General features: G+C 59.6%; 52 protein-coding genes and 2 pseudogenes (1 of these 54 cut by a window edge). 6 read left to right on the top strand and 48 right to left on the bottom strand.

The genetic code is table 11. The features are described 5' to 3' along the window. Positions 1-517 carry the 5' portion of a hypothetical protein gene (locus NBT67_RS17790; RefSeq protein WP_251344675.1) on the bottom strand. 56 nt of this gene lie to the left of the window's left edge, so 517 of the gene's 573 nt are visible here — the first part of the coding sequence; its start codon is at positions 515-517; its stop codon lies beyond the left edge, outside the window. A gap of 207 nt (positions 518-724) precedes the next feature. Between NBT67_RS17790 and NBT67_RS17785 the strand changes: the two genes are divergently transcribed. After that, positions 725-1,588, top strand: a complete 864-nt coding sequence (locus tag NBT67_RS17785; RefSeq protein ID WP_251344674.1) for a hypothetical protein — start codon at positions 725-727, stop codon at positions 1,586-1,588. A 22-nt stretch (positions 1,589-1,610) separates the two neighbouring features. Here the strand turns inward: NBT67_RS17785 and NBT67_RS17780 are convergent, their stop codons facing one another. From NBT67_RS17780 to NBT67_RS17745, 8 genes are all read right to left on the bottom strand, one after another. After that, entirely contained in the window at positions 1,611-2,006 is a 396-nt protein-coding gene (locus NBT67_RS17780) for a DUF7567 family protein (protein WP_251344673.1), read from the bottom strand. A 73-nt stretch (positions 2,007-2,079) separates the two neighbouring features. Next, the gene (locus tag NBT67_RS17775) at positions 2,080-2,445 is read right to left on the bottom strand and encodes a DUF7568 family protein (protein WP_251344672.1); all 366 of its coding nucleotides are present in this window, start codon (positions 2,443-2,445) and stop codon (positions 2,080-2,082) included. A 2-nt stretch (positions 2,446-2,447) separates the two neighbouring features. Continuing rightward, positions 2,448-2,939 carry a DUF7995 family protein gene (locus tag NBT67_RS17770; RefSeq protein ID WP_251344671.1) on the bottom strand — a complete coding sequence of 164 codons (492 nt, stop codon included), beginning with the start codon at positions 2,937-2,939 and terminating at the stop codon, positions 2,448-2,450. Positions 2,940-3,045: 106 nt separating this feature from the next. Beyond that, positions 3,046-3,468 (bottom strand): DUF8025 family protein, encoded by a 423-nt coding sequence (locus NBT67_RS17765; protein ID WP_020221063.1) that lies wholly within the window; start codon positions 3,466-3,468, stop codon positions 3,046-3,048. Positions 3,469-3,589: 121 nt separating this feature from the next. Further along, positions 3,590-5,962 (bottom strand): heavy metal translocating P-type ATPase, encoded by a 2,373-nt coding sequence (locus tag NBT67_RS17760; RefSeq protein ID WP_251344735.1) that lies wholly within the window; start codon positions 5,960-5,962, stop codon positions 3,590-3,592. A 60-nt stretch (positions 5,963-6,022) separates the two neighbouring features. Beyond that, complete coding sequence (locus NBT67_RS17755; RefSeq protein WP_050051691.1) at positions 6,023-6,769, bottom strand: helix-turn-helix domain-containing protein; 747 nt, start codon at positions 6,767-6,769, stop codon at positions 6,023-6,025. A gap of 61 nt (positions 6,770-6,830) precedes the next feature. Beyond that, entirely contained in the window at positions 6,831-7,115 is a 285-nt protein-coding gene (locus tag NBT67_RS17750) for a DUF7967 family protein (RefSeq protein WP_006183450.1), read from the bottom strand. A gap of 37 nt (positions 7,116-7,152) precedes the next feature. Then, positions 7,153-7,815 carry a DUF6735 family protein gene (locus tag NBT67_RS17745; protein WP_251344734.1) on the bottom strand — a complete coding sequence of 221 codons (663 nt, stop codon included), beginning with the start codon at positions 7,813-7,815 and terminating at the stop codon, positions 7,153-7,155. A gap of 149 nt (positions 7,816-7,964) precedes the next feature. Here NBT67_RS17745 and NBT67_RS17740 point away from each other — a divergent pair, with 149 nt between their 5' ends. Further along, positions 7,965-9,347: a hypothetical protein gene (locus tag NBT67_RS17740; RefSeq protein ID WP_020931526.1), complete on the top strand. Its 1,383-nt coding sequence runs from the start codon at positions 7,965-7,967 to the stop codon at positions 9,345-9,347. Positions 9,348-9,505: 158 nt separating this feature from the next. Here NBT67_RS17740 and NBT67_RS17735 read toward each other — a convergent pair whose 3' ends face one another. The 3 genes from NBT67_RS17735 to NBT67_RS17730 form a co-directional block, all read right to left on the bottom strand. Beyond that, positions 9,506-11,221, bottom strand: coding sequence for a zinc ribbon domain-containing protein (locus NBT67_RS17735; RefSeq protein WP_251344733.1), 1,716 nt, complete (start codon positions 11,219-11,221; stop codon positions 9,506-9,508). Positions 11,222-11,408: 187 nt separating this feature from the next. Further along, positions 11,409-11,597, bottom strand: coding sequence for a DUF8012 family protein (locus tag NBT67_RS18290; RefSeq protein WP_008526032.1), 189 nt, complete (start codon positions 11,595-11,597; stop codon positions 11,409-11,411). A 112-nt stretch (positions 11,598-11,709) separates the two neighbouring features. Further along, entirely contained in the window at positions 11,710-12,606 is an 897-nt protein-coding gene (locus NBT67_RS17730; RefSeq protein WP_251344732.1) for a biosurfactant protein 1, read from the bottom strand. Between the two features lie 136 nt (positions 12,607-12,742). Here NBT67_RS17730 and NBT67_RS17725 point away from each other — a divergent pair, with 136 nt between their 5' ends. Further along, positions 12,743-13,294 (top strand): DUF7342 family protein, encoded by a 552-nt coding sequence (locus tag NBT67_RS17725; protein WP_251344731.1) that lies wholly within the window; start codon positions 12,743-12,745, stop codon positions 13,292-13,294. Positions 13,295-13,374: 80 nt separating this feature from the next. Here NBT67_RS17725 and NBT67_RS17720 read toward each other — a convergent pair whose 3' ends face one another. The 15 genes and pseudogenes from NBT67_RS17720 to NBT67_RS17650 all read right to left on the bottom strand — a co-directional run bounded on the left by NBT67_RS17720 (position 13,375) and on the right by NBT67_RS17650 (position 30,946). Next, positions 13,375-13,512: a hypothetical protein gene (locus NBT67_RS17720; RefSeq protein ID WP_251344730.1), complete on the bottom strand. Its 138-nt coding sequence runs from the start codon at positions 13,510-13,512 to the stop codon at positions 13,375-13,377. 2 nt (positions 13,513-13,514) lie between these two features. Continuing rightward, entirely contained in the window at positions 13,515-13,997 is a 483-nt protein-coding gene (locus NBT67_RS17715) for a type II toxin-antitoxin system death-on-curing family toxin (protein ID WP_425498961.1), read from the bottom strand. A gap of 180 nt (positions 13,998-14,177) precedes the next feature. Beyond that, entirely contained in the window at positions 14,178-15,614 is a 1,437-nt protein-coding gene (locus tag NBT67_RS17710; protein ID WP_251344729.1) for a PAS domain S-box protein, read from the bottom strand. A gap of 148 nt (positions 15,615-15,762) precedes the next feature. Further along, positions 15,763-16,584 (bottom strand): IS5 family transposase, encoded by an 822-nt coding sequence (locus tag NBT67_RS17705; RefSeq protein ID WP_251344728.1) that lies wholly within the window; start codon positions 16,582-16,584, stop codon positions 15,763-15,765. A 104-nt stretch (positions 16,585-16,688) separates the two neighbouring features. After that, positions 16,689-16,916 (bottom strand): annotated as a pseudogene (locus NBT67_RS17700) (hypothetical protein); the annotation flags it as partial. A gap of 89 nt (positions 16,917-17,005) precedes the next feature. Beyond that, positions 17,006-17,878 carry a biosurfactant protein 1 gene (locus NBT67_RS17695; RefSeq protein WP_251344727.1) on the bottom strand — a complete coding sequence of 291 codons (873 nt, stop codon included), beginning with the start codon at positions 17,876-17,878 and terminating at the stop codon, positions 17,006-17,008. Between the two features lie 263 nt (positions 17,879-18,141). Continuing rightward, on the bottom strand, positions 18,142-19,062 hold the full coding sequence (locus tag NBT67_RS17690) for a transcription initiation factor IIB (RefSeq protein WP_251344726.1): 921 nt from the start codon (positions 19,060-19,062) through the stop codon (positions 18,142-18,144). 447 nt (positions 19,063-19,509) lie between these two features. Further along, entirely contained in the window at positions 19,510-20,868 is a 1,359-nt protein-coding gene (locus NBT67_RS17685; RefSeq protein WP_237738309.1) for a hypothetical protein, read from the bottom strand. Between the two features lie 224 nt (positions 20,869-21,092). Beyond that, a complete protein-coding gene (locus NBT67_RS17680; RefSeq protein WP_251344725.1) occupies positions 21,093-22,310 on the bottom strand; it encodes a poly-gamma-glutamate biosynthesis protein PgsC/CapC in 1,218 nt (405 codons plus the stop codon). Continuing rightward, positions 22,307-24,364, bottom strand: coding sequence for a CapA family protein (locus tag NBT67_RS17675; protein ID WP_082224202.1), 2,058 nt, complete (start codon positions 24,362-24,364; stop codon positions 22,307-22,309). Before NBT67_RS17675 ends, NBT67_RS17680 begins: the two co-directional genes overlap by 4 nt. A gap of 367 nt (positions 24,365-24,731) precedes the next feature. Beyond that, a complete protein-coding gene (locus tag NBT67_RS17670) occupies positions 24,732-26,300 on the bottom strand; it encodes a Mur ligase (protein ID WP_251344724.1) in 1,569 nt (522 codons plus the stop codon). Further along, a pseudogene (locus NBT67_RS17665) lies at positions 26,297-27,391 on the bottom strand (poly-gamma-glutamate biosynthesis protein PgsC/CapC); the annotation flags it as partial. The pseudogene NBT67_RS17665 and the gene NBT67_RS17670, both read right to left, overlap by 4 nt. A 475-nt stretch (positions 27,392-27,866) precedes the next feature. Further along, positions 27,867-29,000 carry a homing endonuclease associated repeat-containing protein gene (locus NBT67_RS17660; protein ID WP_251344722.1) on the bottom strand — a complete coding sequence of 378 codons (1,134 nt, stop codon included), beginning with the start codon at positions 28,998-29,000 and terminating at the stop codon, positions 27,867-27,869. 214 nt (positions 29,001-29,214) lie between these two features. Further along, complete coding sequence (locus NBT67_RS17655) at positions 29,215-30,081, bottom strand: DNA-binding protein (protein ID WP_251344721.1); 867 nt, start codon at positions 30,079-30,081, stop codon at positions 29,215-29,217. 604 nt (positions 30,082-30,685) lie between these two features. Beyond that, a complete protein-coding gene (locus tag NBT67_RS17650; protein ID WP_089767343.1) occupies positions 30,686-30,946 on the bottom strand; it encodes a HalOD1 output domain-containing protein in 261 nt (86 codons plus the stop codon). A 121-nt stretch (positions 30,947-31,067) separates the two neighbouring features. Between NBT67_RS17650 and NBT67_RS17645 the strand changes: the two genes are divergently transcribed. Continuing rightward, complete coding sequence (locus NBT67_RS17645; protein WP_246989560.1) at positions 31,068-31,328, top strand: MarR family transcriptional regulator; 261 nt, start codon at positions 31,068-31,070, stop codon at positions 31,326-31,328. A gap of 2 nt (positions 31,329-31,330) precedes the next feature. On the opposite strand, the gene NBT67_RS17640 is transcribed toward NBT67_RS17645, so the two are convergent. The 8 genes from NBT67_RS17640 to NBT67_RS17605 form a co-directional block, all read right to left on the bottom strand. Beyond that, positions 31,331-31,840, bottom strand: a complete 510-nt coding sequence (locus NBT67_RS17640) for a PIN domain-containing protein (protein WP_251344720.1) — start codon at positions 31,838-31,840, stop codon at positions 31,331-31,333. Next, positions 31,837-32,436 carry a helix-turn-helix domain-containing protein gene (locus NBT67_RS17635; protein ID WP_251344719.1) on the bottom strand — a complete coding sequence of 200 codons (600 nt, stop codon included), beginning with the start codon at positions 32,434-32,436 and terminating at the stop codon, positions 31,837-31,839. The genes NBT67_RS17640 and NBT67_RS17635 overlap by 4 nt, the downstream gene beginning before the upstream one ends. 49 nt (positions 32,437-32,485) lie before the next feature. Then, positions 32,486-32,821 (bottom strand): DUF7558 family protein, encoded by a 336-nt coding sequence (locus NBT67_RS17630; RefSeq protein ID WP_251344718.1) that lies wholly within the window; start codon positions 32,819-32,821, stop codon positions 32,486-32,488. Further along, positions 32,821-33,111, bottom strand: coding sequence for a DUF8069 family protein (locus NBT67_RS17625; protein WP_251344717.1), 291 nt, complete (start codon positions 33,109-33,111; stop codon positions 32,821-32,823). The genes NBT67_RS17630 and NBT67_RS17625 overlap by 1 nt, the downstream gene beginning before the upstream one ends. A gap of 218 nt (positions 33,112-33,329) precedes the next feature. Further along, a complete protein-coding gene (locus NBT67_RS17620) occupies positions 33,330-33,770 on the bottom strand; it encodes a DUF8030 family protein (RefSeq protein WP_251344716.1) in 441 nt (146 codons plus the stop codon). Between the two features lie 689 nt (positions 33,771-34,459). Continuing rightward, complete coding sequence (locus NBT67_RS17615) at positions 34,460-35,368, bottom strand: DMT family transporter (protein ID WP_251344715.1); 909 nt, start codon at positions 35,366-35,368, stop codon at positions 34,460-34,462. 279 nt (positions 35,369-35,647) lie between these two features. Continuing rightward, on the bottom strand, positions 35,648-37,174 hold the full coding sequence (locus NBT67_RS17610; RefSeq protein WP_251344714.1) for a primase-associated protein: 1,527 nt from the start codon (positions 37,172-37,174) through the stop codon (positions 35,648-35,650). Continuing rightward, positions 37,171-38,055: a bifunctional DNA primase/polymerase gene (locus NBT67_RS17605; protein ID WP_251344713.1), complete on the bottom strand. Its 885-nt coding sequence runs from the start codon at positions 38,053-38,055 to the stop codon at positions 37,171-37,173. The genes NBT67_RS17610 and NBT67_RS17605 overlap by 4 nt, the downstream gene beginning before the upstream one ends. Positions 38,056-38,318: 263 nt before the next feature. Here NBT67_RS17605 and NBT67_RS17600 point away from each other — a divergent pair, with 263 nt between their 5' ends. Beyond that, on the top strand, positions 38,319-39,602 hold the full coding sequence (locus tag NBT67_RS17600) for a transposase (protein WP_251344712.1): 1,284 nt from the start codon (positions 38,319-38,321) through the stop codon (positions 39,600-39,602). A 14-nt stretch (positions 39,603-39,616) separates the two neighbouring features. Here NBT67_RS17600 and NBT67_RS17595 read toward each other — a convergent pair whose 3' ends face one another. Genes NBT67_RS17595 through NBT67_RS17560 form a run of 8 tightly spaced genes read right to left on the bottom strand, consistent with a single transcriptional unit; the run spans position 39,617 to position 51,136 of the window. Continuing rightward, entirely contained in the window at positions 39,617-43,441 is a 3,825-nt protein-coding gene (locus NBT67_RS17595) for an ATP-binding protein (protein ID WP_251344711.1), read from the bottom strand. Then, positions 43,434-45,668 carry a VirB4 family type IV secretion system protein gene (locus NBT67_RS17590; RefSeq protein ID WP_251344710.1) on the bottom strand — a complete coding sequence of 745 codons (2,235 nt, stop codon included), beginning with the start codon at positions 45,666-45,668 and terminating at the stop codon, positions 43,434-43,436. Before NBT67_RS17590 ends, NBT67_RS17595 begins: the two co-directional genes overlap by 8 nt. Beyond that, complete coding sequence (locus NBT67_RS17585) at positions 45,652-46,773, bottom strand: TraC-like domain-containing protein (protein WP_251344709.1); 1,122 nt, start codon at positions 46,771-46,773, stop codon at positions 45,652-45,654. Before NBT67_RS17585 ends, NBT67_RS17590 begins: the two co-directional genes overlap by 17 nt. A 6-nt stretch (positions 46,774-46,779) precedes the next feature. Further along, positions 46,780-47,841 (bottom strand): TrbL/VirB6 family protein, encoded by a 1,062-nt coding sequence (locus NBT67_RS17580; RefSeq protein ID WP_251344708.1) that lies wholly within the window; start codon positions 47,839-47,841, stop codon positions 46,780-46,782. A gap of 2 nt (positions 47,842-47,843) precedes the next feature. Further along, positions 47,844-48,674 (bottom strand): hypothetical protein, encoded by an 831-nt coding sequence (locus tag NBT67_RS17575; protein WP_251344707.1) that lies wholly within the window; start codon positions 48,672-48,674, stop codon positions 47,844-47,846. Next, entirely contained in the window at positions 48,671-50,404 is a 1,734-nt protein-coding gene (locus NBT67_RS17570) for a DUF8186 domain-containing protein (protein WP_251344706.1), read from the bottom strand. Before NBT67_RS17570 ends, NBT67_RS17575 begins: the two co-directional genes overlap by 4 nt. Positions 50,405-50,431: 27 nt before the next feature. Next, the gene (locus NBT67_RS17565; RefSeq protein ID WP_074878673.1) at positions 50,432-50,851 is read right to left on the bottom strand and encodes a DUF7985 family protein; all 420 of its coding nucleotides are present in this window, start codon (positions 50,849-50,851) and stop codon (positions 50,432-50,434) included. Positions 50,852-50,857: 6 nt separating this feature from the next. Next, positions 50,858-51,136, bottom strand: a complete 279-nt coding sequence (locus NBT67_RS17560) for a hypothetical protein (protein ID WP_008364407.1) — start codon at positions 51,134-51,136, stop codon at positions 50,858-50,860. 474 nt (positions 51,137-51,610) lie between these two features. Between NBT67_RS17560 and NBT67_RS17555 the strand changes: the two genes are divergently transcribed. After that, entirely contained in the window at positions 51,611-52,486 is an 876-nt protein-coding gene (locus NBT67_RS17555) for a DUF8172 family protein (protein WP_079235334.1), read from the top strand. 157 nt (positions 52,487-52,643) lie between these two features. Here the strand turns inward: NBT67_RS17555 and NBT67_RS17550 are convergent, their stop codons facing one another. The 5 genes from NBT67_RS17550 to NBT67_RS17530 form a co-directional block, all read right to left on the bottom strand. Next, positions 52,644-53,870, bottom strand: a complete 1,227-nt coding sequence (locus tag NBT67_RS17550) for a phage integrase SAM-like domain-containing protein (protein WP_089769900.1) — start codon at positions 53,868-53,870, stop codon at positions 52,644-52,646. Next, positions 53,867-54,325 carry a hypothetical protein gene (locus NBT67_RS17545; protein ID WP_058984796.1) on the bottom strand — a complete coding sequence of 153 codons (459 nt, stop codon included), beginning with the start codon at positions 54,323-54,325 and terminating at the stop codon, positions 53,867-53,869. Before NBT67_RS17545 ends, NBT67_RS17550 begins: the two co-directional genes overlap by 4 nt. 3 nt (positions 54,326-54,328) lie before the next feature. Then, a complete protein-coding gene (locus NBT67_RS17540) occupies positions 54,329-54,910 on the bottom strand; it encodes a DUF7342 family protein (RefSeq protein ID WP_058984797.1) in 582 nt (193 codons plus the stop codon). Positions 54,911-55,232: 322 nt separating this feature from the next. Continuing rightward, positions 55,233-55,637 (bottom strand): DUF8160 family protein, encoded by a 405-nt coding sequence (locus NBT67_RS17535; protein WP_251344705.1) that lies wholly within the window; start codon positions 55,635-55,637, stop codon positions 55,233-55,235. Further along, the gene (locus NBT67_RS17530; protein ID WP_095637937.1) at positions 55,634-56,452 is read right to left on the bottom strand and encodes a ParA family protein; all 819 of its coding nucleotides are present in this window, start codon (positions 56,450-56,452) and stop codon (positions 55,634-55,636) included. Before NBT67_RS17530 ends, NBT67_RS17535 begins: the two co-directional genes overlap by 4 nt. Positions 56,453-56,650 lie beyond the last annotated feature (198 nt).

Raw genomic sequence — 56,650 nt, 5'->3', positions numbered from 1 at the left:
GCCAGCTAGCCCGATCGAAGGCTTCCTCGGTCGGACCATCCCAGCGCGGGAAGGCGGAGTGACCGCTCACTTTGACCGTCCACTCGGACGGCTCCTCGAACGGGTTCCGGGTCGGGAGTTCAACGACGTAGAGGTACTCTTCGTCGCCGTGGATGCCGTCGGCTGGGTTCTCGACGCCGTGTCCGAGCAGGAACATCGGCTGGTCGAGGTGCTCCATATTGTCCGGGTCGAGGAGATCCGAGGGTTGGTCAGCGTGGATGCTCCGGTCACGTCCTTCATCCACGTAGAGGGTCATCGTCGAAAGTGTGTCGAGGAACAGGAACTGGGCAGCGGCGTATGCAGGCCCGCGCTCTGTTCGTGTCTCGTCGAGCAGCTGCTTCAGCTGATTAAGGTCACGGAGGACGCTGTCGGGATACCCGTCCGAGTGGCGGTAGATTTGTGCGATGCGGTCGGTATCGGACTGTTCGTCTGCGGGCTCGCTCCGTTGGATGAATCGGAGTTGACTTCGTGTCGACATCGATCACCGCCGACGCCTGTGCGCCGGCACCCATCGCCGGCGCAGAAACAACTTCTCCTGAATCGAGTGGAGTCGCTGGAATCTCGCCGAATGGCTGTCACTGGACAACTTAAACCCGGTTAAAAATGGATTCCGAAATTCGCAAGATGGCAGTCGGGCGGGGTCCTTGCTCGGAAACTGATACTGTTCCAGCCCAAAGGTATGCGTATGTCATCGGAGTCCGAGAGGAGCTCACCGCTCCCCGATCCGGATGAGATTGCCAGGCGGGCCGAACGGCAGCGTAGTCTGTACGAGGAAGCCGCCGAGAATCCAGACCGGGTGGTGCCAGCGATGTTCATTGAGGACTGCGCCCGGTGCGAAACGCTCGCCGACAAGCGGCGTCGTGAGGGCTTCTATAAACACTTCTATCGGACACTCCCTGACCGAGCGACGGCGGAGCTGTCCAGCGACGATCTCCCCGAGGAGATTCAGTCTGCTGCGCCCGTCCATCGTGCAATCGATGATACAACTCTCGAGGATGAGAGCGCCGACGTGGCTTCCGTCTCGGAGCTGTGGGAGCAGATCGGTACTGGTGAGCACCCGGGCAAGCTGTGTCAAGCTCCGCTGGTCCACTACATCGACCGTGAGGACTGCTATATCCACGCAGAACCAACGCGAGTCGGCTTCAGCTATGGTCTCCCCGTGTTCGTGTACAAACGCCGGCAATCGGACAACCACTACGGAGTCTTCTTCTCCAGTGAGAAGGCGTATCTGTGGCTCTGTGGGTGGATTCTGCACGCCAACGGATTCTTCGACCCGAAAGAGTTCATCCCATCACTCTACTTCTTGAAGGCCTCGGACCCATCCACAGTTGCTCCTGAGCTGGTGTCCAAAACAGAAGATCTCGTGTTTCGTAACGGATTCCCCGGCGTAGACGCGCCCGAAATCACAGACCTGCCGGACGGGGTCAATCTGTACCAATTCCCGTACAGAAAGGACACGTATGCGGATCAGTTTGCTCGATGGCGCCGCCTCTACTTCAGCGAGCGAACCCCTCGTGGATGTGGAGACTGCGACGTGTGTCGGGCGTAAATTCACCACCCTAACGCGTGCTCTACGCTAGGTGCGACACCTCTGATGGTTCTTCGACGTCGTCGAACTCGCCGCGCTCGACAGGTTCCCAGTCCTCACCCGGCTCTGGACTCCACCAGTCGACCTTGTAGGCGCCCGGTGCGCCGAGGATCTTCACGCGGGCCGACCCATCAGGCAGGTCGCGACGCAGTTTCTCGTCGACGTGGAGGTTCCAGGTCGTGGTTGTATCGAAGCAGGCGAGCACGGCCTCCTCGTAACCGCGTGTTTCTCGGGATTCTTGGAGTTCGACCTGGGTGTTGCAGTTCTTGCAGAACACCCCCTCGAAGGGGATGTGAGTGAAGACCTCCTGCCCGCAGACGGGACACCAGAGGAACTCGAACAGTGCCTCACTGTGTCGATCTAGTACTTCGAGGGTCATTGGTTGACTCACCCGGTCGTACCGGGCCACCACCTCGTGCCCGGCCGAAAAACAGCGCCCAGCGCTCACCCACTCACCGCTCGGCGCCGTAGACGATGCGAGAGGGGGCTTCGTACCCACAGTCGGGGCAGTCGTACCACCGCTGGACTTTCGCCCCGTCTGCCGCCTTCTCGCCGACGCGAACGTCGTCGTTCGGACACTCCGGGCAGTTGAGGTCCGGTGCGGGCCGCTCCCGGAGCTCGTCACGGAACGATGTCGCATCCTTCGTCTCGTATCCCCGCGACCAGACCGGGTAGCCGCCGACGAGAATCCCCCCGCGCCACTTGTACCGGTAGGAGTCCGGCGCACGATGCAGCACGGCTCGCGCACCGGTCTCGGTGTTCCGATACGCGAGTGTCGGCGAGCGGCTCTCGCGTCGCCAATTGGTGATGGGAGGCATTATCAGAAGTGGACGTCAGCGGGTACGATCCAGAGCTCTTCACTCTCCTCGAGGAGTCGGTCCAGTTGTCCACGGTGGCGAATGCCGGTTCCGTGTTCGGTGTACAGGAAGATCGTCGGGCCGTCGTACGCACCGACCTGGTGGAAGGCGTGTCGGGCGAGGTCCTCGTCGCGCATGATCTCCTCGTCGGAGAGCTCGTCGATGGCCTCCTTCACCCGGTCGAGATTACGCTCGAATTCCTCCTTCGTCGCCTCCCAGCCACGCTCGAGCAGGTCCTGGCCGTCATCGGAGTCGACGGGGGCTGCCGTCGGCAACTCCCCCCATCGTGCCTTCCCCGCAACGGACGTGTCCTCCCCGTCGAAGGTCACATAGTAATCGAAGACGGCGCTGGCGTGTGGGTCCGCGCCGACCAGGCGGTCGAACACCGAATTTCCGGTGGCCAGTGCGTCGTCGTGGGTCGATTCTTCTACCAGAGCGTAAATTACCATGTGCATCTCGAACACCTCGAAACGCCGACGCACCGGGAGTGATTGCTCGCTCGCTCCAGCTGCGCCGGCACCCATCGCCGGCGCTCGAAAAACCTGATCTAGCGGTCGATTTTTAGGACTCGTTCGCTCGGTCGACTGTGATGGTTAGATCGCCCGACGCGTAGTCGGCCTCGAAGTCGACCGCGAACGCGTCCGCCTCGTAGGCGGCGTGGTAGGCGCGGTGGCGTTCGAGCGAGCCTGTCGCCTTGAAGTGGAAGAACGCAGCCGACGTGTAGGGCTTACTCTGCGTCTCGATTTGCGTTTCGACTGACGCCGGAAGTGCGATCTGTGGCGTGTCGGTGTCAACACTCGCAGCGAACTCCTTTGCCTCCTTGACGGTCGCCTGCGAATGGGCGGGCGTCTCACCGGTTACCACGTTCATCGGCGTCTCCGTGTCGTCGGTGAACAGGACATCGTGGAAGGTGCGCGTCCCGAGGACTGCGTCAGGACCTAACTCGCAATCGTGGAATGGATCGTCGTCTGGATTCTCGGGCATCAAATCACGAGCCCACGGTGGGGCTCAGTCCTTTCTGCCCCAGACAAACCACAACTTGTCTCGATGTAGCGGAGGTAAGTCCCGAAAAAAGAGCGTCCTGCCCGCACTTCCCGCCGCAGAATCAGGCGTCGATGATTCGATCGGGCTCAATCCGGGACAACCGCATCGCGTTCCCGGTGACGCCGAGGCTCATCCCCATATCTCCGACAACGACTGCCAGCGCAACGCTGACCAGGCCCAGCGGCACGCCTAGCGCGAGTAGGAGCTTCACGCCGAGGCTGGCCCAGATGTTTTGCCGGATCACACCGTTGGCCGTATGCGACAGATCGTACAGGTACGGGAGTTTCCCGATGTCGTCGCCCATCAACGCAATATCAGCCGTTTCGAGGGCGGTGTCGGTGCCCGCCGCGCCCATCGCGATGCCGACCTCCGCAGTGGCGAGCGCGGGGGCGTCATTGATGCCGTCGCCGACCATCGCAACCTCCCCGTACTCCGCCTGTAACTCTTCGACTGCGTCGACCTTCTCGTCGGGCAGGAGTTCGGCGCGATACTCATCGACACCGACCTGCTCGGCGATGGCGCGGGCGGTGCCCTCGTTGTCGCCGGTCAGCATCACCACGCGCTCGACGCCCAGCTCGTGTAGGCGTTCGACAGCCCGCTTCGAGGCCGGGCGAACCTCGTCGGCGATGGCGATCGCACCCAGCAGTTCCGACTCCGTCCCGACGATGACGACCGTCTTGCCCTCCCGCTCGAGCGCGGAGAGTGCATTCTCGGCAAACGCCCCGTCGTCGGACTCTGACGACTCTTCCGCTACGACGCCGCCGTCCGTCTCGCGGCGTGCTCGAGCGAGGTCGAAGCCCAGCTCCTCGAAGAGCGCGGGCTTGCCCGCATAGTACGTCTTGCCGTCGATCTCGCCCCGGATGCCCTTCCCCGTGAGGCTCTCGAAACTCGTCGCATCGGGCAGATTACCCACGCCCGTCTCCTCAGCACGGGCGAGAATGGCCGCAGCGATGGGGTGCTCACTGCGACGCTCCAGTCCGGCGGCGCGACGGAGCAGATCGTCCTCCGTGGTGTCACCGACCGGGACGACATCGGTGACGGCGAGTTCGCCCTTCGTGAGCGTCCCCGTCTTGTCGAGCGCGACGGCATCGACTTCGCCCATCGCCTCGAGGTAGTTGCCGCCCTTGATCAGGACGCCGTTCTTCGCGGCGCTCGTAATTCCCGACACCACCGAGACGGGCGTCGAGATGACGAACGCACAGGGACAGGCGATCACCAGCAGGGTGAGCCCCCGGATGAACCACGTCTGCCAGTCGCTCGCGAAGGTGAACCCGTACCCGGCCAGGTCGACCGAGATGGGGTCGGCGATGACCAGCGGCGGGATTGCGGCGGTCAGGATTGCCAGCACGACGACGAGGGGTGTGTAGTAGCCGGAGAAGCGGTCGACGAACTGCTCAGACTCGGTCTTCTTCGCCTGTGCGCCCTGGACCATCTCGATGATGCGCGAGAGCGTCGAATCGCCAGCGGTTGAGGTGACCTCTACCTCGAGGTACCCCTCTTCGTTGATCGCGCCGGCGTAGACCTCGTCGCCCGTCTGCTTGTCGACGGGGACGCTCTCGCCCGTGATCGGCGACTGGTCGACTGCACTCCCGCCTTCGATAACCGTTCCGTCGAGCGGAATCTTGTCGCCGGGGCGGACGACGACGGTCTCGCCAACGTCGACCTCCTCGGCGGGAACGTTCACTTCCTCACCGTCGCGAAGGACGGTCGCCTCGTCGGGCGAGAGTTCCATCAGCTCGCGCAGGGAGTCCCGTGCCCTGTCCATCGCGTAGTCCTCGAGCAGCTCGGCGATGCTAAATAGGACGGCCAGCGTCGCCGCCTCGACGAAGTAGCCGATACCGGTCGCCGCGATGATCGCCGTCCCCATCAGCAGGTCGATGTCGAGGCTTCGGTTCTTCGCGGAGTAGTACCCGCTACGGACGACCGGGATGCCGCTGGCGGCGACGGCGCCGAGGAACAGGACATCTGCGATGTGGAGCGGGTACTCGAGGACGCTCGCCACCGTGGCGTTCTGTCCGGTGAGGAGGAACTCAAAGAGGAGGCCGAGCGTGACGAACGCCGCGCCGAGCCACGTCTTCTTAGCGCGAGGACTCGTCCAGACCTCCGATGGTGGCGCGATGTCGACGCCATCGGCCGCCTGGTTGTCCTCATCATCGCCCTCGGCGTCCGAGCCCCCGACGACCTCGTAGCCGGCGCCTTCAATCGCCTTGACTACGTCGGCTTCGCTAGTTCGATCAGGGTCGTACGTGACGTTGGCCGTGCCGGTGGTCGGCTGGAGCGTGACGTCAGTAATGCCGTCGACACGCTGGAGGCTCTTGTTCACCTTTTGGGCGCAAGAGGGACAGTCCATCTCGGGAACGGCGAGGCGGGCGGTCAGCTCACGTCGCTGTCCGCCGCCGCTCGTTCCTCCTGCTGCGTCCGGATTCTCTGTCATCACGTCACGGTAGGAGCGGGAGTTCGATATGTCTTTGTTGGAATATTCCAACTACGGCCCTCAGTGGGATGCCAGCCGTTCTTCCGCTACCCGCTCGCCGGCGACATGTTGCTTCGCCAAATGTTCTTCCGCCCGACGGAGTCGGTAGGTGAGTGTTGACCGTGGCACGTCGAGATGCTCTGCGAGTTCTCCAACATCGACCTCGCGGGGTGATTCGTAGTAGCCGTGTTCGACGGCGGCCTGGAGAGCAGCCTCTTGGGCTGGAGGCAATCCACTTGGTGTTCCGTCGCTTCCCCTAGCTGATGTTGTGTCCGCTGTGCGGAGCATCTCCATCTGGGCGCACTCCCCGACGGCGACTTTGAGAGCGTCGAAGAACGCCGCCACGTCGCCATCGCCGGAGTGGATGAGTCGCCACGTGTAGTGGCGGCCCTCGTGACGAGTCTCGAACAGCACGCCGTCGCCGAGGTGGTCGCGAGCGATGTGGGGGACTGAGGCGCAGGTCGGAGTGCGCTCCCAATCTGAGTAGAGGATGAGCGCGTCGTCCGTGCGGTCGAGGACGCGGGTGGTCTGTGTGGCGTTGCAGTCCTCGGTGGCGAGACAGTCAGCGTAGTAGTCGCCGTTGAGAAAGGCGTCCTCGATGGCGTTGAGCGCCTCAGGCGTACCGGTGGCATGGTCGACCCGCCAGAGACGCTCGGCAGTGGCGTGCAGCGAGAGCGAGCGAACGCGAGCGTCGGGGTGGTCGGCGAGGGCGTCCGCCACCCTGTTGCAGCCGGGCTCGTATTCGAGAGCGAAGACGAGTTCGCGCATACCCCGTCTAAGGCCTGCTACGACATAACCCATGGCCTGCAGCGTTGTCGACCAGTAGATCTCAGATTACGTCGTCAGGGTCGTGAACTTCCTGCATTCGCTGTGCTTCGGCCGCGTATTGCTCCTGGAGGTCGGGGTCATCGACCATGCCAAGATTGCCGGGTTCAGCATCGACTGCTGCTGTCGTATCTCGGACGTCGGTGAAGGACGTGAGTGCGCGTTCCTTCCGATAGTACTGTTCTCCATCGGGTGTTGCGTAGGTGAGGATGATCAGGTTCTGCTCGTCATCGGAGTACGTCCGTTCGACAAGCCAAACACGAACGTCATCTTCAGACTGATTTGACATACTTAGACATCCCCCGATATCCACTAAGGGATTGGTGTTACGGCTTGCCGAGACTCGCTGTCTCGAAGGGTGATTCTCCGGTCGGAATGAGGAGCTCCTGTCGGTCTCCGACTCGCTCGGCCAGCTTCTGTTTCAGGTACTGTCTCGCCGTCGACGGCGTGAAGACGCCCTTGTCGAGCATGTCGCCAACGACGTCTTTGAGGGCCGCGAACTGTCCCTGCAGGTGGCCGTCGCCGACCGGCTCGCCGTCGTACCAGCGCACCGTCGCGAGCGCGCCGTTCCCGACCGTCTCTCCCTGTTCGACCGTCTCCGAGTCGTACTGGAGCCCGAACCACAGCGTCCGATAGGCGGTCGCCTCGAACGTCGTCGACACCACGAAGAACGCCTCGTGGTGGAGGTAGTCGAGATGGTCCGCGACGATCTCGTCGAGGGTGAGCCCGGTGGCGCGGGGTTTCGGCTCGACGACCGTCGACGGTCGATCCTCGCCAGCGAGGTAGCCGTCGACCGCATCTGCCTCAAGGCCATCGGCAAGCTCTGCGAGGAGCTGTTTCGCCCACTTGGAGTCGGTGTCGTCGCCACCGAACGGCGACTCAGCCGAAATTCGGTGCTTGAGCTTGAGGTTCGCTGCGCCCCAATGGCTGTAGTGGAGCGTGTACTGTCCGTCTGTGCGTTCGTACGCAACGAGTGCGCGGTGTCCCATCGAGCAATCACCTCACGGGGCGACCGCGACTGGATCGCCCCGCACCCCTCCCGGGGGAAGAAAAACAAACAGCTGTGACCGGTTCGAACAGCCTACTGGGTTAGTTCTGTCCCGGCGATTATTCATAGTCCTGTACTAATAGTGGGGCAATGTCATTAGAGTCGGAAGAAATTCACCAGCTGCTAGAATGGGCAATTGACTGGCAACACGATATCAGCCGTAATTCGACACCTGATGCGTTTGAAGCAAGCGAACGCTCGTCGTCACCGTGGGCTCGCCATCGTTCAAATTATGCGTTCGAGAAACTAGCACAGGAGACTTTCCCGCTCTATGACTTGGGAATTGCTCCATCTGATATAATGTCAGATGTGATGGGCATCATCCAAGACCTGGCATTCGAATCGGACGCTGAGGTAGACTGGGACGAATATCACTATCCCGTTGAGGAATCGATTGAAGAAGATGGACTGGTATCGACGTACGAGGCAAAAGTCAATCAGGTCATTGCTGAAATCGGGCAGGGTGAGCAACTGGAAACTATCTTCTATTTCCCGTTGAATATACAATGGGCTGGCTCTCCGCCAGAAATTGAGATTTTCGATATTACCTTCCAGCCAATCTCTGAGTCTGAATGGTCTGAGCAGCTTTCAGAATTTAGAAGGTATCCCGACACATTCGGAACTGGGACGGTGGAGTCGCTGTGTGAGGATACAGATTATAGCTATTGGACGACGACTATTCAGTCGAAAGGACGTAGCTATGCAGCGAATAAGCTCAATACTGCTCTGAATCTGTTGTGTGCGAAGATCAATCATACACTCTATTGTTGGGAAATTCAGCGATTGAGCGAGCGGGACCAGTCCTCGCCAGGGAACCCACGGTGGTCATGGATACAAGAACCGATGGCTGTCCTTACAGCTGGCACTGACCATCCATTAGAGGTCGCCATCACCAATAGGAGTTCACCTCGCACTGTGGACTTGGATTGGACTAATGGAGATCTGCCGGAGCGGTTTGAGGAGATCCCGTCCTTCAATTATGGCGCTGATGGACTTGCAGGGATATTCCAAGATGCTCTTTTAGAGTATCAGCGAGCAATGCTCGAGACAGAACGTCAGAATGCATTTTTCGGATTTTGGCGGTGTATTGAAGAACTCACATTAGCTGGGCACGGTGAAAAAAGCGAAATCGTTGACCGGGCGATGTGGGCATATAGTGTCAGTGCCAGTGAGGCCCACGAAATATTTTTCAAAACCATCACTGAGCAGCTCTATGACACACGGAACAAATGGGTCCACGAAGCAAACTGGGGGGACATCTGGGAAATCCATGAACGCGTGGCCAAGTACTTAGCTGATTCATTGATTCAATTATATATAGACGATTTCTATGGGCTGGATCAAAACGTGGTGGCAGAGGCCTTCCGATATGCCCGTATGGAAGAGCCCCAGCGAGAAAAGAAGCAACGCCAGGCCAAACAACGTCTGGAGGCACTAAATGAACTCAATAATATCGAGCAAGACTGTCCATAGTTGATTTGGCGGTTTACAGGTTGGGCAAGTAGTGTGCGAAGCTCTCCGGCGGAGTCCTGAGCTAGCGAAGGTCTCGGAGAACTTCGACCCTCGCGATTCCGATGTCGTGGTCCGTAAGGTCCTAAACTTTCGTAGACCTCAAAGTCATCGTAGCCGTTCTAATTTTCGGCAGGATTTGGAAGCACCTCGTGGGAATCGTTCGTGCTGACGAGCAAACACTGCCTCGTAATGCTCCCGCTGGGACACCGCAGTCCCGTCTTCCTGCTCTGATTTTGTTGCAGTCCTTCCTCTGCCCGGCTTCGTGTCGTAGTGAGGGACGAAGAACGGTACTCGGACAATCGGGTCTGACGGCCACTCGCCGGGTCCTGTTCACTGTTGGCCGCGGACTGAACGCCAGGCACCGACACGGTTTCTGAATCCTCCGTGCCGGCCTCAGAACGGACACGCTCGCAGGTGGGGCGTGATGGAAAGCTGGCGTGATTTCCCCGCGCCGTGTAGACACAGGGATTCGCCGTTTCCATCCGACTCCCAGAGAGGTGTTTTCGTCCGACATTGACCGCGCCGACCACATCTCGGTCGCACTCATACTCACAGCTGGGACAGTAGAAGTGGCCGCCGTTGCGTAACTCGGTGTGATCTGTCGGGGCCTTCACGGTCTTGCCGCGTTCGCCACATCGCGGACAGTAGCGTGATGTCCCCCAGGGATTCACCGTCTCGACGTCGAGCCCGAGGAGGTCACCCTTGTACCGGAGCCGCTCAAGTAACTTCCCATGGGCCCACGTCGAGATGCTCCATGCCGTCACGCCACCCGTCTCTTCGGCCTCAAACTGCCCTAGCGACTCGAGGACGATCGTCTCGCACTCGTGAACGGCCGCGAGCCACACCAGCTGATTTGCTACATCGTGCTGGATCTGGTCGCGGAGACGTCGCTCCTTCCGTCGCGTCCGGCGATATTCGCTGAGGAGGTGAGCGAACTGCTCGGTATGGCTCTTGCCCTGTTGGCGGAGTTCGGCAAGGCGGCTGTCTATGCCCTCGGCGTCGGCTTTCACTCGAAACAGTTTGTCCTTCGCGTGGTGGTCGACGAAGTTGGGTGGCGCGATCTGGGATTCATCTTTCCCGTCTTCAGATCCGTCTAACACAACCGCAGTTGCCTGCTTTTTCACGCCGAGGTCCACAGCGAGAACACGGTCGGAAGTGGTGTCTACGGAGGTCTCGGGAACATCCACTGGCACGTCCAGCGTATAGCCGTATTCGGAGGAATGCAGTGTCGGCGCTTTCAGCTCCCCTGCCTCAAGCATCTCGTTGAACCGTTGGTGGGCTGGGAACCGTATTTCGTGCTCTGTCCAGTCGGCATACGAGTTGGGCGATAGCGAATCCGGCGCCTTCAGCATCACCACGACTTCTCCGTCCGCGGCTTGGACCTCGTGGATGTCTCCACGACTGTCCGGGCCGAAGGGAACCGTGTCGTCGGGCTGGGGACAGTCGACGAGGTCCGTGTATGCTTCAGGAAATCGGCCATTCCGGTCGTAATGATTGTTTAGCTGCTCGACGACGGTTTCGATATTGCTCCACTGGATGTACGGTGAGTCTCCACTATCGAATAGGCGGCTTCGAAGCTGCTGCCATCCAACCCGCCTGATTTTTCGTTCCTCGACAGTTTCGACGATGAACTGGAAGGCACGGTACTTCTCACGATGAGCTTTTAGAATCCGAGTAACACGATGGTAGATACATCGCTTGAATCGGTTGTAGAGGTATGCGTCTATGTCCTCGAACGGCTCGTACTCGTCGTCTCGGACGTAGGTGTGGTCGTTGCTATCGCGGGACTGAATCGCTTCGAGGTGCCTGTCTCGCCAGTATTCTTCCTTGAGCAATCGACGGAGATGGCGTTGCCCGAGCTCTAGGATTCGGGAACAGGCAGCGTGATACTCTCGGGGAATATGGAATTGTTCAGTGAGGTGGGTCATTTGTTGGCCTCGTGGTTCTCTCCCCCGCACCCCTTCTGGGGGGCAATAAACAGCCTCAGGAGCGAGACATCCGGATTCATCGTTATACCGCCGCTCAGGACTCGATCTGTGTTCCGGCGTCCCCGCTGTCTTCCGGCTGGGAGAGCAGACTCACGTCTTGCAGGAGAGCTCTCGCTGCCTCTATCCGCTCCTGATCTGCGTTGTCGAGTCCGGCCGTCTCGATGCGTTTGAGATTGGTGAGTGAGCGATGCAGTCGATATCCGGGTGTGTTGCGTGGGTCCATTTGAAGCGCCTCGCCGATTCACGGCGCAGAGAAACCTCTCCGGCTGCGGGTAGCTGTCGGACGGGGCCTGCTCGTTAACCAACATTGGTGTGTTTCTGTGTCGCTATGTTGGTTAAGGCGAGTCCTGACCCGCTTTGCTGGGTCCGTAGCGAGCTGAGCCACACACCCGGCACTCCCAGATCGGTTGCCCCGTCCACGCTTCATCCGGGACCGACTCGTGGGTCTTGAACTGATGGTCGGTCGCCCGTCCACAGGTTTGACAGTCGAGTTCCTGCGTCGTCGGTACCGACGACACCTGGCGGTCAGCCGCAGCCTCGCCAGTAGATTCGGTCAGCGCCATCGCTGGAACCAGCCACACCGCGTCGTCGGCATCGTCGAGGACCGCGTCGAGACGCGACGCGTCGCGGATGCCGTCCCCACGCTGGTCGTAGAGCCGCGTCGGGGCCTGCTCCTGACGCTCCGACGCTCCCTGCCCGCGCCACCCAGTCCGGTCACGGGCGGCACTGAGAAGCCGCTCTCCCTCCGCTGACGACACCTGTACCGCGTCGGGGAGTGAGGGCCATTGCTCGACCAGCTGGCGCGCCGGTGCTTCGTCGAGATCGTAGATGAGGGTGTAGTTGTCGACGGCCGGCTCCGCCTCGTTGGCGGAGAGGAGGTTCGCCGCTGCGCCGCCCTTCGCGACGGCGCCGTAGAACGTGGTCGACTCGACGATCAGGTGGACGATACCGAGGAACGTCGTCGACGCTGTCTCGTTCGTGCTTGTGGCGTCACTCCCGAGATGGTTGGTGAGACAGAACCGGCATTTCGTCTGGCCGATCGGGACTGACGCCCCACAGGACCGACACTCGCCGTCGGCGGCCGTCGGCGCATCAGGGTAGCCACCAGCGCTCGTCGCGACGCGTTGCCGCCGGGGGGCACCCTCACAGCCGTCGTCCAGCCTCGTGTCCGGAATGTGGGACGCCTCGCCGGTCGGCCGCAGTTCCTCGAAGTCAGAATATCGGTTGTGCATCGGTTGGCTCATAGCTTCTGTCGGTATCGCATTTCAACGTCCGGAGGCCTTCGCTCGCAATATCCTCTCGATTATACGAGAGAGTACAAACATATATGGGAGTACAACGCGAACACTGTTGCAAGAGGTGCCAAGCATGTCCGAATCCCCGCGAGATGGCGTCCAGACGTGGGCTGAGTCGATGAGTGCCCGCGACCGTATTCGGGCGGTCGCCGAGACGCTTCGCGAACCGCGGTCGGTTAACTGGATCAGCGAGCAGGCCGACGCCGCCTGGAGTACGACCAACGAGGAACTCCAGGATCTCGTCGACCAAGGCCAGCTGCGTCGCGTCGAGGCCGGCGAGACCACGCGCTACCAGCCGAACTACACGCGACTGCTCTTCGAGGAGATCCGCACGCTCATCGAGGAAAACACCCGCGAGGAGTTGCGGAGCGAATTGGCCGCGATTACCAAGGAGATCGAGGAGTGGCAGGCGACCTACGACGTCGAGACGTGGGAAGACCTCGAACAGTCGCTTGCTGATGGGTCGCTCTCAAGTGCCAAACTTCAGGAACGCCGCGATGTCGTCACGCGCTGGGAGGAGAATCTGGAAGACCGGCGGCTCATCAAGCATGCGTTGGCACTCTACTCGGATGTCGAAGCCGCTCGCGAACAGATGACGGACTACAGCAGTTCCCGGCGGCGGTAGCGACGATCGCTGGAGGGCTGGAAGACCGATATCGCTCGGCTGGCCGGCGTAATGGTAGAGCCCGCAGCGAAGAGATAGTCCTACTCAGTCGCGAGTTCGTCGTAGATTTCCTCGTGCTCGTCGAGGTCCTGGCGGCCGAGGAACCGGATGAGGTACTGCCGTGCCTCCTCGGGGGACATCCCATCCGGAATCTCGGGCTGGTCACTTTCAGCGGCCATTCTTACTCCTCACTATGCGGGTCGTCATCATAATCGTTCGGTTCGTGGGATTCCTGGTCGACAGTGTCGTGGTCCGCCGGTAGCTGGTCTGTGTCTTCAATTCGTGCCAGCCACAGGTTGATGGTCGCCTCATATTCCGGCGCCAGTGGCTCTGTGTGCGCTCGTAGATACTCGATCACGTCGTCCGCATCGACACTGCCCTCATCTGTCGCGAGCGCCTTTAGGGTCTCTTTGACCTCCCGATCGTAGTCAAAGCGGCGGCCATTCAGCGCGTAGAAAATTCGGGTCGACATAAGGGCTGTTCGCTTGTTGCCGTCGACGAATGGATGATTCGCCGCGATGAGCCGCAACAGCTGAAATGCCTTCTCGTGGATCGATTCGGGAACCTGACCGAAATGGCCTTCCTGAATATGTTCAACGGTGTATTCAATATCGCCTGGTGAGGCGACACCAGCGGTTGTCTCCGCATTTGACTCCACGATCAACTCGTGGATGTCACGGATATCAGCAGCCGACAAATAGCTGATTGACTGGCCTTGTTGAAATCCTCAGTCGGTGATAGGTTTTAGGGATCCTGCTGAATACATAGCGAGCACCTCATACACGCTACCATCGATTAACTACCGCACTGTTCGATGCATAGGTGACAGACCTTGTCTAAGCACTCACGCGAAGTCTTTCTGCTTCGCCATCTCAATCTCAAACCGCACTCCACCATCGGTTCCATCGGTTATAGACAATTCCCAGCCATGGGCTTCCACAATCCGTTTTACGATGGTCAACCCGAAACCAGTCCCACCCCGTGCTGACGAATGACCAGGCTCGAACACTTCGTCACGCTTTTCGACTGGAATTCCTGGCCCATCGTCTTCAACATAGATTCCCTGTTCATCGTGACAACCCACACGGACGGTCACGTCGGACCCACCGTGTTCAACAGCGTTGCGGAACAAGTTCTCGAACACGTGCCGTAGCCGATCGGGATCACCTTCGAAAGTCATCTCATCGACGATCTCGATATTTGCGTCCTCCGTGTCTACTGTCCCCCAGCACTTCCCGACGAGGTCAGTCAGGCTGACCGACTCGGTTTCGCTAATCGTGTCGCCCTGACGAGCAAGCGTCAACGTGTCCTCAACGATTGCCTCCATCCGGTCGAGCGCTCGGACAAGTGGCTTGAGATGATCACTTTCGACCTGCTCGTCGAGGAGCGTTGCACGACCTTGTGCGACATTGAGCGGGTTCCGCAAATCGTGGGAAACAACACTTGCAAACTCTTCGAGGCGCTCGTTCTGCTGACGTAATTGTCGCTCTCGTTCGACGCGTTCAGTCACGTTCCGAGTGACCCCGATCAGGCGCGTGATTTCACCGTCATTGACCACCGGCGCGAGTTTCGTCTGCCAGAAACGTGCTCCCTCATCTACCCGGAGCTCCTCTTGATACGAGATAGGCTCGCCGGCGTTGACACAGCGGTGGTAGTTCGCTTCTAACTCAGCCCCCTGCTCCTCGCCGAACACATCACGCGGTGTCTGGCCCTGTACGTCCTCTGTTATAATTCCGGTTTGCCGCTCGTAGGAGGGACTGAGGCGTTCGAATTCAAATCGGACACTCTCCTCTCGTTTTTCGACGTTGATGAGAAAGATGGCATCCTCGACGTTGTTCAACAGGGCTTCGTACTCTTCGGCAAGTTCCCGGGCTTCGGCCTCGTACTCCTTTCGCTCCGTGATATCCCGACTGCTAAGGAGGATCCCATCGATGATGTCGTCGTCAAGTCGATTCCGCATTGTGGCTTCGATCCAGCGCCACGAGCCGTCGGCGTGGCGGAACCGGACCTCGACAGTCTCGGATTCAGATGGGTCCGAGAGAACTGCCTCCAGCGCGTCGGCGTTTCGTTCTCGGTCCTCGGGATGGACAAACTCGTATCCTTCATGACCAATCAAGTCGTCGGGGTCGTAGCCGAGCACCCGTGTGACAGCCGGACTGACGTAGGTTATCGTCCCGTCGGGATCAACGACTGTTGCGAGATCATTCACCTCCTCAACGAGCGTCCGATACCAGTCAGCCCCGTGTTTATCCTTCTCTCGGGGCGTCGTATCTTCTTCCATTAGTCGTAATGTGGCCAGTACCCATGTATGTATTTTGAACCCGGGTTTTCTCTCCAATAGAAGAGATCTCTGTATCGGTCACACCGCTACTGACGGAGATCAGTGAGTTTCTCACCCGCCTGTGAGGTACACCCTCTATATCTAACGTTCAGAGTGCCTTGTCGATGTTATGAGTGAGACAGCCGACAACGAGTTCACGGAACTGCTTCCACCAGTACCGTGAGCGGACGAACGCACCGTACTTCCGTTTAATCCGAGAGTTCACCGTCTCGTTCTGACTGCGCTGACCGTAAAGATCGGCATCCAACCGAGCATTCCACGCTTTGTGAAGAGACGAGAACTCGCGGTGCTTGATGAGCGGTCGAACACCAGCTTCACGGGCTAAAGTGCGAATCTTCTGATCATCGTATCCTTTGTCGCCGAGGAGAACCGCTACATAATCGGTATTCCGCTTGATGAGCGACGGCGCGATCTTCGAGTCGTGTTTTCGTGTTGTCGTCACGTGTACGTCAAGGATAGCATTCACCCTCGTGTCCACGAGAAGCGTGACTTTCAACTGCTGAATTGTCAACTTCGTTCGCTTCGTGTAGTGCTTCGAGGCATGACTGCGGTCGAACCCGGAAGCGTCGATCCCGACGACACCGTTGGTTGGGAGAAGCGTAACTGAGAGATTAAGAAGAACCCGCCAGACTGCCATATCGAGTCGGTTGAACGCTTTGCATAGCGTTGAGGGCAACGGGAGTTCCTCAAGATCGATGGCTCTTCGAATCCGGGGCATCTCGATGAGTTCGTCAAGAAGCATCCGGTACGTCGTATTCTTCCGAACTTTGAGGCAGAGCAAGACGATGTGTTGGTGGAGTGTGTAGCGACGTTTCGAGAACTTCGAGGAGTAGCGGGCAACAGCTCGCCGAGCCAAGTGGTACGCCTGCTCAACGAACCGGAGCAACCGCGACTTCGGGAGGACTTCCATACGATCAGACTACTATGTGAACCTGTAACCCTCCGAGGATTTCAACAGAGCCGATTGACTCCGTGTCCTCGTCCATTGTCGATACCCTCTGTTACAACGCATATCTAACCCTTGCTTTTTGGAGATACCGCTCGTGTCTGTGTATTGCCCTTGGTGCCCACCCTGTGTTCTTCGTCCAGCTGTTGTAGTGTGTCTCGATGGTTCCGAATCGCTGTCGGTGAGTTATTAGCGGCCCCTGCAACCTCGGATTGCATCAGCCATCGCCCCTCCTAGCGACCGGCCTTCGAGAGACAGGCCGCTGCGAACAAGGCCGGATGAACACCCGTCGTGACTGATGTCGGACTTGAGGGTACTCACCGTATTAACCAACAAAATCCATTTACACCGGATATTGTTGGTTAAAACTGGCCTCGTTCCTGCCCTATTCGGGAGCAGGCCCGTAGCGACCTGTGCTACAAACCTGGCACTCCCAGATTGGTTGGCCCGTCCAGGTCTCGTCAGGGAGCGACTCGCGTGTCCTAAATCGATGTTCTGTTTCTTTCGTACAGTGCTGGCACTCCAGGGCTGTCACGGTCGGGATTTCGGCTCCGGTACTGGTGGATTCCGTTTCACGAGGAACTGTTTCAACAGCGACTGCTGGGACGATCCACAGCTGGTCGCCGTCGTCGAGCGTGTGCTCGAGGGACGACTCATCACGAATTCCCTGGCCACACTCGTCATAGACGCGTGGAATCTCCTTCTGAGTGCGATTGTTCCTCCCATCTTCTTCCCCTGTCCGCTCACGGGCCGCTGATAGCAACGCGTCGCCAGCCGCTGAGGTCACCTCGGCAGCAGCGGAGAGCGTAGGCCAACGCTCGGTTAGCTGAGGTGCGGGCTCGTCGTCGAGATCGTAGATGAGCGTACAGTCGTCGATCGGCTCCTCGTGACCGGCCGTGAGAAGTGTCGCTGCGGCTGCTCCCTTTGCCACGGCGCCGTAGAACGTCCCGGATTCGACGAGGAAGTGGATCACACCACGGAGTGTCTGCTCGGAACTCGCAGCATCCGACGCTGACGCGGCGTCGAGTTCGTGTTCGAGACAGAACCGGCATTTTCCTTGCGACGCCGGGATCGATGCGCCACAGGAGATACAGGCTCGGTCCGTGTCGGTAGTTCCATCCGGATACCCACCCGAATGCGAGGCCTCACGCTGGCGGCTTGGCTGGCCGTCTGCTGGCTGATCCAGCGCTGGGTCCGGCACCAGAGCGCCCTCCCCGACAGGTTGGAACGCCTCTCGGTCTGAGTTGTGGTCAGTCATCGATTCGCTCCGCGTTTCCCCCGGTTTGGTATTTAAACTCAAGGGTGAGGAAATGCGGGGACGGATTCGGCGACGACGGGATAAATCTGACCGCCTGAGACCGAGTCAGTCACGGAGCTCGGCGACCGCTCGACCGACCTCGCGAACGTGCTCACTCCGCTCGATATCGAGTTCTGTCGACAGATACTCGACAGTCTCTTCGAGGTCCATACTCCTTGGTAGACTCTCTGCCTGTATGTAGGTACTCTTCTCCCGGAGGCGTCTCAGATGGCTTGGAGTTCGTCCCGCCGGCTTCGGAGTGTCACGACTGACACCTCTGCTGCCGACGCGACGGTGGATTGGGTAATCAACGTGCCCTGATCTTGGGCAGCCAGATAGACGCAGGCGGCCGCGACGCCCGATGGCTGACAGCCGTTCGTGAGAGCTGTCTCCTCGGCGCATTCTGCGAGTTCATTCGCGCGTCGGCGAATGTCGTGGTCCAACTCCAGCGCCGAGATCAGCCGCGGAATGAACGACGCCGGGCGTATTGGTGGTGTCGGCAACTCCAATTCGCGATTCAGTGTTCGGTAGGCGTTGGTGACACGAGTGGACTCGACTCGGGCGGCGCCGACGATGTCCTCGAGGAGAAGCGGATGTTGGTTACATCGGCAGGTACCGTAGATGCTCGCTGCGCCGATGGCTTCGATGGACCTGCCACGAAGCAGATCCTCGGTCTGAGCGCTCCGGAAGAGCTGGCACGCCTGGTCACGAATCGACTCGGAGAGTTCGAGCGCACTCGCCAGCCGGCGCACCTCGCCCAGCCCGTGTGCGAGATTCCGTTCTGCTTTCGACCGCCAGCGACCACGGGTCTGCTCACGTCGCATCCGGGCCAGCCGCCGGCGCTTCTGCCCTGAGAGCTCGTTCCCGTGTGCATCAGTGCCGTGGCCGATCTCCGTCGAGAGGCCTCGATCGTGGCGGGCCGCAGTCAGCGGTGCGCCTGTTCGCTCGCGCTCCTCTACATCGTACGCTCGCCACTCGGGCCCGTGATCGATACGTTGTTCCTCGATAACGAGTCCACAGTCCTCGCAGACCGTTTCCTTGACGTTCGTAGTGACGTGTCCGTCACACTCGGGACACTGGTTCGCGCTCGCCTCCGTTTGGACGTCTTCGTCGAAGCCAGTTTCGTAGATATCTCTCGTTGCCATCATTTCACCGTGTTTCGGGAACCCTCCAGTACAGCGAGCCCCTCACCCATTGAGGGGCAAATAAACGGTATCGAGTACCGACCCCGATTCAGCTTGATAGTGGCTCAGAATGAGGTGCTTGGGTCACCGTAGTGTACCCGACTAATAGAGCCGATGTATTTACCGTTGACTCCGAAGGGGACTAAGGATCCACAGCTTGACTACCACTGTTGAGGGTGCGGCCGACTCTAGAGACGCACTCATCAGTGTAGATTTTTGAGCGCCAGCGGTCGGTTCCAACGCCGCAGGAGCGAGCGAGTAGCAGCTCTCGGTCCGCCTGCATTTCGAGGTGAACCAGTACTTTTGTGGTACAAACACTCGGTCATTTACCGGGAAACAGTGGGGAAGGGGAGAAACGCTGCGAGTCATTAAGACACAATAGGTGGCTATGAAAAAATCGCGTGAGAACTACGAAACTGGGACTTCATCTGGCCTTTCAACCCCCGATCTGCCCTGTGCTCGCGAGTCGATTTCTGAATCGATCTCTCGCATGAACTCGTCAACAGTGTTCCCCATAAGTATCACGGGCCGATCGTGATGGAGCAGCCGGTCTAACACAGCTTCTGGATCGGCGTCAACGTCTATCTCCGTGACCTCGCACTTCGTTTCTTTCGCGAATACGGAACTGTCACTACCCATCACGTATCCAGCGTCGATGATCCCCTGGTCAGCAAGGTGATCGAAGTACGAAACGAAGGAGGCAGTTCGACCGCGTCGGTCTGGCCGCAAGAATACAAATGGTGTAATACGATCAGAGTTCTCAAGAGCTTGTCTAACCGCTTCAGTACTCTCGACGTCGTTCACCTCCGCTGCATTAAAAATGAGCCCGTTCGGGACAGTAGTCCATGCGGGCTGAATCTCCTCGAGATACGCTTGGATCTCATCCGAAGGAACAGGAGATTCACCAACAGCCGTAAGAGTGTGGTTCACCGCGTGAGCTGTCTCCGCCCCAAGTAGCCCCTCGTGCTCTTGTGGGATTGCTACTTGTTCGATCGTCGCCCCCGTGGCCGTGATCTCACGTTCCAGATACTCATAGATGACCGGATGCTGTTCACCGCACACGATGTGGGTATTAGGTGGAACTGATTTGGCAAACGACCGTGCGATTTCGGCTCGGGTTTCGCCAAGCGTGTCTTGATGGTCACGCCGAATATTAGTCAGGACAATAACGTGGGGGTCTAGGAATGATTCATTAATCAAACGTGTTGTATACTCCGTAATTCCTTGATTCTCAAAAATTGCGACATCTTCTGGGGAATATTTCGCGAGCTTGGGGACGTACTCTCGAAAAACATTGATATTCTCATATAGGGTTGTTCTGGGTCCTTCGCGGTTCAACGGGACTACACCACCGTTGTGGATTAGGTGGGGTTGATTCCCAGTAATTTTTGTTAATGTGTCATATCCCCGTCGCCTGAACACGTCGTCAAGTCGGCGACTAGTCGAAGATTTCCCACGAATGCCAGAGACAACTATCCGTGTGTCTATCTTCTGGATCGTCCGACGGTGTTTGAATCCCCGAATTGGGAGCGTAACTAGGGAACGAAGCGCCGCTAGTACAGAGGTTGAGCCGACATCAAACGCTGATGACTGTTGGTTCTGGTTTCGAAGGAGGAACGCGGTTTCTGTAACGCTGGCAACCGAACAGAATGACTTAGCTGCCGTCACACCATCGGATTTGGCCTCGTATGCCTTGGTCGACCGCGCAAGTACATTGTCACCATCAACAAGCACCCACTCGTACTGGCCGCCATTATTGACGGTCATACACTGTACATCAGTAACCTGGTCACTCGCCGGAGTGCCATTGAACTGTTGCTCCGGCAGATCTTCGATGACAGATGCCGCTGCCCGGACGTGATTAACTGCCGCGCGAGCCTGTTCGGGTGAAGAAAACGTCTCTGTAGACTGGGTTAAAACGAGACTGTTGGTTCGCAATCTCCATCGCCACCCCGCTGAGGTATCGTACACCTCGAACCGGCTATCACGGGTCATGTATCTATCTCTCGTGACGTTTCATTGTTGAGTGCGGCAGCATCTTGGCTATTATCAGGCTGATTCAGAATAGACCGCTCAGAAATTTCCTCTTCGTCGGGTTTTCGGATCGTTCGCCACTCAACATATCCGAAGCACACGGCGACGATGCTCAGGCCGACTATTATCTCAGTGAGACCAAATTGGCGGGGAAATCCCCTTGGAAGGACTGCTCCGGTGAGTCGAGTCAAGCACAGCAAGAAGACGAACGATCCAAACTGAAGGGGGACGAACAGCCGTCGACTAGCCGGCTCTGCGACGTGAATGTTGTACGCGTTTACCCCCGCTAAGATACCGACAAAGAACGCTGAAAGACCACGTGTAATCCCCAGTTCAATCGATAACGGTATGGCTGCGACGATGCCAAACGCTGCGCCAATGCCGACGAGCACACGCCCGTACAACAACGACGAACGATGAACCAGTTGTACAGCAATATATGAAATAACGAGGAGACAAATGTATAGAAAGACGAGTCGGCGGTCAGCGAGCGAAAAGATCGCAAGTAGTGCCACCGAAACAACTCCAATTCGGATGTCGTACCGCTCACGGACACGCTCTGACAAGAGCATTCCAACCGCGAACAACAACACGGTTACAAGCCGAGGGAGGATGACCGGCGACAGGGGCTCACTGACGGCGACACCTTTCCAGGTTGCCACATCTGCTGTACGGGAGTAGAGCGTAATGGGGGCGGCAGTCGCAAGGGTGGGTGCGAACTCTGCCGAGACAAGGAACCAGCCAAGCCCGAACAAACATACGAACACCACCGCCGCAGTCAGTAGATCCCAATAACGGGTCTCGTCATCAAGCTGGTGATAGTTGTATGCGGCAAGGCCAGGCAGAATACTCCCGATAAACACAACTGTCTGGAAGAGATCTTGGATGAGAAAGCCGAATGTCTGGAAGATTGTGACCGGTATCAGGCTCCCAATTAAGATTGCGTAGATCAGTTCATCCCGGCCGTAAATCAATGTCTTATTCTTCAACAGCCCGAGTCCAAGATACGCGACGGCACTACTAAGAACGTAAATTGGGAACATTACAAAGCTTTTGAGGGTGTACACTGCGAGAATTGGTATCGCAATTGTACCGCCAAGTCGGTACCCGTATACCTGTGTCAATCCTGCCACTGCGAGGAGCCCGAACGCGGTGACGATGACGGCGACGATCACTGCCAGCGCACCTCGCCGCCAACCGGGATTGTGTGGATGGTTGCCCCCGATGGACCTCGGATAGTATCGAACTGCCTGCCGCCTTTGACATCAGCCGGTTCCCATTCAACGAGACTTAACGAGTCAAACGCTGCCCGCAGGACATTGACACCGTCAGGCGGACTCAAGAACAGGAAAACATCGATATGTGTGGCATCGACAGGACGCTCTAATTCAACTGAGAAATTAGCCCATTCACGCTCTGTTGGCGCCAGCGGCATTTCCTGTGATTGGAACGAACTCCCAGATGTATCGTCGTACCACGAGACTAGTAGGCGTAGCTCTCCCTCCGCGTTCGTTCGGTATGTTCCTGATAGTGTGAACTCCTTATTGGAAACCGGCAGACGGTTCCATGGTGACAGTAATGCTCGATTCTCGTTTGCTCGAACACGGACAAGTTCGATCCCGCCAGAATCATTCTGGCCAATCGGTTGATCACTGCTACGTGATTCACGGCCGTAGCGCCACAAGGTTCCCTCGTACGCGTCGCTGTCAACGTCGTGATCATCGAACGACCCGGTAATGAATCGTTCACGACCGACCTGTACTGAGTCATCAGAGTCAGTGATCCACCCACGCACTCTGCGTTGGATTCCACCATCGAGGGTTAATTGTTCTCGTGGGGGGCGTTCGACACTAGGCTGGTAGGTTAGTGTATCATCAGCGATCGTGAACGAACTGTCTGAGAGTCCGGCGAGTTCCCATGTCAGCCTGTTTCGGAGTGGTCCGGTCACGCCCCGTGGAGCGTATCCTTCAATGAGGATCGGTTCCGCTCGTGCCGACTGTACTCCGTTCTGAGTTACAGTCACCTGTAGGACGAACGATCGATATGTGGTCCACAAGTTTTGGTCAAAAAAGAGGTTACCCATCGACCACGCGATCAACGCGCCGTCACGCGTCTCAAGCCCTCCCGACACGTGTGGGTGATGGTTTACTACTAAGTCTGAGCCAGCAGCGATCGCGGTATCAGCCAGATCTTGAAGTTCCTGTGTAGGCGTCCGTTGGTATTCCTCGCCGCCGTGAATCTGTGTCACGACTACATCCGCACGTTCGGTCGCAGCCTGTACGCCGGCACGGATCGTTTCGGGCGTCGCTTCAGCGACTCCCGCACGATCCTGGACCCTGAGCGTTTCGCCGTCACGGTTGACTGTGTACGTCGCAGTCGTCTCATCAGCCGCCCAGTTGCGGTCATACTGTCTGCCCGCTGTCGTCGTTACTGAAACGAAGCCAACGGTTACCCCATCACGTTCGAGAACGGCCGGGGAGATAGCGGTGGAGGGCTCTAAACCGGCACCGGAGTGAGCAACCTCGGCCTCATCGAGAGCTGTTATTGTCTCTTCGAGCCCCGGTGTGAGAGCATCGAAGGCATGTGTGTTCGCAAGTGCCGCGTAATCGATGCCGGCATCAGCCATCGCCGCTGCAGCGACTGGATGGCTGGTGAAAACAAACGCCTTCGACGGGTGTCGCCATTCTGATGTCGTTAGCGGCGTCTCAAGGTTTATTGATGTAATATCTGCGTCTTCGAGGAGCGGCGAGACCGAATTGAGTAGTCGGTCATGAGAATCACGGCGGTCACCCGGTTGTAACCGATAGTAAAATCGAAGCGGATCGTCTCTTGGTTCGTAGTACCGCCGTCCAAACATCGCGTCTCCACCGAACGCTAAGCTGACTGCTCCCTCTCCCGATTTTAGTGTGACGTTCCTCGTCGATCCTGGTGAGAGTGCTCTCGTAACTGAATTGTACTCTGGGTGGTCGAAGCGAACCCAAGCTGGGAAGCCGCCGAGAGAAATATCGTATGACCCATCAACATCGGTGGTAGTTTGTGTGATTTCGCTGCCGTTCCGATAAGCGGTCACCGACGCGTTTGTTAGCGGATCGCTCCCTGTGGTGACGGTCCCGGTAGCCGCCGTCTTGACGCTATCGCTATCTGAGACTATTTTCCGAAGTCGGTGAGAACATCCAGCAAGAGAGGTCATTCCAGCGGCTGAAAGTCCCAAGTACCCTCTTCTATTCATCTTAGTTTGTTTGTCTTCTCTACATATTTGACTTCAACGATGTGTCGGAGGCGTTCTTCGTTATCAGATCTCGACAGGGAACCAAGGTCGAATCTTACTGTGTTCTGCTCCGTTGAATCCGCAGAAGGCGGCGGGATAGGGCCACTCTGTACTCGGTCTAGGAGCGCTGCCAAGAGAATTCAGAGATAGACTCTTGGCAGAGAGGAAGAAGATCAAGACCTCTGAATAAATCGATCCAACTCCTTGACGACGGAGAGCGAGATAACCGTGCCTTCAGAGATCGTACTCCCCGTGCCGTCATCGGATTCAACAGAGCACAGCGGTCTGTTATTTTATTCCGAGAGGCACAATAGAATCCCGGAAACTCTCAGTCGGCTTCCTCAATAGCGACTTTCGTCGCTCGCGTTGTGATTTCGTCTTCTAAATCTCGCATGAAGTCATCGACTGTGTTCCCCATCGTTAATACGGGATAGCCTTCTTCGAGCATATCGTCAAGTACCTCACCGGCGTCTTCGTCTCGATCATGTTCGGTCACCGGGACATCGACATTCGAAGCAAACACTCCCGTGAACGCGCCACCAGCACACGCTCGCTCAATCAAGTCGCGTTCGGCTAGTGTATTTAGGTACTTGGCGAACGAAGCGGTTCGGCTCCGACGGTCGGCCCGGAGGTAGACGAACGGCAAGACGTGAGTATTACCAGCCAACGACTGCCGAGTTGCCTCCGTACTCTCAATATCGTTGATTTCGGCGCCATTGAATATACGTCCATTTGGGAGCCGAATCCAGCTTGGCTGGATGGCGTCCAGATACGCGTTCAGCTGTTCTTCCGGTACCGGCTCCATGTCCAGCCATCGCAGTACGTCATTAACGGCGTAGACGGTTTCGGCTCCGATCCGGCCCTGCTGATCGTCCGGGATTGTGACCTGTCGCATCTCACCGCCCTGCTGTTCGATCTCTTCGCGCATATATTCGGCAAGGACTGGGTTCTGCTCGCCATTGACAACCTTCGTGCCTGGGGGAATTGTCCGGGCGAACGCCCGAGCGAGGTCACGGACGGTCTTGCCTAGCGTATCCTGATGGTCCTGCCGGACGTTCGCGATGACGACGACGTGGGGCTTGATGAATCGTTTGTTGATCAGGCGAGTCGTATACTCGGTAATTCCCTGATTCTCGAAGATACCAACGTCCTCTGGTGTGTATGACTCAAGCTGTGGGCCGAACACGCGCAAGACGTTGATATTTTCGTATAGTGTCGTGTACGGCCCCGTCCGTTCGATAGGGATGACGTCCCCGTTGCGAATCAGCAGTGGATGGTTACCAGTAATTTTCGTGAGTGTATCGTACCCTCGCCGCCGGAATACGTCATCGAGACGCTTGACCGTTGAGGACTTCCCGCGAATGCCTGAAACCACAATTCGTGTGTCGATATTCTGAAGAAATTGTCGGTGTTCCCGCCCGCGAGCCAACAGTGATAACGCTCCACGCACGGTCGACATCCCAACCTCGAACGGGTCATATTCGACAGCTTCGTCCTCGATACCGACCAGATACACCGGAATTGCTCCCGTTGCGAGATGGCGAAACCGCCGCATTGCTTCGCGAGCGGTAGCTCGCTCGGTGTAGGTAAAGTTCGGAACGGCGAGTGTCTCACCATCGGCTTCGAGCGTCCATTCGAAGATTTCGAGTGACTCGTCACCTCGCACCCGAAGCTTCGGTGTCTCGCCGTCTGACGGTGTATCGACGTATTCGAACTCGTCGGGCTCGAACGATTCGAGTTCTGCCGCGGCGTCACGAACACGATCGATTCGTTGCCGTGCCGCTTGTGGCGTGTCATATCGGTCTGTCCCGATCGCTAGACACACGTCGGCGTCACTAAGCCGCCAATGCCATCCTTCCTCACTCCGCACCACTTCGAACATCCCCTGTTCGTTCATTCTTGATCACCGCCCGAGAGGATCGACGACTCGAACACGTCGTCGTGCGACGGCTGGTAGACGGTGTAATACTCGACAATCGCCAGACAGACGACCGCGACGAGCACACTCGCAGCGAGTTGTGGAACCGCAAACTGCTGAGGGAATCCCCGTGGAAGGATGCGACCCGTCGCTCGCGCGAGCGGCAACATTACCGCGAAGGTGCCAAGCTGTAACGGGATGAAGAGCCTGCGTTTCGGCCCCGGAGCAGTGTGCCAATTATACGCGCCGATCCCCGCGAGAATCGCAACGAAATACGCCGATAGTCCCCGTGTGATCGGGAGCAGCAGCGTGATGGGGACCGCTGCGATGAGCGCGAACGCCGTGGTGGTCGAAATCAAGACGCGTCCATATAGGAGCGTGACGTAATGGACAAGCGAGAGGAAGCCGAACGAGAGGGCGAGCATCACTACGTACAGTAGGACAAGCCATTTGCTCGCGAGTGCATAGATCGCCAGGAGCGGGAGAGCGATCAGGCCCATCCGGAGCCCGTAGCGCCCACGGACGCGTTCAGAGACGAAGAGTCCGAGCACGAAGAGCCCCACTGCGACGGGTCGAGCCAAGATTGTCGGCTCCAGTTCGGTCTGGAGCGCTGCGTTCTTGTACACTGCCACGTCGGTCGTCGTCGTGTAGAGCGCTGGCGGTGTCACCTCCCCCAGTGTCGTCGCCAGCTCGGGCGTGATGAGCAGCCACCCACAGGCTACCAGCCCAGCGTAGAGTCCAGCTGCCGTGAGCAGGTCGTAGATTCGGTATTCTGGTTTGAGTTGGTGGTAGTTGTACGCTGCAAGGCCGGGCAAAATACTCCCAATAAACACAACCGACCGGAGTGACTCCGGGAATAACGATCCGAACCCCACGAGCAGTAGTAGTGGAACGCCGCTCCCGATCCCCATCGCGACGAGTAGTTCATCCCGACCATAGAGCAGCGTCCGTTGTTTTACGATCCACAGACCGAGGTACGCGAGGATAGTACTTAGCACGAAGATCGGCAGCATCCAGATGTTTTTGAGGGTATAGACTGCCAGCACGGGAATGGCGATCGTGCCGCCTAGTCGGTACCCGAAAAGCTAAGAGATGATTCCGACTAACAGGAGCCCAAAGGCGGTGATCCCAGCTGCAACTAACACGGGTCACACCTCAGTTTACGAGTACCACGGCACACACATGTGGATCAGAATTGGAATGTAATATGACTATTCTTTTGGATTACCGAACGGAGACGTGTCCAACGATTAGCTGTCTTCTATCGCTTTGACTTACACGTGTGTTGCTGAAGCCGCTCTGGCAGTCCGACTTTTCCACAGACGGGACACTCTCGCAGCGGTGTCGGCGGCAGGTCGTTCCAGGCGTCCAGTGCGGCCTGTAGCTGTGCTTCCACGATTGGTGAGTCGGTCGTGCGGCGGGCCTCGCGGAGGTGAATGCGAAGCCGTTCACGGGCCGTGAGTGTCGTGTCATCGGTCATAGTAGGACGGGAAGGTGGTGCCCCCGCTACCCATCGCTGGGGGCGATAAGCACCACCGGACGCGGTTAGCGAATATCCGGCTGGAGCGGGGCGAACTCCTCCCACATCGTGTGGTGGCGCTGACAGAGCGTGATCAGGTTCTCAAGCCGATTTGACCGTTCGTAGTCCAGTACTCCATCGGCATCGATGAATGCGCCAAGCGGCGTAATGTGGTGGACGTTCAGGTCACGATTCCAGCGTTCCTGGTGGGTCCCGCGGTCAATCGGACAGCCCGGCATCTGGCACTCGAAGCCGTCCCGTTCCAGCGCACGCTTGCGCTGTCTGTACCAGTTCGGTCCGTACGAAATGTCTCCGTAGCCGCCCTTCCAGAGCGGATGCTCTGGGCCGCTTGGCCGGCCAGGATACTCGAACCCGGCCGCTTCGATGGCGTCCTGCCAAGTCCCATACCGGCGGGCATAGGATCCAACCGAGTAGCGACCAGAGTCACGCATTTCGATAGTTGATGGAACGTGGCCTAGCTCATCGACTAAGCGCTCGATCTCCCGATGGAGCTGTTCTTCACTGACACTCCATTGTTTGTGGGGTTCGAACCCTGCACGGCGCAACGCGCGATTCCAGCGGCCGAAGCATCGCTGGGCCACTTTCACCGACCACGCTCCGTGCTGTTCCATCTCTTGGGCCTTCGGTGGTCGTCCGATTTCTGCGGCGAGGTTCTGAATCGCCTCGATGACATCCTCCTTTGTGGCGGTCTGCTGTGTGGTCGTCTCTAAGCTGGCTGCTCTGAGGCCCTCGTTCCACGACCCGAAATGAGTCTGGACTGCGTTGGCCGAGACACGCCCCAATTCTCGCCATTCATTTCGTGAGGGCGAATGGCCGATCTGGCTGGCGACTCGTTGTAGCTCCTCGATGATCTCTGCGTCGCTATATCCGTTTGTTCGAGGGTCAAGTCCGGCAGCTTCCAATCCCTCGTCCCAGCTCCCAAACGTTGAGCGCACTGCGCCTTTTGTGAATTCAGTCTCTTCTTCGATTTCCGATTGTTTTGGAACTCGTCCCTTCTCTTCGGCTAGTCGCTGCAGTTCGTCGATGATCGTTTCAGCAGGTATCGATACCTGATGGGAACGCATATGTCCGGCAATCTCGACGTTCGTTTCGAACGATTCGCCACAGATGTCGCACGTGTAGTCTCCTTTGACTTTCATGCGTAGATCCGAGCGTTGGGCACGCCCGCACCCCTCGTGGGGTCGGACAAACACGCCCGGTCGCGCACCGTTTCCCCCGGTTTCAGGGATAAATCTCAGACCGACACCCGAGGTCGTGGCTGCGCGCGCAGCGAAGCGAGCACGGAGCGGAGGGTGGGGCGGTGGGGTCTGGGTCGGTCCGGCACACAGCAAAAAAGGAGGTTACGTCGACTGGCTATTCTTCCCACCACCGACCGCGCTCCGGGAAGTGGATACCCGACCACCCGGTTAGCGCAATTGAGCACCGGCCTTCGTACCAGTTCTTGGCTGCTGCTCGGAACCGCACCTTTTGACCTTCACGCACCACTGTCTGGTTGCTCTTGTTCCAAACGGTGAACTTTATTTTCCCGCTGTCATCTGCTATCAGCCCGACTTGTTGGATGCTTGTGGAGGAGGGTTCCCAGAGGGTCTGCACAGTTCCTTCAACCGTCACTTCACCGACCGGGACGTCCGGCACGTCCGCGATGGGTACGATCGCACCCGGCGCCGCCTTCAGTTCCTCGAGGGTCTCCAGCACCGCCTTCGTGACGTCCCGCCCGCGCTGCACCTTCTCGGCCAGCTGTTTCGCGACGACCGCTCTCGACCAGCCGCCCTGCACCTCGTCGCTGATCCGCATCGCCTGCTTGTTCACCTTCGCGAGTTCGTCTTGCGTCACCTTCTCTCGGGGATCCGTGCGCTCCGTCGGCGCCGGCTCGTCACGGCCACACAGTTCGCTGACGACCTCCCGCGTACGCTGCTCCCGGCCCTCCTGCGTTCCCAGCTCGGCTTGGGCACTGATGCGCTCCAGTTCCGCTTCCCGCGCCCGAATGCGCTCCTCTTGTTCGAGGGTGACACCGTGAATCCGGTCTTCGCTCGTGTCCGCGATCCCATCCGGGTGGTTCGCATCCACCTTCGCCTGCGTCTCCTGCTCGACCGCGGCCTGGAACTCCGGCGTCTCGTCGACGACTGGGAAGCCGTCTTCATCGACCGCCTGACCGCCCGCTTTCTCGAATGCCTGTTCATCCACCGAAACGACCTTTCCGCTAGCGTTGTTACTAGACATTGGTATCACACCAAGGTACCACTGAAGGCGCTCACGCGCCGACACCGCGATGCTACTACATCGCGGTTTTCCGACGACAACGACCGACAGAACCATCTGCGCGCTCTCGCTCGCGCCTTCGCGAGCGCCCTACCGGGCGCGAGCGAGAGCGCGCCTGCATGAGGTGGCCCCAATCAGCACCGCGCGCCGACCCGCCCGGAGCGAGCGGCCAGCGCATTCCCCGTTCGCCGCGACGCAACCACGTCCGTCGCGGTCGGCTGTGCCGAGGTCCGGAGGACCCGAACGGGTGAAGCGCTGGCGCCGAGGGCACATGCACTTTAGCCCGGCAGTCCGCCCGCTACTGCAGGCAGACCGCCCGGAATGGTCGGTCGCGAGCGACGCGGAGGGCGGCAGCGGCGAGCGGGGCGGGCCGGTACGGACACACCAGCCAACCGATGGGAACCACTAGCCCAGCAATAGACTCCGGGTGGGACTGAAAGGGGCCGGGCGCTCGACGTGCCCCGACGACGCAAGCACCGCAGGGACGAGGCGCGCAGCGGTGGTCGCGGGACGTCGAGCGGCCGAGGGCTTTCGAGAGTAATCGCTATCTCAACTGCTGCGGTCGTTATTCGTCGACCGAGTCGGACTCGTCCTCGACGATGACGTCCACACCGTCCGGTGAGACAGAAAGGGGAATCCCCTCGACAGTGAACTGAACGACGATCTCCTCATCGGCGGAGGCAATCAGCTGTTCGAGCGCACCCGGGTCCACGTAATCGTGGAGCTGATAGGTGTCGTCCTCGAGCCCACACGCTTCCAGTGTCTCGATGATCTCGACGAGGAGGTCACTCGATCCATCCGAACTGCCGATGGACGGGGAATGCATCTGTATGCTCGACGCTTAACGTGGCTGGCGCTTAAAACGTTTGGAGTCAACCACAGAAGCGATACGCTTTGCTACTTGACTTAGCGCGTTTGGGATAGCGTCGGCGCAACCAGAAGCGATTATGCGCTTTGACGCCGACTGGATGTCTCGCGCTGATGACCGCATTCTGGAGCATCTCTCTGAGGACGGCCCCGACACCCCGAAGGAAATGGCGGACAGCGATCGCGTGCGCTTTTCCCGGCAACACATCAACGCCCGCTGCAAGACGCTGGTCGAATATGGCCTCGTCGTCCACTTGGGCAACGGCGTTTACGACATCACTCGCCAAGGAAAAGCGTATCTCGCCGGTGAGCTCGACGCTCGTGATCTCGACCCCGAGTAGCGTCAGCCGTCTCCGGCGACCAGATCCTCGATGAACCGGAATCCGTTCACGAACGTCACTGAATCCCCGTACCCCTCACTCCCGAGTACGGTTTCAGCCCCCTCCCCAGCCGCAATATCGGTCGTGTAGATGTAGACCTCGGTTGCCGTCCCGGCACTGAGCTCCTGAGCAGCTAGCGCAGCGAGGGCGGCGTCGGCACGCTCGACCTCGTCCGCGGGCCGGTCGTCGGCGTTCGCGATGTACCGCTGGACGCCGTCCATCGCCCGTGAGACGATGGGCTCTGAAAACTCGAGCGACGGCGCGACTGTCGCCCAGCCCTCGTCGATCGCGGTGTCAATCGGCACTTTCTCGACATCGGGGTCGTCGGTGGTTAGCTCCTCGTACACCCGTTCGGGAAGGACGAAGATGATGTCGTTCCGGCGAGTGAACCGCCGAACGGCCTGGTACCGGCTGTTCGACGGCTGTCCCATCGCGACGAACAGGCCGGTGTCGGCGATGTGGAGCCGGCTCACGCGTCGTCAGCGCCGTCGCCGCCGTCGATGTCCAACTCGTCGAGTCCTGCCCCTGTCACCTCGATGTCGTAGTGCTCGTGGACGACAGGCCGGAGCGCTTGGAGGATCATCTCCGCGGCCAGCGGGGAGATGTCGAGGTCCTCCGCCATCAGCCGGTGGGTCACCTCGCCGCGCTCGCGAGCGACCGCGTAGGTGAGCGCGGTCGCGAGGCCGGCGACGCCGTGCCGGTCGATGTACGTGTCGATATCGGCGTCCGTCTCACGGCGGCCGACGGCGTCGATGAGCGCCGGCGTGATCGTGTACTCGCGGTCGCCAGCAGCCGTGGTCACGGTCAGGTCGATCTCTCGGGCGGCGTATCGCCGGGGCTGTTCGTCGTCGGTGACGTCGACGACGCCGGCGTCGACGAGCCGGTTGACGTAGCTGTAGGCTGTCCCCTGGGCGAGTTCGAGGTCGTCCATTACGTTCTGGACGGTCGCTTCCCTCTCCCGGGCGAGGTAGGCGTACAGCTGGGCGAGCTGTGGCTCCTCGAGGAGATCCGCGACCGAGAGGAAGTCCTGGACGATGTCGCCGTCGGCGCGGTTTGAGGTGCGTGACACGATTCGGTCTTGATTACAGTTTACAGCGAATCAGTAAAGAGTGTTGGGGTCACTCCGCCGGCGTCGCGACGAGATGCTCCTCGAGATCGCGCGTCCAGTACGTCGCGAGACCACCCGGACTGCAGCGAGCGCACAGCTGCAACGGGCCTTCCAGATGCCCCAGTTCGACCCGGAACCGGGTCAGTGCTGCGAGCGTGTCCACGACCAGCCCACAGCCGTCACAGGCAACGTGATCGCGCTCGTCGGGATCCGGTTCCGTCTGGATCGCGCAGTCGACGCAGATGGGGTGCGTGACCCGGTCGTCTTCGCCCCAGGTATGCGCCTCGCCCACCTTGGTGCCGGGCGGGGCATCGCAGAACGCACAGCCGACGAGGGTCTGCTGCATCACTCGTCCTCCCCGTCGGCGTCGCGGCCGGCCGTCCAGCCGCGGTGGAAGACGGCCAGCTGTGCCGTCGAGTCGAACGCGTTGCCGCTCGGCTCGTGAACCAGAACTTGGTCCTCGGGAACGGGTGTGACGACGTCCGCGTCGATGAGGTCGTCAACGAGGCTCCGGGCCGTCGTGTTGTTGACGTCCGCCGTGTCGACGCGGGCGGCGTCGCGGTCCTGAGCGAGCTGTTCCTTCTCGAACTGTTCGTAGTCGCTACTCGTATCGTCGTGCGGATCGGGACCAGGCATGGTGAGTGACGGCGCGCACGCTGTTGCGCGCTGCACGCCTCCTGGCGCCGACAAACAGTTCATGGCGTACAGATTCTGCACCTCCTCGGATCGCCCGTCCGCCAGGATACACTCACTCGAGGTACAGGGCGGTGGGTGGGGGCGAGGGGGTGGATCCAGCCCCAGAGTTAACCAACACAGTGTCGGTATCGGTTCGGAATGTTGGTTAAGTCTAGCCGCTACGGCGTTCGGAGCTCTCGAACTGGCTTCACGACGAAGGTATCTGGCTCGCTGGCTGCTTCTTTACCTGACCGCTCCGCCGTCGTTGATGCCGACCGCGTGAGCTGAGTAATGAGCTCGTCGCGAACGGTTCGTCGAGGAACGGTGGTCTCGTGCCAGCCCAGCCGGTCGTCGAAGTGCCGCTTCTGGAACTGCTCGCCGACGTCGTCGGCGGCGACGTACTGCGTCCGCGTCGACCGCCCGACCTGCCGGGAGATGAAGACGGCGCCCACGGCCTCGTGCGTGAGTTCGACGAGAGAACACTCCACGAGCGCTACGACGGACGCGTGATCCCGGTCGGTCGGAACCGTTACCTCGATGTCTTCCCACGGTGCTTGACCGTCGGGGGTAGTTCCTGCCTGATGCGCTGCTCGTGTCTTGCTGCGTTGTTCCGAAGCCATCGTCTATCGGGGGCACGTGATGCGCCCCGCCACCCCCTCGCGGGGGCGACAGACACCACTGACACACACCCTGTCAACCTATGCGCTAAATCTTATACTTCCGTAGTTCCGCTACCCCTGTGATGGCCCCTCGGCCTGAGAGAGCCGGCGGCCTTCGCACACTGCATATCGCCTCTTTCTTTGGACCAAAACCGCGATATGCAAGGCGAAATAACGCCCTCAAATCGCAGGAGAACCTCGTCGGGCCGATTTGAGGATGTAGAAAGTACCTCGACGAGTTCCGAGATGATACTTTAACCTCAAAAATTGCTCGACGGCGGGGTAACGAAGGCGATTTTGGACGTATCTGGATACCCGGAAACCCCTGCTTCACCTGTTGTATATCTCTCGAGGTTCTTCGGCTCGGTACCTCGAATCGTGGAATACTCCCTATTCCCTCGATTCCGGCCGTGTTAGCCGCTGAAAATTGCTCGACGGGGGTTCAGAAGAACCTAATTCTAGTCCGCAGTATAATTCTCGATATTCTGAGGAGAGTGGGTCTGCTGAAATCCTCCCAACTCATACAACCGGTTTGCTGAATATAGGGGATAAATGCAGAATGCTGCCGATGTTTGTTTCGCACCTTCGATAGAGAATTGACCGTTAATTAGGTGTGCGTACCGGTCATGGAATCCGGGTCGAGTTTGTTGTTACGTAGCGGAGTAGCAGGTATTGAGTATCACTTCTCTTTCGATGAGTACGAACCCGACGAAGATGATGAGGAAGCCAACCAGACTCACGGTCGCCAATCGGTTGTCGAACAGGACCAATCCGATCGGTGCTGCGACGATTGGTTGCAGATAGAAATTGAGACTCGTCCGAGCAGGCCCGATTCTGTCGATGAGTTCGAAATGGACGGCGTACAAGACGGCTGTCGCGAGGAGGCTCTCAACGACAACGCCAGTAATGGCGGTGGACGTCCACGTAATCGCGGTCAGCGAATAGCCGAAGACGACGGCGATACCGTGGTTTACGACCGCAGCAAGGAGCACACCCCACGCGGTGAGCGCGAGTCGGGGAAGCGCTGGCTGCACCCGTTGGGTCAGCACGGTGCCGAGTGCGAATATCGCAACGCTCCCGATCATCAGTCCGAATCCGATGAGACGGTCTGCATGAATGGCTGCTGCCGACGGCTGGGCGACGATACCGACTCCAAGGAATCCAAGAAGGATGCCGAATGCGTCGACGATGTCGAGCGAGGCTGTCGGCAACAGGAGGACGGCGAATCCCGTCGTCAGGACTGGCATGAAACTGTAGGCGATCGCACCGACGGCGCTGGTGACGTACTGCTGGCCGGCGAACAAGACGGCGTTCATGACACCGAGCGTGAACACGCCGACGACCCCCACGCCGAGCACATCGCGGCGCGTGCGGGGGAGCCAGTACGTCGAACGCCAGCCGGCGACGGCGAGTAACGCCACGCCGGCGATATCGAGGCGGAGTGCCGCGAACAGTAATGGCGGCACGTCCGGCATGCCCAGCTTCGCGCCGACGAAGACGAGCGCACCACAGACGCTGTATATGCCGAACAGGAGGAGGTTCTGATACTCGGTCCTCACTGGTTTTACTTTCCGCTCACCGATTCATATATCATATGGTGTCCACCGTCGACTCTGTAACGGCAGTTCGATAACGAACACGCTGGCCTACTCATCGAGTCTGCACACCTACCGAACCACCGTTCCACCTCGGTCACGTGAAACGAACGGCGACCGCCTGCTGAATATATCCTCTGTACCTAGCGATTCAACGCGACGGTCGATCCGCTCTCTCTTATCAGCAGAGTCGCCAAACCAATCACTTTCTAAGGATTCCACAGATTCGGGGTTGTCTATGATTCAGAATTGCTCAGCGGGCCCAGCTGATTCCTCCTCGACCTGCTCGTACATCTCATCCGGGAAGGGGAGACTACCCCAGATCGAGTAAGGACACTGGTCTTGGCCGATGCAGTAGCGCTGCAGATCGTCGTTATCGCAGTTCATCGGCAACGGCGTGTCGCCGTCGATTGTGTTCGAGAACTCGTAGCGGACCTGGTATTCGGTCTCCTGCTCGTCGTACCATGGCCACCGGGAGAAAACATCCTTGAGGTCCGCGACTATCTCGTCGAGGCTGCTGTCTTGGTACTGCGGGAGCCACATCACCATCCGCGCGAAGTTGTAGAGATCCTTCCGAACCGGCTTCTTCTCGTGCAGTCGCTCCTCCATATTCGCCATACAGGGAAGTTCGAAGAGGTCCTCGATCTCTCGCACCTCGATCTGTTCGGCGCCGGTTCCGGCTCGCCCGATTCGGTACGTATTGACGCGCCCGTCGCGGTCGATCGTGACGGCCGAGTGGGACTCGTGGTCGGCCAGTGTCTTCGCGAGACTGCTTGGACTCGAAATCCAATCCGTCACGGAGAATTCCCAGTCATCTTCAGCGTCGTACGCCGCGACCGCTCGGTAGAGCTCTTTCGCCGTGTGGAACTCGCCCGTTTGCGCGACGTCGTCGGGGGCGTCACTCAGGGCCCGTCGGAGGACGCGGATCGTCCGTTCCCCACGGTCCCAGTTCCGCCAGATACGCTCGTGATGGCCGATCTCGAGGAAGCGGTCGATTCGCTCCGTAATCGCCGACTCGTTCGTGGTCAACCACGACAGCTGGTCGTCGGAAAGGCCGTCCTCCTGAACTCGCAGGAGCTTCTTGAATGCCCGCTCAGCATAGTCGCGATACTTGCTGTCGAAATCACCCACCGGGACGTACAGGTTGTTGTCCTTCACTCGCGTCAGTATCTCTCCGTCGTCGTCGTCACTCCCTGTCGCCGCTTCGTCCTCCCGAAGAAGGCATTTGCGTGACGCCGCAGCCATCGGGATTTCGAGGTACAGGCCATCCCCGAACTCCGGCATCTCCGTGATGCCAGTACAGACCCGCCCAGGATGTGGGCCATCCTCACCGGGCTCCTTGCTGTACAGCACGTCGGCGATGTCCTGCTGGAGCGACCCATCGCCGTGGGCGCGGATGAGGGAAGCGAGATTGTTGACGTACAGCTCCCTGAGATCATAGAGCACCTGGATGTTCCGGGGTGACGCGTGCTCGAACTTCGGGTGCTCTTTCACACAGATCGCACTCAGCGTCGCGAGCACAGCGAGCGTCCCCGGTTCGTCGACGAACGGCTCATCAGCGGCGTCGGCACGAACCTGCTCTTTGAACGCCGCCGTCCCGAACCGCTCGATGTCGTTCACGAGGTCCTCGGGTTGGTCCTCGCCGTCGACGACGTATCGGTTGTAGCCACGCGTAAACAGCTGGTTGATGCGGGTATCCCCGTACTCCAACGGGAGTGCCGCAACTCGATACGCCGTGTCCTCGTCGTCGGTAGGTGTACTCGGACTCATTCGTCGATTACCTCCGGTGTCGCCGACCGAACGTCGAACGCTGGGCTCTCGATGGGTTGGACGATGCTACAGACGTCGGCGTGCAGCGAGTAGGGCAGGCGGGCCACACGCCGGCGGTCGGCCGTCACGACGGGGTCGATCGGGATGTCGTATGTCTCGAGGAGGAGGTCGTTCAACACCTCGCGACTCTGCTCGTCGTATCGGTGCGCCGGGCCGGTATCCAGCAGGTAGACATGGACCCCCTGCCCGCTGTACACCACCATCGTCTCCTCGGCGTCGAAATCGTCCTCGAAGATGTCGCGCACCTCGAACCCGTATTCGATGGCGCGGTCGATGTCTTCGAAGGCGTACGGATACCCCTCGGGAGCGGCGTCGAGGATCCCCGCAGCGTCGAGGAGCGCATCGTCGTCCTGATCATCGACGGCCGCCGACACCATCTCGTCCGCTCGGTCTCGGGCGATCTCTTTGGCGTCGATGTCGACGAGGAGGACCCACGGTCGTTCCCAGTGATCCAGCGCGTAGTAGACGGCGTCGGGCCGTGGGTCCGGTTTCTCCAGCACCTCCGGATCAGCAAGCGCGAACTCGCTCCGCCCCAGCGGGTCGTTGCGAGCTGGGTGGCGTATGAACTCGACGACGTCCTCGAAGTCGTCGAACTCGGGCGTTGTTCGGTCGCCCGACGCATCTGTTTGCCACGTATCCCGCCGGATGAAGTCCTTGTCCGGCACCTCGTCTTTGCGCACCGGATGGGGCTCTCGGAAGGCGACGGCGTACTGTTTCGGGCCGGTCGCCGTGATGAATTCCGGCAGGTCATCCAGATAGCGGGGGAACTCCTCGGCGTAGTAGTCGTAAAGCTCCTCGCGGGTCGCCTGTCGCCAGGTCATTGTTCCTCCAGCGGGAGACGGCGCCGTTCATGGCGCAGATGACTCCCCCAGTTGACTGATTGTCGGCCCTCTACGAGTCCTCGCGTTCCAAGCACTTCGTGCCCTCGAGCATCAGCCCCTTCCAAGTGTAACCGCGTTCGTCCTTGAGTTCGCTGAGGCGCGCGTGCTGGTCGTCGCTTACTGTAAACCGGACTTCTTTCCCCATACATACGTGAGTTTACCGTGTCCTTTTTGTGTGTTACGGTACTACTGTTCACCGTCGGATGGCCGCCAAACGAACCGTCTCGAAGACGCTTGAGGCGTCGACAGTCCCGCCGACGGCACACAAACAGCGTCGGCTTGAGGACACTGTAGCGACGTACCGCGACGCACTCCATACTGCCTTCGAGAGCGGGGCGGAAACGCAATCGGCGGTCAACGACATCGTCACCGACTACGACCTTACCTCCTACGCCAAGGACGCGCTCAAACAGTACGTTCCTCAGCTTCGGGAGACCTTCGACGCTGAGGAACTGGATGAGGATCACCCAGTTCGATTCACCAACCGCGGTTTCCGTCTCGATCATTCGCCAAGCCGTGAGTACGAGTTCTGCTGGCGGGTCCCGCAAGCAGGCCGTGGCAACGCCTTTTGGATCCCGTTGCGGATTAATCCCGCACAGGAATCGCTCTGGTTTGACGTGCTCGATGGTGAGGTCTCTGTCGGCGAATTCCGATTGATCCAAAATTGGAGTACGTGGACACTGCATGTCTCCGTCAAGTACACCGTCGACGATCCCGAACCGGACGAAGATCCGACCTTCATCGGATTCGATATCGGCGAAAGTGCGTTGATCACGGGCTGTGCCCTGCAACGCGAAACGCCGACGAAGCCACTGTTGATCGATGGTGGCCGGGCCCGACACCTCCGCAAGGAGATGTATACTACGCTGCAACGCCTGCAAGAACGTGGTGCCGCCGACTGGCGAATCGAGGAACGATTCGGCTACCACCAGAATGCGCTCACGGATATCGTCGAGAAAGCCTCGCATGAGGCCGTCGAATACGCCCGCCAATTCGACGATCCAGTAATCGTACTCGAGAATCTGTCGTACATCCGTGAGAACTTGGATTACGGCGCGTACATGAACCGACGGCTGCACTCGTGGGCCTTCGCTCAACTGCAAGGTCGAATCGAGGACAAGGCACTCGAGGCAGGGATTCCGGTGGAGCACGTCCAACCACACTATACCTCGCAGATTTGCCATGCGTGCGGTCACGTCGGCCGCCGTGACGAACAGGCTGAATTCCGTTGTACGAACGACGAGTGCCACATCACCACGTTCCAAGCCGATATCAACGCCGCGGCGAACATCGCTCGCTGCGTTGATCCGTGGGGTGAGAGCGTTCCTTGGAAATCGGAGCGCGATGACACGCCACGGAATGGGAGCCCCTGTGACAGGGCCGCGGAACGCCGAGAGGCGAGTCGGGAACCCCGACAGATGACTCTCTCGGAGTACGGTTCCGAAACCTCTGAGACCGGTTCCCTTGTAGGAAGCTCCGTCCGTTAGGGCGGGTGAGGATGTCACTGGTTGAGTTCTTGATCGAGATTTTTGAAGCCCCGAACGGTGGTCAAGCCCGCAGCGTCGAAGTCGTCGACAGCGTCTCTGATGGTCGCGAACGACCGTGCCGCCCGCCCGCTGACCCGCTCGTCGATCCGATCCGCGTCGGCAAGGCTCTCCAGGACGTCGAGCGCCGTCTCGCGATTGTTGAAGGCCCAGATCGCGTCCGCATCCACCGCGCTGAGTTTGTCGTAATCCTCGACCGGGGCGTGCCGGTTGTTACTCGCGAGCTCTGCTTCGCCGGCCCAGACGAGATCGCCGTCCGCGTCGAAGCCGGCCACATCCAGTACCGTGCCGTCGTCGGTTTCGTAGTACGGGTCCACGCGACCGACGTCGTCCCGCTGCTGGAGCCACAGCTCGAGGAGCCGGACGCCAACCTTGTGTGGCGTTTTCTCGCCGAGATCACCCGCTCCTGGCCCCGCCTTCAATTCTCTCCCCAGGAGGTCTCGACCGTCGGGGAGGACGGTGTAGTACTTGCGCCCGGCAGCGGAGTCCGCTTCCAGGAGATCCTGCTCTGTGAGCCGCTCTATATGGAGGTCGTCGTATTCGTCCCGGAGCTGGCTCATCCTGTCCAGTAGCGTGTACTCGTCGTCCTCCCGGTTCATCACGTCGAGGACCCGATTCAGGAACCGAACGTCGTCACGGCTGAGCCCGCGTTGTCGGAGTTCGTCATCGGGGACGGGCACGCTGCTTTCTTGGACGGGCGTTGCCCCGTTCTCCGGCTGCGTTGCTTGGTCACCAGCTGGTTCCTCGTCCGTCTCGGTGGCCTGCCCGAACAGGGGGCTCATCGCTGACTCGCCTGCATCTGGGTCGCTGTCCGTCTCGGGCTGGGAGGTCGACGTCGACGCGTCCTCGGTCGTCGATTCGCTGATGAACGCGGATTGCGTCGGGTCCGTTCCTGAGTCGCCGTCGGCAGCCGCACCCGTCATCTCGGCCCCCGTACTCCCCCAGCCAGTCTCCTCTGGGGAAGTGCTCGACTCTGTCGGCTCTGTCAGCCCGTACTGGGCCTGTGTCCGCTCGACCATTCGTGGCCGGGACACGGACTCGAAATGGTCTTCCTGGGGCTCTGTGAGCGGCTGGTCGCTTTCTGGATGCCCCGGCGCAATCGGGAGCGGCTGCAGCGAAAACGGTGGCGGACCAGTCTCCCCGAACGACGGACTCGGGAGTTGCGCAATCCACTCGCCGCTCGGCAGCGTGTTGATCCGGTTGCGGAGTTCGGTCGGAGAGAGGTCCTCGTGGGCAAGCGACTCTGCGAGGTCGCGCTCGATCGAGATGTTGCCGATGAGCTTCGTCTTAATGTTGTTCAGCACCTCGTCGTAGGCCCGCTCGTTCCGGTTCCGCACCTGTTCAGGGAACTGCATCACGAGCCCCATACTCAGCCCGAACGACCGGCCCTGCGGCAGTAGCTGCTCGGAGACTAGTTTCGTCGACGCGACCGGCGCCGCCTCCTCGATGATGAGGTTCGTGAGGTTCTCGTAGTCGGTCTGGCCGTCGCGCCGGCGCACCTGGACGGCGTCCCAGAGGTTGCTCAGCAGTAGGAGCGTGATCGCTCGCTGGGCCTCCGGCCGCAGGTCGCCGAGGTCGAAGATGATGGTAGCGTCTTCGTCGAGGAACTCGCGGAAGTCGAAGCGGTTGTCGACGTACTCGCCGGCGTCGTTCTGCTCGGGGACGTGGCTGAAGATCCGCCGGAGATGCGCGTCCTCTTTGAGCTTGTCGAGGCGGTTCCCGACGGCGTCCATCGACACCTGGAACTGGTGGTTGTCCTTCGCGAAGTGGCGCGTCAGCGATTCCTCGATGTTCTGGTTGTCCGCTGAGACCGGGGGAATCGTCTGGTCGCGCTGCATCCGGAGGGCAGCAGCGAAGAGGTCGTCCAGCCCGAACACGTCGCTCCCGTACTCCTCGTCGAACAGCGCCTTGATCAGATAGCTCAGAATCTCGTTCGCGACGAACGCCTGCCCGTACTGCTCGCGACCCATAATCATCCGGAGGATGTCGTGGAAGTGGTCGACCTTGTCCTGAATCGCGTCCTCTCGGTTGCGACCGGCCTCGAGCGCGGGGCGGATGTCGAAGAAGGAGAACGCGGGGATTGTCTCCGGGACGCGGAAGTGGTAGACGTCGTCGAGGCCCCCAAATCGTTCGTAGTGGCAGCGCAGGTAGTTCTCACACATCCCGTCACCCTTCGGATCGACGAGGACGACGGGGCCACCCGTCGACTCGCGAAGCGAAAGAGCGTCGTTGATGATGGCCTTCGACTTCCCGCCGCCCGTCGACGCGAACCGGCCGTAATGCGTCGGCAACAGGTCCGGCGGAATCCGGATGGGGTCCGGCCGTGGCTCACCGTTCTCGTCGAGCGCGTAGCCGATGGCCATCCCGTCTTGGAACTGCTGGATCAGATCCGGGTTCGGCCACGGGAGCGGGTTCCGACTCTGCTGTTCGGCCCTCGTTCCCCGTGTCCCCTCGACCGTCAACTGTTCGGAGGAAGGGACGAGGACGAAGTTCGCGAGCTCCGTTCCACAGAGGACCAGCTCGGGGCGTGTCTTCCCCCGGCCCGTCGTCAACTCGCGATTGAGGAGGCGCTGAAGAGCGGCTCGTGCCTTCTTCACCTTCGTTTTCTCACGGAAGCCGCTGTCCCGGAGGCGTTGTCCATCGACCTCGTAGAACGGTCCATCAAGCGGATCGAACACCGGGAGGAGCGAGTCCATCCGGCCATCGAGGTCGTCGTGGGTGTCGTCGGTGGGGACACCGACGGCCCGGATGTTGACCGTGAACGACCGTTTGGCGTTTTTCGCGTCGATGTACTCGATGCGCTTCTCGACGGCCTCGCTGAGCTGCCGGTCGTCCTGGTCGCTCCGCTGGTCCTCGACCTCGAGCAGCGACCCGACGACCTCCTGGAAGAACGTATCCCGGCCGTCGACGAGATCCTCTTTCCGCACCTCCGCGTCGGACTGCCAGCTGGCACGCCGTTGGAAGACGACTTGGAACGCGGTCGGCGCTGTCGCCTCCATCAGATGGTCGATTAGCGACGCCAGCGCCGCGCCGGGCTCGTCGACGGACGAGAGATCGCCGTTCGTTTCCTCCGCTGTGAACGGCGTCAGCGAGGTCATCCAGTCCTGCTTCCGCGACGCGGAGCCACACCACCGGACCCCGAGAGGCGAGACGGCGTCTTGGGCCGGGCGAGCCAGAATGGTTCCCGCCGGTGTCATCGTCGGCTTCTCGATGGCCCGTCGCTCTTCCTCGTCGTCTGGAAGTGCATCGGGCGGCGCTAGTTCCAGGGCTGAGTCCCCGACAGTCACGTGATGATCGGGGACGCTCGTGGCTGCTGTACCGCCGTCGACAACGGGGTCGGCTTCGGCTGCCTCGGAGTCCGCTGATTCCTCGTCGACGATGTCGTACTGGTCTGCCGAGCCAAACTCGTACTGCAGCCGCCCGGCCTCGTAGTGGTCGACGAATTCCTGCGGTGTGAACTCGACTGGCTGAATGAGCCGAGCGGCGACGTCGACGTCGACGCGCTCGATGTCGAACGTGCTTGGATAGATGGAACGGAGGCGCTTCTCGAGCGTATCGAGGTGCGCATCGGCCCCGTAGAAGAACTCCACCGGGTCGTCGGGGCCATCACTGATTGCGAGGAACTCGAACCGGGGTGGGGTCTCACTGTGGAGTGGGTTCAGCTTCGCCCCGAGGCCCGACGAGCCGGGCGTGGTCAGCTTGTGGAGGCTGTCGAGGACTCGGGGGATGCTCTCCGGGTCAAGTCGCTCGGATGTCGGCGTGACGCGCAGGTACTCAGCCATCGTTGGTCCCCTCCGTTGATCCGCCGTCTGGCTCAGCTTCGACGGCGTCTGATTCCTCGTTCGGTCCGCTCGTTTCGTTCGTTCCGTTCGTTGCTCGATGCTCGAGCTCGTCCTGGAACTCCTGCATCTCGGTATCGACGGCGTCGTCGCCGGCGCCGGGCAGCGAGGATCGGACCTGTGAGGTCGGGTCGAAGTCGATGACCTGCTTCTCCTTGGGCATCGCTTTGACCTGGATGCCGCGCCACTCGCCGTCGACGCCCACCAGCGCCTCGGAGAAGCCGGCGTCCTCGTTGCCGGGCACGGCATCCTGGACGAACCGCATCTGCGCGTAGTTCAATCCGAACTCGTCGGCCCACTCTTCGTCCATCCCGTCGAGGCGGTGGAACTGCTTGACCGCACACTGATCCAGGATGGCCTCGCTCTCGGCGTGCTCGAAGAACTCGTCGACGGTCTGCGTGACCAGCCGGATCGAGAGGTCGTGGTGCCGGTGGTGGCGGAACACCGTTTCGAGGAACGCCAGGCTCGCGGCGTCCTGCATGATGTAGCGTGCCTCGTCGATGTAGAACACGACCTCCTTCTCCGAGACTTTCGCCCGCTCGTACACCAGCGAGATCAGGAGCTGCATCGTCAGCGCCGTGCTGCTGTCGACGCTGCCCTCCTGCTGAGCGAGGTCGAGGTAGATGACCTTCTCGTCGCGAATGTCGAAGTCGGACTCTTGGCCGAGGTTGGCGTGGCGACCGTCGTCCTCGAAGGGCCGAAGCTGATCGAGGAGCCACGTCGCGTCCTCTTTGATCTTCCCCGCCTCCTCGTCGGACCGGACGACGAACTCCTCGGGGTCGTCAACCATGTCCTCGAAGACGTCCATCATATCCTGAATCGTCGGGCTCGGGTTGTCGTGTGTGGAGATGTCGTCGGTGATGCCGTTGCGCTTGTACGCCCGCTTGAGCCCGAGTTCCAGCGTCGTCCGCCGGTCACCCAGCGAGATGCCGCGAAGCGCGAAGAAGTTCGTGAGGAAGCTCATCGCGTCGTCGAGCTTCTCGTTGAACGGGCTCGCGTCCTCGCCCATCGCCCGCTGGACGTGCTCGGGCGTCTCCCGAATCTCCAAGGGGTTCAAGCCGAGCGTCCCGCCGACCGTGATGCGTTTGGCATCGAGCGCTTCGGCGACCCCCGCCCAGTTGTTCAACGGCTCGAGGATGATGCCGATACGGTCCTTGCTCTGCTCGATCGACCGGATGAAGTTCTGCTTCGAACTGAACGACTTCCCTGAGCCGGTGTCGCCGACGGTGAACATCGCGTACCCGTTGTCCCGCGCGAACGGGTCGATGACGACCGGGCTCTGGTTGTCTTTGTGAATCCCGAATTCGACGCCGCCCTCCTCGAGGATCGTCGCGTTGTGCGGCGAAGACAGCAGCGCGCCGACGGCGCCGCCGAGCGCAATCGACGTCCGCCCGAACTCGTTGTCACCGATGGGTGCGGCGGACTGAAGGGCGAGATCCTGCCGGCAGATCGCCGTCTTCGGCGTGAGGTTCGCCGGGTCGTCGCGGAGCGCGCTCTTGACCTTCTGGACGGCGTCGCGGAGGTCCTCCTTCTCGTCGGCCCGGACCGTGATGAACATCCCCTGGTCGAAGACATTCGCGCCGTTCTCGACGGCCTTGTACGTCGCTGCGGCCTCGTTGGCGCGTTCCTGTAGGTAGGCACTCCGCACGCTCTGTTCAAGGTCAGCGTCCACCTGAAGGTCGTCAGCGATATCCTGCAGTTCGTTCCGCGCCCGCTCCTGGTTCTTCGGCGTGATGTGGGCCGTCAAATCGAACTGCACGTCCGTCATCTCGAAGAGCTCGGAGAGGTAGCCGTCGTTGGGGTAGTCCGGGTAGTCAGCGATGTACAGCGTCGTCGTCCACTGCTCGCCGACCCGTGCCGCGCGCGTCTCCCACTCAATCGCCGCCGGCGCGGTCACCGTTTTGTGTGACTCGGCGATGTCGTCGAGAAGTTGGCGTTCGGCCGCGCCCTGTTCGATGGTCTCCTCGTCGAGCAGATCCGAGAACTCGACCTCTTCCTCGTCGTCTTCGGTGTACCAGTCCCAGAGGAATTTCCCGCCGATCCCGACTAGTACCGCGAGCAGGATGTAGAGAGCCGCACCTTCAGCTGAGGTCGGATTCGTGACCCACTCCGTGAGCTGGCCGACGGCTCCGCTGCCCGTCTGGAGGACGAGGTTACGCATCGTGGTCATCCTCCCGGCGCGAGTGGCCGATGATGGGTTGTTCGCGAACGACGCTCTCTGCGTCGTCGTACTCGTGTTCGCGGCCGTTCCAGAAGTCCATATTCAACACGAAGAGCTCGACCGTGCTGAGCCGGCGTGCGGACCAGCCCGACGCCTGCTGGATGAACTCCGACCGCACATCGTTGACCCGGCTATCCAGCTTCTCGAACATCTGTGCGCGGCGCTCGACGTCGGTGAGATCCTCGCGGCGGGTCACGAACGGGTTGAACAGGAACCCGATGACGGGGAACTGCGTCAGCTTCTCAGCCGGCGTCCCCTCGTCACGGTAGCGGTCGTAGACCTCCAGCGGGGTGACCTCGACACCGATGTAGTACCGCACCTGCTGGATGCCCCGTTCTCGCATCTCCTTCGGCCGCGTCTCCCGATACTCCTCGAGGAGTTCCCGGAAGATCGGATTTTCTTTGACGTCCTCGTCGTTCAGGCGGTCTTCGATGTTCTCGGTGATCTGTTCGACCGGGAACGAACGGGTCGTGGCGTGAAGTTTGAGTTTCGAATCCAGTTCCTTGTTGGCGAACTCTTCGCCGGCGTCCTGGAGCTGTGCCCAGTTGTCGGACATCGCGAAGTCCATGTTGCCGGGGTCGATCTCGATGAACGCCTCCATCGTGCCGTCCGCGCGCTGGATCGCGCCAGCGCCCGGCCACGCCCGCTCGATATTCGTGAGGTCCTGCGTCCGCTCGTCAGGTTTGAATGGCGTGTAGTTCGCGAGCCCGCCCTCGTTGCGCTCTGTCTCATTGGTACTATTGTCGGCTTCCTCCGGGGCGCTGAACGTGATCTGGGGGCGCTTGACGTAGCGATAGACGTCTTTCGTCCACGTCCACGCGTTGAGGTGGTCGGGCGAGACGTAGACGATCGCGACGCCGAACCCGAACCCACCTGCGACGAACGGCAGGGCGAGTGATTCGATGCCGGTGAGGCCAGCGATAAACAAGCCAACGATCGGGAAGGCGATCAGGACGCCCACGTCACCTTCCTCGATGTTGAGGTAGGGGATGCGACTCTCCTCACCGAACTGGTCCATGATGCGCCGTGCGGCTGCGTCTTCGTCGATGGACATGGATTGTTAGTAACCTCCAGGGTCGTTCTCGGTCCGCCGGTACGACGGCGTCCCGCTGTCTTCGTCGCTGTTCGCGCCCCGGGCTGCAGCTTTCTGCGCCACAGCGTGTCCCGCTGCGGCCTTCGGTCCCCACCGGGCCGCGGTCGTCGCGACGCCGGCGCCGCCGATGTAGGCTCCAGCGGCGACACCGCCGATGAGGGCCGCTCCTTTCGTCGCACCACCGAGAACCTTCGCCGTCAGCGGGGTCGCGTACTTGAACGTCTTCCACGTGACATAGAGCGCAACGAGGGGAAGTGAAGCCGCAACGAGATACCTGAGGAACGCTGATCCCGGCGTCAACGTCCCTCCAGAGTAGAGTAGGTCGTATCCTTTGAGGACTATCGCCGCAGGCAGGGGTAGGATGGCCAATGGGACGAACCGTTTGCTGAACCCCATCGCGACATCAGAGAGGACAGGAATGTTGCCATAGGCGACGGCGAACGCGATGGGCATCCCGTACAGGTAGACGTAGAGGAGAATCTGCCGGATGTAGAACAGCGCCTCCAGTGCCCACATCGAAATTCCTCCGATAAGAGCAAAGAGGAGACCAAGACCGGGGTTGGTAATCGACCCCGTTATGAACTGCAGCATAGCAGAGCCCAGCGAGGACAGCTCCGGCATCAGGGCAATCGTGAACCCATCAACAAGGTAGAGCGCGAGCGCCCCAATCCAGTACCAGGTAATAATCAGAAAGGCTCCGACCCAGGCAGTCTTCTTGGTCTTCCGAGCCTCGTACGCACTCCCGATATTGAAGATGCGGATGGTGTGTCGTCCCTGAACGCTCATCACAAGTAGCAGCAGAGAAATCAACATGATCTCGCCGCCGATGAGCCCTTCTTGGATTGCTGGCCAAGGGGCGTTACTTGGTTCTCCGAAAATGAACGTCCCATCAGTCTGGGGAGTCGGAGTGCCAAATATCTCTTCGGTCAGCGTCTGATACCCCGACCGAAGCCCGTCCATGAACAGACCGATGAACCAATCGACGACGTCTTTGAATCCCTCGAGAACGACGTCTATCAGGTCCACCATCGTTAGGCCTCCGTGATTGAAACCTCGCAGTCACTCATCTCCGTGGATCCGGAGTACTGTACATCGAAGGATTTCGATACCTGGTCGCCGCCAACCTGGGTTCGGACTGTGACGGTGAACTGGCCGCTGTTCCCATTCGGGGAGCACCCCATTCCCTCCTCAGATTCGGAACCAAACGGGAACGAACTACTGAACAGGTCTGTAGTTTCTCCCGGCGGGATCACCACCTGTTCAGTTTCATACATCCCGCTACCTCGGGGATCTTCGACCGGGTTTGGAACATCACCGGTGAAAATTAACTCAACAACCGCTTCTGGTCCGCTTCCGGTGTTTTCGACGGTGACGTACGCTTCCCCGTTCTTTAGCCGATCCGTCTCAGTATCTCCGTAGACTTCGTCCCACGGCTTCTCAGGGTTATTCCGGTAAAGACCGACCTCTTGAATTCCAATTTCCGGCTGAATCAGTGAGGAACTCTCAGCTAGCGTTTCTTCACCGCTGAGAGCCACGACAGTATACTCTCCAGGCTCATAGGAAGTTCCGATCTCGAAAGAGACCTGTTGTGACCCAGCAGCGGTTTCTCGTTGACCGAACAGCTCCCCATTCGGCTGGACGAGGTTGATCTGGTCGACTCCCTCCTCTGAGGAGTATTCAACGACGAGTTCTGCCCCCTCTACGGTGACTTTCTGGATGATTCCCCTTTCATCAGACGGTGTTGAGTTCCCGCCATCCGGGGAATCGTCGTTGTTGAGGCATCCGGCCACGCTCACGAGAGCGGCGCCGGTGACTGTTCGGAGGGCGGTCCGTCTACTGAGGTGGGGATTGTCCTGAGTCATGGTTTCTGTCCGAAGATGTCTTCTGGGCCGAGCATCCGCAGGAGGCGCTTGCCAGCGTAGAACATCACGAAGAACGGCAGGAGCTGCCAGCCAACCTCGAACACCAGTGCAAACCAGCCGTCGATCGTCCCGAGTGGGTGCCACCGGGCCGTCGCGGTATCACTCACGTACGCCGGGTCGTGACCGAGCCACGAGCCCGGATGGTACCGAGCCGTGTAGATGCCCGGTTCGTCGACGGTCACGATCGCCACTCCCGAGGCGTTGGTCTCGACGCGCTGATCGGCGACCGTGATGTACCCGTTTCGGGTGGTGCCGCCGATTGGATACTGACGGCTATCGTCGAGCGCAATCGGCGCACCAGTTTGATTGTCCCGGAGTTCGACCCTGAGCGTCGCTTGCGACTGATTCTGCTGGATGACCTGGACAGTAAGATTACTGCGGCGGAGCTGTCGCTCGGAGCCGGCATCCGGTTCGACGATTGACGCATTCACGCCCCGGACGATACCCGCAACGTGCAGTGCCTCTCGGTCGACGTTCTCGGCTCGAACGGCGACGCCGTACGTCGTCGTGTACGACTGGTTGACGATGTCGATATTGATGTTCTCACCGATGGTGCCGACTGGCGACGGGCGGTCAGTCCCCCAGGTCTCGATGAGTTCTGGTCCGTCTCGAACCGGCTCGGCACGCGGCCCGATCCGCGAGGGATAGGCGTGGACGTACACCGGAATCGCGTCCGACTGAACGGTCGCACTAGTAGTCCGATTCGACCGAACGAGTGTGTCCCAGTTGGTGTTCCGAGCGGTGTAGAACCGCCAGATGCCACGGACCCGTGCCTCACCGTCCTCCGTGAGCGTGTACCCCTGCCATGGCCGCGACTGGAAGATCGCCACGCCAGCGTCGCCGTTCGGATACTCGGCGTAGTAGGGGTACGCCGAGAGGTCGTAGATCTCGACGCCGATCGAACCGGAGACATTGCGTGATTCCGTCCGATAGGTGACGTCGACGTCCGTCCGGTCACCCAGGTCGGTCCTGACGGTCTTCTTCAGCCGGACGCTAATCTCCGCTTCCAGCGTGAGATTCGCACTCCAGTCGTCCTCGATCTGGTAGTCGAGGGCAGGCGTATGTGACCCGTCACGCTCGGCGATGGTCTCGCCGTCCTTCTTCAACCGGACTTCTTCGATCTCGTGCTCCGTGAGCGACCATGAGATAGTTGTGTTGCCGGAGGAACTCCCGTTGGGGACGCGAACGCGGTAATCAACGAACCCGCGCATCGTCCCATTCGGTGCGATATAGAGTGGGGTTTCACCGGACTCGAGGTGTCCACGAGTGGAGGGCTGGACCGCGAAGATCGTTGCGTGAGCATCTTCGATGAAGACGCCGTCCTCAAGGTCCGCGTGCGGCGGATGCACGGACGTATCTGGGCCGCCGGCGTCGAGGTCCTCAAAGTCGTTCCGCGTCCACGTCGCCGCAGTCGCCGGCGGTCGTTTGAACGTAACGTCCGTCCCGTTGGCGACCTGATGGACGGCGGAGCGGTTCTCGCCGTAGCGCTGGCGGTACTCTTCTTGGCTGATGTAGTTGTCCGCATCACGTGACCACAGCGTTGCCGACTCGTTTTCCGTGAGCCCATTCCCCTCCGTACCTGGTCGTGGCGGGTCAGCGGCGACGATACCCGTGACTAGGCTCGTCGCGAGCAAGCCGGCCATGAGCACGGAGAGCTCTCGGTGGTTCATAGGGCTCGCAACGGTGCTGTGGAGTGCTTACCAGGGGACGAGGTCGACGCACTGCGCCAGCGGGAGGCCCATCATTGACCCGGCGACGGTGTAGAGCGGGCCGAGGACGACGAGGACGACCGCGGACTTCATCGCCGAACGCTTGTGGCGCTTGAGCCCCTTCTTCTGCTCGGGATTGAGGGTGAACATCTCGATAAGGGAGTCAGCCTGCCAAACGATTGCGAGGCCGACGATCCCCAGCGCGGTGGTCAGCTGGAAGAACCCCTCAATCATACTCGGGAGGTTGTCTGCGCTACAGACCGCGTTACTCTGGGCTGCAACCGGTTGAACGGCAAACAGGCTCAGGAGGACGATGGTGAGCGCTGCCTGCCGAGGGATTTTCCCAGTCAGCGGTGACTCGGTGTCAGTGCTACGCTCAGGGTCGGAGGGAGTCTGGTCCTGTGACATAGCGGGTCAATCATCGGTGGCGTCTCCAGCCGTTGGCTGGTTCTGCTGCTCTTCGACGAGCGACTGGAGGTCGTCGAATCGGTTGGTGTCCTCTGCGATCTCTTCGAGGGTGTAGCCCTGCTCGCGGGCCCGTTCGAGGAGGTCGCGGAGCTCATCGGGGTCAACACCGCGGACTTCCATTTCCTCGCGGAGGGCGCGGCGATAGAGGGCGGAGGCGTTGATGTGGTCGTTCCACATCAGGTACAGGTCATCGATGTCCTCGATGGTGACTGACCTCGTAATCATACATGCGGGTATGGGTATGCACCGGCTGAGTCCCGGTACATATTGGCACGGTAGCTGGATGAGGAATAAATGCTTTCTGGCTGCCAAGTGGTGCAAATTTATCCGATAAATTATAACCAAATCACTTGTTGACCTAGTAGAAAAAGTCTTAACCAACATCCACTGAGAAAGTTGGGCATCTGTTGGTTAAGAATGAGAATCAGCTCGCTTACTCGAGCTCTACAACCTCGCCGTTTCCGTCGTCGAGGAGCCCCTTCTCGCCTACGCCCGCGGAGAACTGACTCACGATGAACATGAACAACGTCGAGAGACGCACGAATGAGACACCTGAATTCAGACCACGGACGGCCATAACTGGAGAAATAGGTATTCGGCATGCTTAGCAGTATAAAAAAGCAGTCCACCGACTTTTCGAAGAGAATCTCGCTCGTGAACTTGATTAAGAAGCACAGATGAGTAGTAATACGCACGCAGATGGGCCACGTCTACTACCACCACCCCGGCGACAAGCAGTTCTCCCTTGACTTCGTCCATCCAGCTCCTGCCAAAATCGTCTCGAAGATCGTCGACTACGGCGACGACGTCGCTGTGAAGGTCCAGAAATACGATATCGACGAACCGTTCTACGTCATCTACACATCCCGCGTCGGCGGTGGGCCTGTTCAAGAGATTGATTTTAACCTGAACGAGTCGCTCTCAGAGATGAGTGCCGACAACAGTACCATCATCGTTCGTCTTCTCGAGATTTACCGCGCACTTATCGCTCAGAACGAAGAAGAAGAGGGAACTCCCGTTGAGGCGTACAAGAATATCGACGTCGATGCACTGCCGGACGTTCTCGACCGGACGTCGTGGGAAGGATCAGCAACAGACGTAGCGGGCCGACTCGCCTCGAACCTGATCCTCAAGCACGCGCTTCCAAATGCCAACCATCGAACCGCTGTTGCGCTGATTCAGTTCTACCTCCGGCGACTGAATCCGGATTTCGCTATGCCGGAAACCTCTGTAGAGACCGATCCAGAATCCTACGACTGGCGAGAGTGGGTGAACGAGTACATCAACGAATCGAAGCGACTGTTGACCGTTCGACGGAAGAACGTCCTCTTCAAGCACCTGTATAGCTTCGGTGCGCGGACGCTTGAGCGAAAACACGCAGTCGAGATCGATCTGACTGAATACGAGTTGGATATGTACCCAAGTGAGGCGAAAATCGCCTACGCGGAGAAGCACGAAGATCTCTGGGTAACGTTTGTTGAGGAGGCTGTCGAACGTGCCGGCTATCCGGAGCTAAAAGAGACGTCTGGCCTCTCGAAAGCAGAATTCGCCGAAAAAATCCGAGACCTCAACTAAGCGGTTCTACTAGTCTTGAAGCGTGGCGACTGTTCGGCCCGTTTCCTCGGCCTCTTCGCTGCGCGACATATTGTACGTCGCGAGCGCTTCGTCAACCGCTTGGTCAAGGCTCATTGGTTAACCTAATCTAGGTTCTCCTCCCGTATAAACGCTTGCGTCAATCGATCTGTTCGAGTGCTTCAGTTGCGACATCACCCAATTCACCGGCTTCAATATGCGAATACCGTTCACGAACCATCTCCTCCGAGTTATCGAGATAGCGAGCCGCAACAGTGTACCCGAACGCGCGGACTAGCACCTCGCCCATTCCACGTCGACCACCGTGGGGCGCAAGATAGTCGTGTTTCGGATGGTCGATGTCGATCTCTGCAGCCTCTGAGAGCCGTTGGAGAATCGACCGTGCGCCGTCCGTCGTGATCGATGGAGGCCGAATGTCCTCATCGAGCGCCAGCAGCAGGTCGCGAGCGTACTCCGCACGGCGTTCAGTGATTGCTTCTGGGCGTTCCCCTCGATCGGCGAGGTCATCCTGGACGAGCTCTGCGAGCGTCCGTTGGTCGAACGTCGGAAACACCGGCCACTGCTCCGTCGGCGGGTCCATCAGCTGGCGATAGCTTCGCAGCGGAGAAATCACTGGATCGGGGAGACTCGCGGCGTCCCACTGCTGTTTCTTCCGGTAGACGTCCATACTCCCGTCGTCGAGGGAGAGATCCTCCCAGCGGACGCCGCGCCGGCGCGGGTCGTTTGGATCTCGGAGGAGTTCGCCAACGCGGACAGCGGTGTACGCGAGGACGAACACCAGAGCCCGGTCACGAGTCGCCTTCAGCGCTACGTAGCGCGCTCGCTGCTTGTCGAGGGGGTCAGTATCCTCTGGGAGTGTCGTGTACGCCTCGACAGCGTCGCGGGCCCGTTCGTCGACGTGGCGGGTGAGAGCGTGGCGCTGTTCAGACGTCCAGGCCTGCTGGTCGCCGGGCTTGCGGCCGTCGTCCTCCGGTAACGGCGCCATCGCACTCGCCCGCTGCGCGTAATGCGCCTCGAGATACCCTTCGTTGACACACCACCCACACCAGGCAGAGATATAGCGGTAATAGGTTTGTACCGTGTTCTGCTTGAGTCCCCGATCTCCACCGAGATGTCGGGCGTACTCCCGGAACACGCGTTCGTCGAGATCGTCGAAGGTCGGTTTGCGGTCGACGTCGTCGGAGACGATCCCGGTCCAGTCGTCGGCGCCGCGGTCGCCGGCGGCCCACTCGGCGAACCGTTCAAGCTCGCGTGCAGCGTTACGTCGATAGTTCCCACCGTCGCCGCCGCGGCCTTTCCCCTTGTCCTGGAGGTAGCGCTCGAAGGAACTCGCGAGTGACTGATTAGTGCGTTCTCGAGGTGTCATCGTTCCTCGTTCGCGTACTGGTAAGTCGGACGGACGTCCTCGAAGAGCGTTTCGACGATTTCCCAGAGGATCAGGGAAGGAGTCTCGTATTCAAATGTGATCCCCCAGCGGTCCTCCGTATTGGCGGCAGAGTACTGGAAATGCGCCCGTCCGAGATCGGGATGGTCCTCGTCCTGGTGCCAGCCGGCGTGAAAGCCCGTGTTCGGATCGGTGTAGTTGATACGGAACCAGTCGTGAGGGTCCTGTCGATACCACTTGACGGTCAGTTCCGGCGAATCAGGGCCCGTTGGGGGATTAAGGCGGGCTGGATCAAAAACCGCCCGCAGCTGCTTGGCCTCGATATCGTCAGGAACGTACTCGACGGCCGTGATCTGGGGGACACGGTCGAGGACGTCCCGCTTCAATTGGGCGTAGAGGTTCGCGTTCGGGTCACCACCTGGATGCGGGACCGACATCCGTTAGCTGCTGGCCTCGGCAGACTCTGTCGTCGGAGCGAGGAAGTCCCATTCGCGGATGGCAAAGCCAACGATCTGGATACGACGCTGAAGGTGCTCCCACTCGCGGGCAATCTCACGGCGACGGTCTTCCTCGTCACCGTCAAGGGACTCGTCAGCGAGCGTTCCGCGAAGCTGATTCGGTGACTCGACGCCGAATTCGCCCTCCCAGTCGCGAATCTGCGTCTTCATATCGGCGAGACGGTCCGTAAGCTCCTCGACAGTGTGCCCGCTGTCTCGAAGCCGCATCGCCTCCTGCATCGCTTGGCGGCGATAATCTGGGTAATACGTGGTGTGAGTACCGCTTTCGTCACGGTGGAGGATGCCATCGTCGACGAGCCGATCGAGGACGCGTTTGGTCGGCTCGTGTGACCAGCCCGCTTCCGAGGCGATCCAGTTGGCCGTCTGAGGCTCCGAAAGCTGCCGGGCGGTCATCCTCACGCGGTCTTCGCCCGTGGTTTGGCGTTCCATTAGGCCCTCGGAGTTCGGTTCGTCTTCGGACATACAACACCGTTCGCGCTTTGTCTTAATATAGGTTGAGGTCATTAGTTCTATATCGAGTGCGTTTCTTCGCCATCGCCTCGACCCCGGCTGAGGAGAGTCAGAGCAAACTCGGAGCCCGGTCTTGTCGGCTCTACCCGGGGGAAGCGCCGTTGTGAGGGGGTTGCAGCATTCGTGCTTCACCGACGGCGTCGGGGTACTTCAAAGTGGTCGTGATTACGGGCATAATCAGGACCACTTGTTGTTTTCGAGCCATCGGGGGAATTCGGGGGTCTAGAGTCTCTTAGCGCCGGAACTCCGCACTTCAGAATATTCTATATCGTATATCGCTATACAAAAACTCGGTCCCCGGTCTGCGCGAGGTCATTCAGTCTCCGAGTTCCGAAAGCCGAGCCTGAATTTCCTCAGAATCCGCCTCAGAGAGCGCCTCAACACCGAACTGGACGAGTAGCGGGTAGAAGTGGCGATTTTTCTTGAACTCGTCCTGGCCCGCCTTGCGGAGCTTCAGCTGGGACTCGAGGTAGGTATCCTCCATCTCGTCGAGGACATCGTCGGGAATGTAGATCGTCCGCCCATTCCACTCGTCCTTGATGTTCGTCTTCGTTTTGCTCGTTTCGTTCGTTTCACTCGTTGAAGTCGATTCGGTCGTTTCGGTCGATGAACTGGTTTCCACCGTTTCACTCACCTCACTCGTTTCGCTGGATTCGACCTCATCGTCCTCCTCCTCGTAGTTGCCCTCGATGCCGGAAGCATCACCCCAGCCATCGCTCATGCTTCCACCTCCTCAGGTGCGGTCTTCTCAAACGTCTCGTCGAACAGGTCGGCGATTTCGTTGAACAGGTCGCGTGCATCCTCAACGCGCTGGTTCTCCTTGCCGAAGCCGAAGACGGACACCCCTTCGCCAATCGACTGAGAGAGGTCGGTCCGCTTCGGGATCTCGAACACCGGGAGAGAGTACGCCGACTTGATCTCCTCGATGGTGTCGCGGTGTTCGGCGTTCTGCTCGACGCGGTTACAGACGATTGCGAGCCGATTGATGTCTCCGTACGCCTGTTCGAGGGAGCTCAGCTGCTTAGCGAAAATCTGGAGGCTGTTGGCGTTGAGTTTCTCGGGAATGACGGGGATGACAACGTTGCCAGTCGCGACGAGCGCGTTGTCGGTGAGGACGTTCAGAGATGGCGGCGTGTCGACGATAATGTAGTCGTAGTCCTTGTCGAGCTCGTCCAAAGTCATCTCCAATCGCTCGCGACTCTTCGGCGCCTCAAGCAGCGTCTGGATGTTCTTGTTGTTCGCGAGTTTCTCGCTGGCGGGAAGGATGTCGAATTCCTCGTGCTCGACGATGATGTCGTTCACCGATTCCATCTGGTCGAAGTCGAGAACGTCGAACAGCGTTGTACGGTCGGTGTCGTAGTACAGATCGTTGTAGCCAAGCGAGCAGGTGAGCCCTCCGTGGTAGTCGATATCGACTAGGAGGACGTCGTGGCCTCGGGCAGCGAGTGCGCCGCCAGTATGAATGACGTCGGTTGTCTTCCCCGCGCCTCCCTTCTGATTCGCCACCGTGATTCGTGCGGTGTTGGTGTCAGTCATTATCTTCGTTTCTCTCGTTGTGTTCGTTTCGTTCGTTTTGCTCGTTTAGTTCGGTGCGCTCGGTGAGGTTGTTTCACTCGGTGAGAGGATTACTACGATGTTAAAACCAACTGTTCGTTTCGCTCGTTGAACTAATTGCGTTCATTTCCATCACTCAATTCGTTCCGTTCGTTTTGTTCGTTTCTGCTAAAGGCCAAC

The organism is Haloplanus sp. GDY1, assembly GCF_023703775.1.
Classification (GTDB): Archaea; Halobacteriota; Halobacteria; order Halobacteriales; family Haloferacaceae; genus Haloplanus; species Haloplanus halophilus.
Note: the sequence above shows the minus strand (reverse complement) of the source record. Positions and strands in the feature narration are given on the sequence as shown.

Excerpts from the sequence above, each read along its gene's own strand:
- NBT67_RS17785 (WP_251344674.1), top strand. The coding sequence starts at position 725 with ATGTCATCGGAGTCCGAGAGGAGCTCACCGCTCCCCGATCCGGATGAG.
- NBT67_RS17780 (WP_251344673.1), bottom strand. The coding sequence starts at position 2,006 with ATGACCCTCGAAGTACTAGATCGACACAGTGAGGCACTGTTCGAGTTC.
- NBT67_RS17775 (WP_251344672.1), bottom strand. The coding sequence starts at position 2,445 with ATGCCTCCCATCACCAATTGGCGACGCGAGAGCCGCTCGCCGACACTC.
- NBT67_RS17770 (WP_251344671.1), bottom strand. The coding sequence starts at position 2,939 with ATGCACATGGTAATTTACGCTCTGGTAGAAGAATCGACCCACGACGAC.
- NBT67_RS17765 (WP_020221063.1), bottom strand. The coding sequence starts at position 3,468 with ATGCCCGAGAATCCAGACGACGATCCATTCCACGATTGCGAGTTAGGT.
- NBT67_RS17760 (WP_251344735.1), bottom strand. The coding sequence starts at position 5,962 with ATGACAGAGAATCCGGACGCAGCAGGAGGAACGAGCGGCGGCGGACAG.
- NBT67_RS17755 (WP_050051691.1), bottom strand. The coding sequence starts at position 6,769 with ATGCGCGAACTCGTCTTCGCTCTCGAATACGAGCCCGGCTGCAACAGG.
- NBT67_RS17750 (WP_006183450.1), bottom strand. The coding sequence starts at position 7,115 with ATGTCAAATCAGTCTGAAGATGACGTTCGTGTTTGGCTTGTCGAACGG.
- NBT67_RS17745 (WP_251344734.1), bottom strand. The coding sequence starts at position 7,815 with ATGGGACACCGCGCACTCGTTGCGTACGAACGCACAGACGGACAGTAC.
- NBT67_RS17740 (WP_020931526.1), top strand. The coding sequence starts at position 7,965 with ATGTCATTAGAGTCGGAAGAAATTCACCAGCTGCTAGAATGGGCAATT.
- NBT67_RS18290 (WP_008526032.1), bottom strand. The coding sequence starts at position 11,597 with ATGGACCCACGCAACACACCCGGATATCGACTGCATCGCTCACTCACC.
- NBT67_RS17730 (WP_251344732.1), bottom strand. The coding sequence starts at position 12,606 with ATGCACAACCGATATTCTGACTTCGAGGAACTGCGGCCGACCGGCGAG.
- NBT67_RS17725 (WP_251344731.1), top strand. The coding sequence starts at position 12,743 with ATGTCCGAATCCCCGCGAGATGGCGTCCAGACGTGGGCTGAGTCGATG.
- NBT67_RS17720 (WP_251344730.1), bottom strand. The coding sequence starts at position 13,512 with ATGGCCGCTGAAAGTGACCAGCCCGAGATTCCGGATGGGATGTCCCCC.
- NBT67_RS17710 (WP_251344729.1), bottom strand. The coding sequence starts at position 15,614 with ATGGAAGAAGATACGACGCCCCGAGAGAAGGATAAACACGGGGCTGAC.
- NBT67_RS17705 (WP_251344728.1), bottom strand. The coding sequence starts at position 16,584 with ATGGAAGTCCTCCCGAAGTCGCGGTTGCTCCGGTTCGTTGAGCAGGCG.
- NBT67_RS17695 (WP_251344727.1), bottom strand. The coding sequence starts at position 17,878 with ATGACTGACCACAACTCAGACCGAGAGGCGTTCCAACCTGTCGGGGAG.
- NBT67_RS17690 (WP_251344726.1), bottom strand. The coding sequence starts at position 19,062 with ATGGCAACGAGAGATATCTACGAAACTGGCTTCGACGAAGACGTCCAA.
- NBT67_RS17685 (WP_237738309.1), bottom strand. The coding sequence starts at position 20,868 with ATGACCGTCAATAATGGCGGCCAGTACGAGTGGGTGCTTGTTGATGGT.
- NBT67_RS17675 (WP_082224202.1), bottom strand. The coding sequence starts at position 24,364 with ATGAATAGAAGAGGGTACTTGGGACTTTCAGCCGCTGGAATGACCTCT.
- NBT67_RS17670 (WP_251344724.1), bottom strand. The coding sequence starts at position 26,300 with ATGAACGAACAGGGGATGTTCGAAGTGGTGCGGAGTGAGGAAGGATGG.
- NBT67_RS17660 (WP_251344722.1), bottom strand. The coding sequence starts at position 29,000 with ATGAAAGTCAAAGGAGACTACACGTGCGACATCTGTGGCGAATCGTTC.
- NBT67_RS17655 (WP_251344721.1), bottom strand. The coding sequence starts at position 30,081 with ATGTCTAGTAACAACGCTAGCGGAAAGGTCGTTTCGGTGGATGAACAG.
- NBT67_RS17650 (WP_089767343.1), bottom strand. The coding sequence starts at position 30,946 with ATGCATTCCCCGTCCATCGGCAGTTCGGATGGATCGAGTGACCTCCTC.
- NBT67_RS17645 (WP_246989560.1), top strand. The coding sequence starts at position 31,068 with ATGCGCTTTGACGCCGACTGGATGTCTCGCGCTGATGACCGCATTCTG.
- NBT67_RS17630 (WP_251344718.1), bottom strand. The coding sequence starts at position 32,821 with ATGCAGCAGACCCTCGTCGGCTGTGCGTTCTGCGATGCCCCGCCCGGC.
- NBT67_RS17625 (WP_251344717.1), bottom strand. The coding sequence starts at position 33,111 with ATGCCTGGTCCCGATCCGCACGACGATACGAGTAGCGACTACGAACAG.
- NBT67_RS17620 (WP_251344716.1), bottom strand. The coding sequence starts at position 33,770 with ATGGCTTCGGAACAACGCAGCAAGACACGAGCAGCGCATCAGGCAGGA.
- NBT67_RS17610 (WP_251344714.1), bottom strand. The coding sequence starts at position 37,174 with ATGAGTCCGAGTACACCTACCGACGACGAGGACACGGCGTATCGAGTT.
- NBT67_RS17605 (WP_251344713.1), bottom strand. The coding sequence starts at position 38,055 with ATGACCTGGCGACAGGCGACCCGCGAGGAGCTTTACGACTACTACGCC.
- NBT67_RS17600 (WP_251344712.1), top strand. The coding sequence starts at position 38,319 with ATGGCCGCCAAACGAACCGTCTCGAAGACGCTTGAGGCGTCGACAGTC.
- NBT67_RS17595 (WP_251344711.1), bottom strand. The coding sequence starts at position 43,441 with ATGGCTGAGTACCTGCGCGTCACGCCGACATCCGAGCGACTTGACCCG.
- NBT67_RS17590 (WP_251344710.1), bottom strand. The coding sequence starts at position 45,668 with ATGACCACGATGCGTAACCTCGTCCTCCAGACGGGCAGCGGAGCCGTC.
- NBT67_RS17585 (WP_251344709.1), bottom strand. The coding sequence starts at position 46,773 with ATGTCCATCGACGAAGACGCAGCCGCACGGCGCATCATGGACCAGTTC.
- NBT67_RS17580 (WP_251344708.1), bottom strand. The coding sequence starts at position 47,841 with ATGGTGGACCTGATAGACGTCGTTCTCGAGGGATTCAAAGACGTCGTC.
- NBT67_RS17575 (WP_251344707.1), bottom strand. The coding sequence starts at position 48,674 with ATGACTCAGGACAATCCCCACCTCAGTAGACGGACCGCCCTCCGAACA.
- NBT67_RS17570 (WP_251344706.1), bottom strand. The coding sequence starts at position 50,404 with ATGAACCACCGAGAGCTCTCCGTGCTCATGGCCGGCTTGCTCGCGACG.
- NBT67_RS17565 (WP_074878673.1), bottom strand. The coding sequence starts at position 50,851 with ATGTCACAGGACCAGACTCCCTCCGACCCTGAGCGTAGCACTGACACC.
- NBT67_RS17560 (WP_008364407.1), bottom strand. The coding sequence starts at position 51,136 with ATGATTACGAGGTCAGTCACCATCGAGGACATCGATGACCTGTACCTG.
- NBT67_RS17555 (WP_079235334.1), top strand. The coding sequence starts at position 51,611 with ATGGGCCACGTCTACTACCACCACCCCGGCGACAAGCAGTTCTCCCTT.
- NBT67_RS17550 (WP_089769900.1), bottom strand. The coding sequence starts at position 53,870 with ATGACACCTCGAGAACGCACTAATCAGTCACTCGCGAGTTCCTTCGAG.
- NBT67_RS17545 (WP_058984796.1), bottom strand. The coding sequence starts at position 54,325 with ATGTCGGTCCCGCATCCAGGTGGTGACCCGAACGCGAACCTCTACGCC.
- NBT67_RS17540 (WP_058984797.1), bottom strand. The coding sequence starts at position 54,910 with ATGACCTCAACCTATATTAAGACAAAGCGCGAACGGTGTTGTATGTCC.
- NBT67_RS17535 (WP_251344705.1), bottom strand. The coding sequence starts at position 55,637 with ATGAGCGATGGCTGGGGTGATGCTTCCGGCATCGAGGGCAACTACGAG.
- NBT67_RS17530 (WP_095637937.1), bottom strand. The coding sequence starts at position 56,452 with ATGACTGACACCAACACCGCACGAATCACGGTGGCGAATCAGAAGGGA.